Source organism: Amycolatopsis sp. NBC_01488, assembly GCF_036227105.1.
In the GTDB taxonomy this organism is placed as follows: domain Bacteria; phylum Actinomycetota; class Actinomycetes; order Mycobacteriales; family Pseudonocardiaceae; genus Amycolatopsis.
Genome location: NZ_CP109434.1, coordinates 2,862,164 through 2,917,156 on the forward strand (window position 1 = coordinate 2,862,164; position 54,993 = coordinate 2,917,156).

Below are 54,993 nucleotides of genomic sequence, written 5' to 3' on the forward strand. Positions count from 1 at the left end.
GGCCGCGGCGCTGTCGTTCCTCGGTCTGGGCGACCCGGACCCGTCACGGGCGGAGTGGGGACTGATGCTGGGCAAGGCCTCGCACCAGTTCCTCGACGTCCGTCCCGAGCTCGCGTACTACCCGGCGATCGCGATCATCATCGTGGCGCTCGGGTTCACGCTGGTCGGCGAATCCCTCCGCGAAGCCCTCGACCCGAAGAACAGGCGGTGAGCACCCATGGCACTCCTTGAAGTCCGTGACCTGACGGTCAACTTCGTCCGCCGTGGCGAGCGGTCGTTCGCCGCGGTCGACGGCGTCAGCTTCGACGTCGAACCCGGCCAGACGGTCGGCCTGGTCGGCGAGTCCGGCTGCGGCAAGTCCGTGACGTCGCTGGCGATCATGCGGCTGCTGGCCCGGCGCGGCAACGAGGTCAGCGGCTCGGTGCGCTTCGAAGGCACCGACCTGCTCAAGCTGTCCGACAAGGACATGCGCGACCGCCGCGGCCGCGACCTCGGCATGGTGTTCCAGGACCCGCTGTCCTCGCTGAACCCGGTCATCCCGATCGGGCTGCAGATCACCGAGGTGCTGGAGCGGCACCGCGGGATGTCGCGCAAGGCGGCGTCCGTCGAAGCGACCGACCTGCTGGACAAGGTCGGCATCCCGGACCCGACGCGGCGGCTTTCCGAGTACCCGCACCAGCTTTCCGGCGGGATGCGGCAGCGCGCGCTGATCGCGATCGCGCTGGCGTGCCGGCCGCGGCTGCTCATCGCCGACGAGCCGACCACCGCGCTGGACGTCACCATCCAGGCGCAGATCCTGGCGCTGCTGCGGGAACTGGTGCAGGACACCGGCACCGCGCTGATCATGATCACGCACGACCTCGGCGTGGTCGCCGGGCTGTGCGACGAGGTCAACGTGCTCTACGGCGGCAAGATCGTCGAGCGCGCGCAGCGCCACCAGCTGTTCGGCGAACCGCGGCACCCGTACACGCACGGCCTGCTGGCCTCGATCCCGCGGCTCGACGCGGGCCGCGGCGAGAAGCTGATCCCCATCCGGGGTTCGGTGGCCGACAACATCCCGTGGGACCACGGGTGCGCGTTCGCGCCGCGCTGCCCCAACGCGCTGCCGGTCTGCCGTGAGGTCCAGCCGCAGCTGGTGCCCGACCAGGGCGGGCTGCTGCGCTGTCACAACCCCGTGCGGCCGGCGGTCGCGGCGGGAGGAGGAACCCGATGACCCGTCCTGCTGGTGACGTGCTGCTCGAGGTCACCGACCTCAAGGTGCACTTCCCGATCAAGCGCGGCGTCGTGATCGACCGGACGGTCGGGCACGTGTTCGCGGTCGACGGCGTCGATCTCGCCATCCGCCGCGGCGAAACCTACGGCCTGGTGGGCGAATCCGGCTGCGGCAAGTCCACGTTGGGCCGGGCGATCCTGCGGCTGAACGAGCCGACCGCCGGTTCGGTGAAGTTCGACGGCACGGACGTCGCGAAGCTCAAGGGAGAGGAGCTGCGGAAGGCCCGGCGCCGGATGCAGATGATCTTCCAGGACCCGATGTCCAGCTTGGACCCGCGGCAGTCGGTCGAGTCGATCCTGCTCGAGGGCATGCACGCGCACGGCCTCGACAAGGACAAGGACGCCACCCAGCGGCGGCTGCGGCAGCTGCTGGCCGCGGTCGGCCTGCCGGAGACGTCGCTGCGGAAGTACCCGCACGAGTTCTCGGGCGGGCAGCGCCAGCGCATCGGCATCGCGCGGGCGCTGGCCGTGGAGCCGGACCTGATCGTCGCCGACGAGCCGGTGTCCGCATTGGACGTTTCGGTGCAGGCCCAGGTGGTGAACCTGCTGGAGGACCTGCAGGACCAGCTCGGCCTGACGTACGTGGTGATCGCGCACGACCTCGCGGTGGTGCGGCACATCTCCGACCGCATCGGCGTGATGTACCTCGGTGCGCTGGTCGAGGAGACCGACGCGGACTCGCTGTACCGGGATCCGCTGCACCCGTACACGCGGGCGCTGCTGTCGGCGATCCCGGTGCCGGACCCGCAGGTGGAGGACACCCGCGAGCAGATCCTGCTCGCCGGTGACCTGCCTTCGCCGGCGAACCCGCCGAGGGGCTGCCGCTTCCACACGCGCTGCCCGTGGAAGCAGGCGAGCCTGTGCGACACGGACCGCCCGCAGCTGCGTGAGATCGGCGGCGGGCACCGGGTGGCGTGCCACTACGCGGAGGACATCCGCGACGGGCGCATCCAGCCGCACGAGGTGAAGCCGGAGCTGGTCGAGCTCACCGGGGCGCTGAACCCCGACCTGGGGCCGCCGGACATCGGGACGTCCGCCGAGATCCTCTAGCCGGAGCTTTCACGTGGAAGTGGCGGGTTCGCCGCTTCCACGTGAAAGTGGCTGGAGTTTCGCGGCTCGCGACTGCAGGTAGGCCTGCTCGGGCAGGCTCAGCGTTCGCCGGGCGGCGGCCAGGTACGCCTCCCGCGCGCCCGCGACGTCACCGGACTGCTCCAGCAGGTGCGCTCGCACGGCGTCGACCCGGTGGTGCTTCTCCAAGGCGGGGCCGGAAGTGCCCGCCAGCTCGGCCAGTCCGGCTTCGGGGCCGTGGACCTGCGCGAACGCGACCACCCGGTTCAGCGTCACCATCGGTCCCGGCGCCACGACCCGCAGCAGGTCGTACAGCGTGAGGATCTGCGGCCAGTCGGTCTCGGCGGCCGTCGCGGCCTCGTCGTGGACCGCCGCGATCGCCGCCTGGAGCTGGTACGGCCCGACCGGCGCCGTCGCCAGCGCGTCTGTGATCAGCGAGACGCCCTCGTCGATGAACTTCGCGTTCCAGCGCGTCCGGTCCTGGTCGGCCAGCGGGACGAGCGCGCCGGCCGGGTCGACGCGCGCGGGGCGGCGAGCGTCGGTCAGCAGCATCAGGGCCAGCAGGCCGGTGACCTCGCCGTCGTCCGGGAGCTCCGCCTTCAGCCGGCGGACGAGCCGGATCGCCTCGGTCGTCAGCTCGACGCGGCTCAGCGCGTCGCCGGAGCTGGCCGTGTGCCCCTCGGTGAAGATCAGGTACAGCACCTGCAGCACGGCGGCCAGCCGCTCCGGGCGTCCGTCGTCGGTGAGCCGTTCCCCGCGCAGCCTTTGCTTCGCGCGGCTGATCCGCTGCCCGATCGTCGCTTCGGGGACGAGGAAGGCGCGGGCGATCTCCGCCGTCGTCAGGCCACCGACCGCGCGCAGGGTGAGCGCCACCTGCGACGGCCGGGTCAGCGACGGGTGGCAGCAGAGCAGCAGCAACGTCAGGGTGTCGTCGACCCCGGCGACGGGTTCCGGATCCGGCGGCTCGGCCAGCGCGACGGCCTGCTCGCGCCGCTGCCGGGCGGTGTCGCTGCGGAACTGCTCGACGCGCCGCCGGGACGCCGTCGTGATCAGCCACCCCTTCGGGTGATCGGGAACGCCGTCGACCGGCCATTGCCGCGACGCGGCCAGCAGGGCTTCCTGGACGGCGTCCTCGCAGGTGTCGAAGCCGCCGTAGCGCCGGACCAGCGCCGCGAGGACCTGGGGCGCGAGCTCGCGGAGCAGGCACTCGACCTCGGTCACAGCTCCGGCCCGTGCAGCCCCATCACCGGCCGCACCTCGACCACGCCGAACGCGGCCTCGGGGATCCGCGCGGCGATCTCGACCGCGCGTTCGTGGCTTTCGCAGTCGAGCAGGTAGAAGCCGGCGAGGAACTCCTTGGCCTCGGCGAAGGGGCCGTCGGTGGTCATCGTGCCGCGGTCCCCGACGCTGACCCGGGTGGTGAGCTCCGGGAAGGCGAGCCGCTCGGAGACGATGCGTTCGCCGGACGCGTCGAGGTCGTCGTTGAGCTGCCGGTAGTGGGCGAGCCCGGCGGCGCGCTGGTCGTCGCTCATGCCCTCCCAGGCCGCGCGGGAGTCGGGGTTGCCGTAGATCAGGACCACGTACTTCACTTCGACATCCTCGACGTCGTCCCCGAAGTTGTCCACATGAGGACGACGTCTGTGGACAACCTGGTGGACCCCGACCTAAGTCGTACGGGCGGCAATACCTCAGTAGGCCGCCCCGAGCGGGCCACCCCCGGTACCCTTCGGAAAGCAGAGACCGGACGAAGTACCAGGGGGTACGGGCAGTGCACGTCGATCAATGGCTGGAGGCGATCCCGCCGCTCGCGGTGTACCTGATCGTCGGCGCGGTGATCATGATCGAGAGCCTCGGCATTCCGCTGCCCGGTGAGATCGTGCTGGTCAGCGCGGCTCTGCTCGCGTCGCAGCACAGCACCCTGAGCCCGCTGTGGATCGCCGTCCTGGCCAGCGCCGGCGCCATCATCGGCGACAGCATCGGCTACCTGATCGGCAAGACCGGTGGGCAGCGGCTGTTCGCCTGGGCGGGCCGGAAATTCCCGAAGCACTTCGGTCCGACGCACATCGCCAACGCGGAACGGATCTTCAACAAACGCGGCATGTGGGCCGTCTTCCTCGGCCGGTTCATCGCGTTCCTGCGCATCCTCGCCGGCCCGCTCGCCGGCTCGCTGAAGATGCACTACCCGAAGTTCCTGCTCGCCAACGCGCTCGGCGGCATCGCCTGGGCGGGCGGCACCACGGTCCTGGTCTACTACCTCGGCGTCGTCGCCGAAGAGTGGCTCGGCAACTTCTCCAAGTACGGCCTGGTCGCGGCCATCGTGATCGGCATCGTCGTCTTCTTCGTGATGAAGAAGCGCCTCGGCCGCAAGCACGAGGAAGAAGAGAAGCAGGAAGTCGGCAAGCCGACTGCCTAGACCGCGACGAGCTCCGGTTCGCGCTTTCGCACCGGCCGCAGCGACCCGAGCAGCACGCCGCCGATCACGACCAGTGCCGCGACGATCTCCAGCACCGTCGGCCGCTCGCCGAGCATCAGGAACGACGCCGTCAGCCCGACCACCGGCACCAGCAGCGAAAACGGCGAGACGACGCCGGCCGGGTTGCGCCGCATCAGCGTCGTCCACAGGCCCGACCCGACGACCGTGCCGATCAGCACGACGTAGGCCAGCCCGCCGAGCGCGGTCAGGCCGGTCGGCGTCCCGAGCGTCGTCAGGGAGCGCCACTGCGCGGCCGGGCCCTCCATGACCAGCGAAAGCGCGAACATCGGCAGCGGCGGCACCACCGACATCCACAGCGTGAAGTGCAGCGGGTTGTCCGGCTCCGCCTTGCGCGTGCTGAGGTTGCCGAACGCCCAGCTCAGCGCGGCCAGCAGCGTCAGGACCATCGGCAGCAGGGCCGCGTGCCCGGACTGCTGCCACGCGATCGCGACCATCCCGGCGACGGCCAGCGCGATGCCGGCCAGCTGGTGCGGCGTGACGCGTTCGCGCAGGAAGACGGCGCCGAGCAGGACCGTGAACGGCGCCGACGCCTGCAGCACCAGCGACGCCAGCCCGGTCGGCATCCCGGTGTCCATCGCGATGAACAGGAACGCGAACTGCCCGGTGCCGAACCCGAGGCCGTAGCCGAGCAGGTACCGCACCTTCACCTTCGGCCACGGCACGAACAGGATCGTCGGCACGGCGATCACGGCGAACCGCAGCGCGCCCGCGAACACCGGCGGGAACTGGCCGAGCGTCGCGTGGATGGCGAGGAAGTTCAGGCCCCAGAGGACGGCGACGAGCACGGCGAGCAGGCGGTCACGGGTGGGCATGCCTCCACTGTGCCGACCGGGATCGTGAAGGACCAGCGAGAATATCTGCAGGGACCGTGTAGCCGCGCTTCACGAAAGCCGGCCGCGACCTGGCCGATCGGTGGACGGTCGCGGCGCTCGACGTGTCGGTGCGCACCCTCGCCGCGCGGCCGGGATCGGGCACCGCGATCGTGAAGCGGCGGCCGCGGAAGCGTCGCCATTGTGTAGTCGCGCTTCAACTACGCTGGGTCCGTGGATCTGGGTCGACTGCGCACGTTGCGCGAGTTCGCCGACCGCGGGAGCGTGACGGCGGCCGCGCGGGCGCTGCACTGCACGCCGTCCGCGGTTTCGCAGCAGCTGCGCGCCTTGCAGGGTGAGGTCGGGCTGCCGCTCACCGAACCCGCCGGGCGCGGGCTGCGGCTGACCGACGCCGGCCGGGCGCTGGTCGCCCGCGCCGACGAGGTGCTGGCCGCGCTCGAACGCGCGGAGTCCGAACTGGACACCTACCGCAGCGCGCCGCGCGGCCGCGTGCGGGTCGCGATCTTCCAGTCGGCCGGGCTGATGCTGCTGCCGGGCCTGCTGACCCGCGTCGCCGGGTACGACGGCCTGGAGGTCGACGTCCGGGACGTCGACATGACGCCGCCGGAGGTGCCCGGTCTGGTCGCGGACTACGACGTCGTCGTCGCGCACCGGGACGAGCACGCGCCGGAGTTCGACCATGGCCGCCTCGAGGTCGTGCCGCTGCTGCGGGAGCCGCTCGACGTCGCGCTCCCGGCGGGGCACCGGCTGGCGGCCAAGCGGCGCGTGGACCTGGCGGAGCTGGCCGACGAACGCTGGATCGGCGTCGACCACGGCTTCCCGGTGGACGACGTGCTGCGCTCGCTGACCATCCGCACCGGCGTGCGGCCGGTGGTGGTCCAGCGGATCAACGACTTCCGGATCACCGAGCGGCTGGTCGCGGCGGGCCACGGGATCGCGCTGGTCCCGCGCTACACGATCGACACCCGCCGCGGCAGCGGCCTGGTCAGCAGGCCGCTGGCGGGGATCCGCGCGGCCCGGCTGGTGGAAGCGGTCTGCCGCACGGGCGCCCGGCAGCGTCCGGCGGTGGCCCAGGTGATCGACGAACTGCGCGCGGAGGTCGCTCAGCTCACCGGCTCGTGAGTGAGAAACAGTGTGCTAACCCTGTTTCTCACTCACGAGCGTGACCGCGCAGGTAGGCGAGCGCGATCCGCAGCGCGTCCTCCAGTGCCGTGAGGTCGTGGCGGATGTGGGCCAGCAGCAGTCCACCTTGGACGGACGTCATCGCCGCCTGGGCCAGCCGCGCCGGGTCGGCGTCGGGAGCCAGCTCTCCCTTGTCCCGCAACGTGATCAGGCCGCGCGTGAGGTGAGATTCCCACGTCCGGTAGGCCTGGTCGACCAGCGGCGCGAGCTTCGGGTTGTCGCCCACCTCGCCGGCGAGGTTGCCCAGCGGGCACGCGATCGGCCCGCCCGCGCGGCGGTGGACGTCGAGCAGCTGCTCGGTCCACGTCTCGAAGTCCGCCCAGGACGTCAGCTCGAAGATCGCGGGCTGGTTGGCCAGGATCTGCTCGAGGTAGCGGTCGATCACGGCCGCGACCAGCTGATCCTTGTTCTTGAAGTAGTGGTACATCTGCGATTTCCCGGCGCCGCTCGCGGCGAGGACCTTGTCGACGCTCGTGCCCGCGACGCCGTCGACGTACATCAGCGCCGCCGCGGCGTCGACGATCGCGTCGCGGGTCCGCTTGCCGCGCGGGGTCGAAGCCGCTTGCGCCTCCATGTACTGAATAGTACAGTCGGCCACACTGTACCGATCAGTACAACGAACTGGGGGCATCCATGACGCTCAACAACGCCCTGACCGACTTCCGGACCGAGGGCATGAAGGTGTGGCCCGCCGATCTGGCGGCGACGCTCACGAAGCACCCGCGGGACCTGGTCGAAGCGGCGAAATCGGCGAAGTTCGCCGGGATCGGCGCGACCGCGGCGGACTTCTCGCTGCCGGACGCCGACGGCACCGCCGTCAGCCTCGACGACCTGACCGCCGACGGCCCGGCCGTGCTGGTCTTCTACCGCGGGCAGTGGTGCCCGTACTGCAACCTGACGCTGCGCGCGTACCAGGCCGAAGTGGTTCCCGAGCTGGGGAAGCACGGGGCTCGGCTGGCCGCGGTCAGCCCGCAGCTGCCGGACGGCTCGGTGGCCGTGAAGGAGTCCAACGAGCTGAGCTTCCCGGTGCTCTCGGACGTCGGCAACGTCGTCGCCCGCACGTTCGGGCTGACGTTCACGGTCGGGGACGACGTGCGTCCCACGATGGTCAAGATCGGGGCCGACCTCACGAAGCACAACGGGGACTGGGAACTCGCGCACCCGGCGGTCGTCGTGGTCGACCGCGAGCGGGTGATCCGGTTCGTCGACGTCCACCCCGACTACACGACGCGCACCGAGCCGGCGGACATCCTCCAAGCTGTTAAATCGCTTTAGCGCCGCGCTTCACGCCGTAGGTGATCACCGAACCCAGGATCAGGGCGACGCCGAGGGAGAGCAGCATGCTGATCCCGGGTTCGGTGATGATCTGGCCGCCCGCGTAGCCGAGGAAGGCCACGTACGACGTCCAGAGCGTGATGCCGACGGCCGACGCGGTGAAGAACTCCGCCATCGGCCACCGGAGCGAGCCGGCCAGCAGGGCACCGACCGTCCCGCCCGACGGCAGCCAGCGGGCCACCACCAGCACCGGCCGGGGGTGGCGCTGCAACCGCCCGTCGAGCCAGTCGATGCCGGCGGCGATCTTGCGCCGCCGGCTCAGCCGGTCCAGCGCCGCCCGGCCACCGAACCGGCCGAGGGCGTAGAGCGCCTGGTCCGAGACCAGGCACCCGGCCGACGACACGGCGATCACCAGCGCCAGCGACGTCCCGCCCTGGGCCGCCTCGACACCCATGCCGAGGAGCGTCACCTCGGTGGGCAGCAGGGGCACCAGCGAGACGACGAACAGCACCAGCAATCCCGCCGTAGTCGCGTCCACATCTCCATTAACCGCCAGCGGGACCCGGAAAAGTCCTGCTCACCGGGTACTCACAGCAACACACAGGCGGCCCACAGGTTCAGCGGTTGGCGCGGTTCACCGCCGAGACGACCGCGCGCAGCGACGCCGTCACGATCGACGCGTCGATGCCGATGCCCCAGAACACCCGGTCCGAGATCGCGCACTCGATGTACGACGCGGCGCGCGCGTCGTCACCCGGCGAGAGCGTGTGCTCGGAGTAGTCCAGCAGGCGCAGGTCGAAGCCGACCGTCGACAGTGCGTCGAAGAACGCCGCGATCGGGCCGTTGCCCCGGCCGGTGACCTCGTGCTCGTCACCCTCCACCTTCACGGTCGCGGTGATGTCGTACTCGCCGTCCCCGTTGTCCTGGACGTGCTGGCGGACCAGCTCCAGCGGCGTCTTCAGCTCCAGGTACTCGGCCGAGAAGGCGTTGTACATCGTCGTCGGGTCGACCTCGCCGCCCTCGGAGTCGGTGTAGCGCTGGATGACCTTCGAGAACTCGATCTGCAGGCGGCGCGGCAGGTCGAGCTGGTGCTCGGCCTTCATGATGTAGGCGACGCCGCCCTTGCCGGACTGCGAGTTCACGCGGATGACGGCCTCGTACGTGCGGCCGACGTCCTTCGGGTCGATCGGCAGGTACGGGACCTCCCACGGGTACTCGTCGATCGGGACGCCCTGCTTGTCGGCGGCGTCCTTCAGCGCGTCCAGGCCCTTGTTGATCGCGTCCTGGTGGCTGCCCGAGAAGGCGGTGAACACCAGGTCGCCGCCCCACGGCGAGCGCTCGGGTACCGGCAGCTGGTTGCAGTACTCGACCGTCCGCTTGATCTCGTCCATGTCGGAGAAGTCGATCTGCGGGTCGATGCCCTGGCTGTACAGGTTCATGCCCAGCGCGACGAGGTCGACGTTGCCGGTGCGCTCGCCGTTGCCGAACAGGCAGCCCTCGATCCGGTCGGCGCCGGCCTGGAAGCCCAGCTCGGCGGCGGCGATGCCGGTGCCGCGGTCGTTGTGCGGGTGCAGCGACAGGATCACCGAGTCGCGGCGGGCCAGGTTGCGGCTCATCCACTCGATCGAGTCGGCGTAGACGTTCGGCGTCGCCATCTCGACGGTCGCCGGCAGGTTCAGGATCACCGGCTTCTCCGGCGTCGGCTGCCAGATCTCGGTGACGGCGTCACAGACCTCGAGCGCGTAGGACAGCTCGGTGCCGGTGTAGGACTCCGGCGAGTACTGGAAGCGGAAGTCGGTGTCCGGCTGCTTCGCGGCCAGCTCGACGACCATTTCCGCGGCCTGTGTCGCGATCTTCTTGATGCCTTCGCGCTCCTCGCGGAACACGACGCGGCGCTGCAGGATCGACGTGGAATTGTAGATGTGGACGATCGCCCGCGGCGCGCCTTCGAGCGACTGGAACGTCCGCTCGATCAGCTCGGGACGGCACTGGGTCAGCACCTGGATGCTGACGTCTTCGGGGATCGCGCCCTCGTCGATGATCTCGCGGACGAAGTCGAAGTCGGTCTGGCTCGCGGCCGGGAAACCGACCTCGATCTCCTTGTAGCCCATGCGGACCAGCAGGTCGAAGAACTTGCGCTTGCGCGCGGGCGACATCGGGTCGATCAGGGCCTGGTTACCGTCGCGCAGGTCGACGGCGCACCACAGCGGCGCGCGGTCGATGCGCTTGGTGGGCCAGGTGCGGTCGGGCAGGTCGATGTTCTCGACCAGGTCGTACCAGGGGCGGTAGCGGTGCACCGGCATGGACGTGCCGCGCTGGGTGTTCCAGGCGGGCTGGTCGGCGGGCGCGGGACGCGAAGGCTTGCGGATCTTGCTCATGCGATTTCGGGAGTCTCCAGCTCGACGGGTGCGACCGGCACCACGAAGCCCCGCGACGGGGAGCCGGTCCGGTCAGGCCCCGTCGCGGCAGCGAAGCAGGAGAGCACGCGCCACGGCCCCACCATAACCACGGAACGCTGCGTGAGGGAAGCCGGGCGTCGACTTCCGAGGGTTACCTGTGGGTAGCAATTGGCCGGTTGCCGTGCGAAACTGCGGGCATGGGTGAGCACGCAGAGTCGTCTCCGACGTCGTCGTCGAAGACTTCGTCGGAGGAGGAGCCGAAGGTTTCCCGCCGGGCCCCGGTCGACTGGCGGCAGACCGGAGGCCGCGTCGCCTCGGTGGTGGCGTCGATCGTCCGCTGGGTGGGACTGATCTTCGCCGCGCTGCTGGTGATCCACGTGATCTTCACGGTCGGCTCGGCCAACCCGGACAACGGGATCGTCTCGTTCGTGAAGTCGTGGGCGGACAGCCTGGCGCTGGGCTTCAGCGACCTGTTCACGCCGAGTGACGCGAAGCTGCGGGTCCTGGTGAACTACGGCATCGCGGCGATCTTCTGGCTGGTGGTGTCGGGGATCCTCGCGAAGGTGATCCGCCGCGTGGGCGGCGGTTCCTGAGCCCGAAGTCAGTGAATGCCACATTCACGGACGCTAGGTCCCTCGAGGTGGCATTCCCGGACTTCACAGCGCCGGGGTGCCCCACTGGTCGGTGAACGCGAACTCCGCCAGCGGCAGCCGCACCCGCTCCGACTTCTCGCGCTCGATCCGCCTGTCGTCCTCCAGGACGTCGGGTGAAGCCACCGAGCCCACCGCGATCGCCACCTTCGGGACGGCGTCGGAAGGCAACGAGAACGCCGCGCGGACCGCGTCCGGCGAGAACCCCGCCATCTGGTGCGCCACCAACCCCAGCTCCACCGCCTGCAGCACGAGGTTCTCCGAAGCCAGCCCCAGCCCGTACTCCGCGTACGGCACCGCGCCCTTCTCGTTCGTCGTCACCGTCACGCCGATGAGGAGCAGGCTCGCCCGGTGCGCCCACGCCTGGTTGCCGGAGTTCAACGTCGTCAGGATCGCGTCGAACGACGGCGTGCCGCGGACGCCGACCAGGTAGCGGGCCGGCTGGGTGTTGCCGAACGACGGCGCCCAGCGAGCCGCTTCGAGCAGCGCCCGCACCTGGTCCGAACTCACCGACGCGGACTCGTCGAGAGCCCGCGGGCTCCACCGCTCGGCCATCAGGGATGCGATCGGGACGCTCGTCACAGCTGGTTTGCGCACGACTGGGAAGGTACCGCGGCGCGGAGCGCGTCCGTTGAGGGCGGCGGCGGGGGCATGGATGGACGGTACCCAGGCGTGCGCTGCATCACTCGGGAGGAAGGGCTCCGCGCATTTCCTTGGTGTTACGGAAGATTTACTTCCGCGGCGCCCGCGGAAAGGGCCCGCCCCACGTCAAGAGGGTGGCGACCCGCTGGAGCCCCGGTAGGCTCCACTGCAAACATGGGACGCGGGGGCTCCTCGGTGCCCACCAGGGAGCAGACCCGGCCCGTCTAGGAGGTTCGGGCGTGGCCCTCGTGGTCCAGAAGTACGGCGGATCGTCGCTGGAAAGTGCCGACCGGATCAAGCGCGTCGCGGAACGGATCGTCGCCACGAAGAAGGCGGGCAACGACGTCGTCGTGGTCTGCTCGGCGATGGGTGACACCACCGACGAGCTGCTCGACCTGGCGCAGCAGGTCAACCCGGCGCCGCCGGAGCGGGAGATGGACATGCTGCTCACCGCCGGCGAGCGCATCTCGAACTCGCTGGTCGCCATGGCCATCGCGGCGCAGGGCGCGGAGGCGTGGTCGTTCACCGGGTCGCAGGCCGGCGTCGTCACGACGTCCGTGCACGGCAACGCGCGCATCATCGACGTCACGCCGAGCCGCGTCACCGAGGCGCTCGAGCAGGGGTACGTCGCGCTGGTCGCGGGCTTCCAGGGCGTAGCGCAGGACACGAAGGACATCACCACGCTGGGCCGTGGTGGCTCGGACACGACCGCCGTCGCGCTGGCCGCCGCGCTGAACGCCGACGTCTGCGAGATCTACTCCGATGTGGACGGTGTGTACTCCGCCGACCCGCGCATCGTGCCGGACGCGAAGAAGCTCGACGTCATCCCCTACGAGGAGATGCTCGAGCTGGCCGCGAGCGGGTCGAAGATCCTGCACCTGCGCTCGGTCGAATACGCGCGCCGCTACGGCGTCCCGATCCGAGTCCGCTCTTCCTACAGTGACAAGCCGGGCACGACGGTGACCGGTTCTATCGAGGAGATCCCCGTGGAACAAGCCCTGATCACCGGTGTGGCGCACGACCGCTCCGAAGCCAAGATCACGGTCACCGGGGTGCCGGACCACGCCGGTGCCGCGGCCCGGATCTTCCGGGTGATCGCCGACGCCGAGATCGACATCGACATGGTGCTGCAGAACGTGTCCAGCACGGTGTCCGGCCGCACGGACATCACGTTCACGCTGTCGAAGGCCAACGGCGCCAAGGCGGTCAAGGAGTTGGAGAAGGTCAAGGCGGAGATCGGCTTCGAGTCGGTGCTCTACGACGACCACGTCGGCAAGGTTTCGCTGGTCGGCGCCGGGATGCGCTCGCACCCGGGTGTCACGGCGACGTTCTGCGAGGCGCTGGCGCAGTCGGGGGTCAACATCGAAATCATCAACACCTCGGAAATCCGGATCTCGGTGCTGATCCGCGACGCGCAGCTGGACGACGCCGTGCGGGCGATCCACGACGCGTTCGAGCTCGGCGGCGACGAGGAAGCCGTGGTCTACGCGGGGAGTGGTCGCTGATGGCGGACGGGTTGCGGGTCGGGGTGGTCGGCGCGACCGGCCAGGTCGGCGCGGTGATGCGCAAGCTGCTGGCGGAGCGGGAGTTCCCGATCGCCGAGCTCCGGTACTTCGCTTCGGCGCGCTCGGCGGGTTCGACGCTGCCGTGGCGCGACACCGAAATCACGATCGAGGACGCGTCGACAGCTGATCCGGCCGGTCTGGACATCGCGCTGTTCTCCGCGGGTGGGTCGACGTCGAAGGCGCAGGCGCCGCGGTTCGCCGAGGCGGGCGCGACGGTGATCGACAACTCCTCGGCGTTCCGGATGGACCCGGACGTGCCGCTGGTGGTCAGCGAGGTCAACCCGCAGGCCATCAAGGAAGCGCGGAAGGGGATCATCGCGAACCCCAACTGCACCACCATGGCCGCGATGCCGGTGTTGAAGCCGTTGCACGACGAGGCCGGGCTGGTCCGGCTGGTCGCGTCGACCTACCAGGCCGTGTCCGGCAGCGGGCTGGCCGGCGTCGACGAGCTGGCCGGTCAGGTGAAGGCGGCCGCCGAGCACGCGGCGCTGCTGACCCACGACGGCGCGGCGATCGAGTTCCCCAAGCCGGAGAAGTACGTCCGCCCCATCGCGTTCAACGTCCTCCCGCTGGCTGGGTCCATTGTGGACGACGGTGAGTTCGAAACGGACGAAGAGAAGAAGTTCCGCAACGAGAGCCGCAAGATCCTGAGCATCCCGGGTCTCGCCGTGTCGTGCACGTGCGTGCGGGTGCCGGTGTTCTCGGGACACTCGGTCTCGGTGAACGCGGAGTTCTCGCAACCGCTGACGCCCGCGCGAGCGACGGAGCTGCTGACGCATGCGCCGGGGGTCGAGCTGTCGGAGATCCCGACCCCGCTGCAGGCGGCGGGCAACGACCCGAGCTACGTCGGCCGGATCCGCGTGGACCAGGGTGTCGAGGGCGGCCGCGGCCTGGCGCTGTTCATCTCGAACGACAACCTGCGCAAGGGTGCGGCGCTCAACGCCGTGCAGATCGCGGAGCTGATCGCGCAACAGTGACCACAGTGGACAACTAAAACGCCTTGTCGGTTACGCGGTGCCCGGGGGATCCTGGGCACCGCGTAACTGTTTCCAGGGGAGGAAACCATGTACACCGCTGTCGAAGGCGCCCGTGTCCCGATCCGGATGTGGGCGGACCCCGCGTCCGTCGAAGACCAGGCCATGCGGCAGCTGCACAATGTCGCCAACCTGCCGTGGGTGCACGGCGTCGCCGTGATGCCCGACGTGCACTACGGCAAGGGCGCCACCGTCGGCGGCGTCATCGCGATGCGCGACGCCGTTTCGCCCGCCGCGGTCGGCGTGGACATCGGGTGCGGCATGAGCGCCGTCCGGACGTCGCTCACCGCGAGCGACCTGCCGGACGACCTCGGGAAGCTGCGCCGCCGGATCGAAAGCGCCGTGCCCGTGGGCTTCGGGCTGCACAAGACGCCCGTCAACCCGGCCAAGGTGCACGGCGTCGGCGGCTGGGACGCGTTCTGGAAGGGCTTCGGTGAGCTGCACACCGGCGTCCAGGAGCTGCACGACCGGGCCGCGCGGCAGATCGGGAGCCTCGGCGGCGGCAACCACTTCATCGAGGTCTGCCTCGACGACGAGGGCCGCGTCTGGCTGATGCTGCATTCGGGTTCGCGCAACATCGGCAAGGAGCTCGCGGAACGGCACATGGCCGTCGCGCGGAAGCTGCCGCACAACGCGGACCTGCCGGACCGCGACCTCGCGGTGTTCGTCGCCGGCACGCCGGAGATGACGGCCTACCGGCGTGACCTGTTCTGGGCGCAGGACTACGCGGCGCGCAACCGCGCCACGATGGTCGCGCTCGTGAAGCAGGCGCTGAAGGACGTCGTCCCGCAGACGACCTTCGACGAGGCGATCTCCTGCCACCACAACTACGTCTCGGAAGAGACGTACGACGGGGTCGAGCTGCTCGTCACCCGCAAGGGCGCGATCCGTGCCGGATCGGGTGATCTCGGGATCATCCCGGGCAGCATGGGGACCGGTTCGTACATCGTCCGCGGCCTCGGGAACGCGTCGTCGTTCCAGTCGGCGTCGCACGGCGCCGGCCGCCGGATGTCGCGCACCAAGGCGAAGAAGCTGTTCACGGCCGACGACCTCGCGGCGCAGACGGCCGGCGTCGAGTGCCGCAAGGACTCGGGCGTCGTCGACGAGATCCCGGCGGCGTACAAGGACATCGATTCGGTGATCCAGGCCCAGACGGACCTGGTCGAGGTCGTGGCGCACCTCAAGCAGGTGGTCTGCGTCAAGGGCTGAGGCGGTACCTTGGCGCCATGACGAGGGGTGGAACGACGGCCGCGCTGCTGGCCGGGGCCGCACTGCTGCTGAGCGGGTGCGACCAGGTGAGCACCGCGGTCGACCAGGGGTCCAAGACCGCGGACAAGGTGGGCGTGTGCACCGAGGCGCTCGGGCTCGCGGACCTGAACCCGCTGGTCGACCCGGACAAGCTCAAGGCCCGTGCCGCGGACAAGGAGAAGCGGCTGCGCGAGCTCGCGGGCAGCGTCCAGGACCAGGACGTCAAGAACGCACTGCTCGGCATGGCCGGCTCGTACGTCGAGGTGCAGAAGGAACGCATCGAAGACGCCGGCGTGGTGGCCCAGTGGGTGCAGCGCAACGTCAAGAAGCTCGACGCCCTGCGCGCGGCCTGCGGCTAGCTAGCTTTCGGCCAGCGCCGGGACCGGCTCTTCGGCCGGTTCCGGCGCGCGGCGGTGGAGCAGGCCGGCCGCCGCGATGACCAGGCCACCCAGGCCCGCCGCCGCGAAGCCCCACGCCGGGCTCGAGTGGTCGATCGCGAAGCCGACCACCGGGCTGCCCAGCGCCAGGCCGAGGCGCGTCGACGCGTCCTGCAGGCCCATCGCCTCGCCGCGGACCTGTGGCGGCGCGATCCGGCTGACCGTCTCGGTGGTCGCCGCGAGGGTCGGCGCGCAGAGCAGGTTCGTCGGGATCAGCACCAGCATCAGCAGCCACCACGGGTGGTCGGCGAGCCCGACCGGCACCACCAGCAGTGCGAGCAGCAGCATCAGCACACTCTGCGGCAGCGACTTCCGCACGACGCCGTGCACGATGCCGCCGGTGATCGACGCCGCGCACATCACCGCGATGACCAGCCCGGTCACGCCGATGGCGCCGTGCGAACGCAGGGTCGCGAGCGTCGCCAGCTCGGTGCCGACGAGCACGAACAGCGTGCCGGCGGCGATCAGCAGCGTCGCCACGAGCCGGCCGGTCAGCCAGCTCCGCAGCGGTGGCCGCGTCGTGGACGCGCCGGGCTCGACCGACTCGCGGATCGGCGGGTCGATGAGCCAGATCAGCAGCGCCGTGCCGCCGAACAACGCGCCGAGCGCGCTGAGCGTGAAGGTCGGCGAGAGCGTCGTGAGCGCCGTGATGCCCAGCGCGGGGCCGATCATGAACGTCGCTTCGATCGAGATCGTGTCGAGCGAGTACGCCGCCCGCCGTTCCGAGGCCGGGACGAGCGCGGCCAGGATCTGCCGCGCCAGCGAGCCCGCGGGCACCGAGAGCATCCCGGCCGGAACCGCGACCGCGGCGAGGGCCGCGAAGGGCAGGTGCGGCGCGGCGAACCAGAACGCCGTCGTGCCGATCCCGCAGACGGCGACGACCGGGCGGAGGCCGTAGCGGTCGAAGCAGCGCCCGAGCAGCGGCGCGCCCAGGGCCATCCCGAGGGTGACGCCGGCGCCGACCAGCCCGGCGGCGCCGTAGCCGCGGCCGAGCCCGGTGACGACGTACAGCGTCATCAGCACGCCGTTCATGGTCATCGGCAGCCGGGCCAGGAACATCAGCGCCATCGTCGACGGGACGCGGGGGACCGAGAGGACCCGGCGGTACGGCTGGAACGGCACGTCTCGATGAGAACCCAAGGTGGTACGCGCGTGCAAGTTATTTCCGGGTAGCGCCTGGAGATTCTGAGAGCTACTCTCATTTGGTAGTAACTGTCAATTGGGGGTCGCTATGACTCAACTCCATCCACGCAGGTGGTGGGCGCTGGGGGCGCTCGCGGTGAGCCTGCTGACCGTCGGGCTCGACCTGACCGTGCTGAACGTCGCCGTGCCGACGCTCGCCGTCGACCTCGGCGCCACGACCACGCAGCTGCAGTGGTTCGGCAACGCCTACACGCTCGCGCTGGCCGCGCTGCTGCTCCCGGCGGGCCTGCTGGGCGACCGGTTCGGCCCGAAGAAGCTGCTGCTCGGCGCGCTCGCGCTGTTCGGGCTGGCCTCGCTCGGGTGCGCCTACTCCGGTTCGCCGGGCGAGCTGATCGCCGCCCGGGTCGTGCTCGGCGTCGGCGCCGCGTTCCTCATCCCGCTGTCGCTTTCGCTGCTGAACATCCTGTTCCCGCCGGAGGAGCGGGCGAAGGCGCTGACGACGTGGGTGCTGGCGACGTTCGCCGGCATCCCGCTCGGGCCGCTGCTCGGCGGCTGGCTGCTCGACCACTTCGCGTGGGGCTCGGTGTTCCTGATCAACGTCCCGCTGACCGTGGCCGGCCTGGTCGCGGTGCTGTTCCTGATACCGCTCACGCCCGGGTCCGGCCGCGGCGCGATCGACTTCGCGGGCATCGCGCTCTCGGCGGCCGGGCTGGTCGCGCTGACGTACGGCTTCGTCTACGCCGGTGAGCAAGGCTGGGCCGACCCGGCGACCTACGGCCTGATCGCCCTCGGCCTCGCGCTGCTGGCGGTGTTCTGCTGGGCGCAGACCCGGACGGCGTCGCCGCTGACCGACCTCGCGCTGTTCCGCGAGCCGCGGTTCGTTTGGGGCGCGGTGCTCGCCACGATGGCGTCGTTCGCGCTGATGGGCCTGCTGTTCGTGCTGCCGCAGCTGTTCCAGGCCGTGCAGGGCGCCGACGCGCTGCAGACCGGCGTGCGGCTGCTGCCGCTGATCGGCGGGATGCTGGTGTCGGCGAAGATCGCCGAGCGGCTGGTCACCGCGGTCGGCGTGCGCGTGGTCGTGACGGCCGGGTTCGCGGTGCTCGCGGCCGGGCTGGCCTGGGGGTCGACGACGGCGCCGTCGGACGGCTACGGCTTCACGGTGGCCTGGGCGAGCGTGATCGGCCTGGGCACCGGGTGCACGCTGCCGCCGCTGATGTCGATGGCGATGGGCGCGCTCACCGAAGGCCGCTCGGGCGCCGGTTCAGCGTTGATCCAGGTGCTGCGCCAGGTCGGCGGCACGATCGGCGTCGCGGTGCTGGGCACGGTCCTCAACGGCGTCTACCGCCACGGCGTCGCCGTCGACGGCCTGCCCGCGCCGGTCGCCGACGCGGTGCGCGGCAGCGCGTCGGCCGCGGTCGCCGTGGCGGAGAAGCTCCACCGGCCCGCGTTGGGCGAGTCGGCGCGGCTCGCGTTCACCGACGGCATGGCCGCGACGCTGGGGGTGTGCGCCGGGCTGGGCGTGGCCGGCGCGCTGCTCGCGCTGCTGTTCCTGCCCGGGCGGACGGCCCCGCGGGCGCAGCCGCGAGAATCGGCGCATGACGTCGTCGCCGGCTGAGCCCTCGGGGCTGCGGGAACGGAAGAAGGCCAGGACGCGTGCCGCCATCCAGCGGCACGCGTTGCGGCTGTTCCAGGAGCAGGGCTACAGCGCCACGACGGTCGACCAGATCGCGGCGGCCGCGGAGATCTCGCCCAGCACGTTCTTCCGCTACTTCCCGACCAAGGAAGCGACGGTCCTGTACGACGCGTTCGACCCGGTGCTGATCGCGGCGACGCTCGCCCAGCCGGCGGAGCTCAGCCCGATCGCCGCGCTGCGGGCGACGGTGGACATCATCCGCGAGCAGGTCTCGGGCGAGGACTGGGAGCGCGAGCGCCAGCGTCAGCTGCTGGTGTTCCGCGAGCCCGAGCTGCGCAGCGCGATCATGGACCAGTTCGCCGAGGGGATCGACCTGCTGGCGGGCATGGCGGCCCAGCGGACGGGCCGGGCGGCGGACGACTTCGAGGTCCGCAACTGGGCGGGCGCGGTGGTCGGGGTGACCATGGCGGCGTTCCTGGGCGCGGCGGCGGATCCCGAAGCGGACACGCTGGTGGTGCTCGACCGCGCGGTCGCGCACCTGGAAGCGGGCCTCCCGCTCTGACGGCCGTCCGCTCACCCGACCGTCGAGGCGATTCCCGGACCGAGAACCTCGGTGGCGGCTTTCGCCGTCGGGCGCTTCGACCGTTTTTCCGGAATTGATTTCGCATTCCTACCCCGAGCAGGGGGGCAACCGTGTGGGTGGCGGTGCGAGCGTGGGGGACGCCCCGTCTGGAGCAGTCTCGACACGCAGTCCGACGGAGTGATGAAGCTAAATGATCACCGTTTACACCCGCGTGAGTGACCGAACCGCTCCATAGTGGACGCCGACTACCAGCAGTGATGGGAAGAATCGATCATGATGATCTTCAGGGGGAAGGGCAAGGTTTCGACGTTAATCAATTGCGGTCTAGTTCGCCGCCTCCGCATCCGGCACGTAAGGGTTAGAAAACGTCCCTAACCGGTGATCGGGTGGCTTATCTCCGATACGGGGGGTATCGATTTAACCCGTCAGGTCTCCCGAGGCCAGGAGGTAAGAAATGAAAGGCAAGTACGGGCGATCCATCGCCCTGGTAGCCGCGAGCAGCATGCTGGCGGTCGGAATGGCGGGGATCGCTTCGGCGAGCCCGGACGGGGGCAAGGGTTCCTCCAGCACCCAGGCCCTCGCCGCACAGGTGCTCCAGATGCGTGACGACCTGACCAAGGTGGCCTACGCGGGCAACGTCGGTGCCACGCGGTCGGACCTCGGCCAGCTGAGCCCGGTGCTCGCGGACATCGCGGCGGGCAAGCGCTACACGGTCCAGACCGACACCCAGCAGCTGGCCGGCCTGGCCAAGGGCCGGGCCGACGAGTCCACCCGGCTGCTGAACGACCCCCAGGCGACGCCGCGCCAGCTGCCGCCGCTGCCGTTGCCGCCGATCCCGGACCTGCCCGGGCCGCTGAAGATCGTCAGCGACCTGCTCAAGGCGCTGCTGGGCGCCGTCACCGGCATCCTGGGCGGCCTCCTCGGCTCGCTGCCCGTGCCGCCGCTGCCGGTGCCACCACTGCCGGTTCCAGGTTCGTAGCTACCGGAAACAGGGGGGCCCGGAGCCCGGCCGCGGACATTTCTCCGCGCCGGGCTCCGGGTTCGTCGTACCGGGAAGGCTCAGTCCCGTTTGGACAGACCCTGCCGCAGCGCGCCCGCCGTCTCGGCCAGCGCCTCGCGGAACCGGGTGCCGACCCCGGTGAAGTTGATGAACCCGTGGATCAGGTCGTCGTGCCGGCGCACCGCGACCTCGACGCCGGCCTCGCGCAGTTTCTCCGCGTACGCCTCGCCTTCGTCGCGCAGCGGGTCGAAGCCCGCCGTGACGACCAGTGCCGGCGGCAGGCCGCTCAGGTCGTCGGCGTGCAACGGCGAGAGCCGCGGATCGGTCAGGTCGGTGCCCTCCGGCACGTAGTGGCCTTCGAACCACTTCATGTGCACGTCGGTCAGGAACAGGTCCTCGGCGAACAGATCCTGCGAGCGGTACCGCCGCGCGAAGTCCGTCGCCGGGTAGATGAGCAGCTGGAACGCCGGGGCCGGGCCACCGCGCTTGACGGTCTGCTGGGCCGTCACGGCCGCCAGGTTGCCGCCCGCGCTGTCGCCGCCGACGGCGATGCGTGCCGGGTCGGCGCCGAGGTCGCTCGCCTTCGCCACCGCGTACTCGAACGCCGCGAGCGCGTCCTCCGTCGCCGACGGGAACGGGAACTCCGGGGCCAGCCGGTATTCGATCGACAGCACCCGCACGCCGGCGTGCTTGGCCAGGAAGCGGACGGCGTTGTCGTGGCTCGCACGCGTCCCGATCACCCAGCCGCCGCCGTGGAAGAACACCAGCAGCGGCGACTTCTCGGGCAGTCCGACCGGCGTGTAGAGCGTCGCGGGAAGATCGCCGTCGGGTGTCGGCACGGCGATCTCCCGCACCGAGACCGGCTCGATCGGCTTGCCGCTGACCAGGTGCCGCCCGACGTCGAGCAGTGCGCGCGACTTCTCCACCGAGCCCTGCACCAGCTCGGCGCCCGCGAGCTTCTGCAGCCGGAGCAGCAGCTGGGCGTCGAGCGCGAGGTCCTGGCCGTCGCGGCGCACCCGGCGCCCCGCGACCGCCCGCCGCAACGGCGTCGGCAGCCAGAACACGAGCTGGGAAGCCGCGGCCTGGACGCGGACCTGGAGCGGGATCGCCATCGTTGCCTCCTGAGCGTCGGTGCCGCCGGGGACGTTACTCGTCAGTAGGTAACAGGTCCAGCTGTGATGCGGGCCTCGGTCCCAAACTCTGGATATCCACTTAAGTAGAGGGGTTAGCCTGAAAGACGTGACTTCAGCCAGGACGGTCAACGTGCTCGGGATCGGCGGCTCTCTGCGGGAGGGCTCGCAGTCCGAACGCGCGCTGCAGATCGCGCTCGCCGGCGCGGCGGAAGTCGGCGTCCGGACCCGGCTGCTCACCGGATCGGAGCTGGTCCTGCCGTTCTACGACGCCGGCGAGCCGGAGCGCGACGAGCGCGCCGCCACGCTCATCGAAGCCGTGCGGCAGGCCGACGGGCTCATCGTCGTGTCGCCGGGCTACCACGGCGCCCTGTCCGGCCTGGTCAAGAACGCCCTGGACTACGTCGAAGACCTGCGCGACGACCGCCGTCCCTACCTCGACGGCCGGCCCGTCGGCCTGGCCGCCGTCGCCTACGGCTGGCAGGCCGCGGTGACGACGCTCGAACAGCTGCGCACGATCACGCACGCGCTGCGCGGCTGGGCCACCCCGCTGGGTGGTTCGATCAACTCGGCCGAGACCAAATTCGACGAAGGCGGCGGCGCGTCCGACGAGAAGAGCGTCCGCACGCTTCGCCTGATCGGGCAGCAGGTCGCCGAATTCGCGGTGACGCGCGCCGCATGAGGATTTCGGGGGTTCCGGGTGGCGGAGCCCCCGGCCGGGCGGAGCCCCGATTGAACACAGACGTTTCACCCGGAGGCCGCCGGGTAGCCGATTCCACGTGATGCCTGCCATGTGGGGGCACTGTTCCGCGGGTGCGGGATGTTGTGCCCAGTGAGACGCTCGCTGTGGAGTGTCCGTAACAGAAGGCAGGCTGAGCATGGGTCAGGCGATCTACACCGCGGTGGCGACGGCACGCGGCGACGGCCGCAACGGCGAGGTGACCTCGTCCGACGGCGTCATCGACGAGTCCCTGGCCATCCCCAAGGAAATGGGCGGCCCCGGCGGGGACAAGACCAATCCCGAGCAGCTCTTCGCCGCCGGCTACTCGGCCTGCTTCCACAGCGCCCTGCAGCTGGTCGCCCGCCAGGCCAAGGTGGCGCTGAACGGCTCGACCGTGACCGCGGAGGTCAGCGTGCTCAAGCAGGAGGTCGGGTTCGGCCTCGGCGTCGCGCTGAACGTCTCGCTGCCGGGCCTCGAGCAGGCACAGGCCGATCAGCTGGTCGAGCAGGCCCACCAGGTGTGCCCCTACTCCAACGCGACCCGCGGCAACATCGAGGTCGCGCTCTCCGCCACCGTCTGAGCCGCCTCCCGTCCGCACGAGTCCGAGGAAAGGATCACCAGAGATGAGCAAGTCTCCGATCAAGAGCCCGCTTTCCGAGGCCGACAAGGAGATCACCGGCAACGCCCTGCAGGCGACGCTGGTCGACCTGGTCGACCTGTCCCTCATCGCGAAGCAGGCGCACTGGAACGTCGTCGGCTCGAACTTCCGCAGCGCGCACCTGCAGCTCGACGAGCTGGTCGCCACCGCGCGCCAGTACGTCGACGAGGTCGCCGAGCGCGCCAACGCCATCGGCATCTCGCCGAACGGCAAGGCGAAGACCGTCGTCGAGAGCTCGGGCGTGCCGGAGTACCCCGACAACTGGCAGTCGGTCGAGTCCACGGTCGCCGCGATCGTCGACATCCTCGCGGCGCTCATCGAGCGGCTGCGGGCCCGCATCGACGAGACCGACAAGAGCGACCTCGTCACGCAGGACCTGCTGATCGAGATCACCCGCGCGCTCGAAGAGGCGCACTGGATGTGGCAGGCCCAGCAGGCTTGATTTTTTCGCGCGAAAGGGGTCGTTCCGGACGGGACGGCCCCTTTCGCGTTGCCGGGCTCAGTACGTTCGGTGTCATGGTCTTGCATCAGGGGAAAGCCGATCGCCCGAACCGCGCCGGTGGCACGAACCCGCTCTACGCCGGGGCGAACCCGGCGCTGGCGGCGGGGTTCGTCATGCCGCACGACAAGCTGCGCGACGACCCGCTGCCGCCGGACGCGGCGCTGCAGCTCGTGCGCGACGAGCTGATGCTCGACGGCAACGCCCGGCTCAACCTCGCCACGTTCGTCACGACGTGGATGGAGCCGCAGGCACGCGAGCTGATGGCCGAGTGCGTCGACAAGAACATGATCGACAAGGACGAGTACCCGCAGACGGCCGAGCTGGAGCGCCGCTGCGTGAACATCCTCGCCGACCTGTGGCACGCGCCCGACCCGACGGACATCATGGGCTGCTCGACGACCGGGTCGTCCGAAGCCTGCATGCTCGCCGGGATGGCGTTGAAACGGCGCTGGTCCAAGCTCGGGCGCACCGGGAAGCCGAACCTGGTGATGGGCATCAACGTCCAGGTCTGCTGGGAGAAGTTCTGCGAGTACTGGGAGGTCGAGCCGCGGCTGGTGCCGATGGACGGCGACCGGTACCACCTCACGGCCGAGGAAGCCGTCGCGCGCTGCGACGAGAACACGATCGGCGTGGTGGCGATCCTGGGCTCGACGTTCGACGGCAGCTACGAGCCGGTCGCGGAGATCGCGGCGGCGCTGGACGCCCTCCAGGAGCGCACCGGCTGGGACATCCCGGTGCACGTCGACGGCGCGTCGGGCGCGATGATCGCGCCGTTCCTGGACCCGGACCTCGAGTGGGACTTCCGGCTGCCGCGCGTGGCGTCGATCAACACGTCCGGCCACAAGTACGGGCTCGTGTACCCGGGCGTCGGCTGGGTGGTCTGGCGCGACCGGGCCGCGCTGCCGTCGGAGCTGGTGTTCAACGTCAACTACCTGGGCGGCGACATGCCGACGTTCGCGCTGAACTTCTCCCGCCCCGGCGCCGAGGTCGCGGCGCAGTACTACACGTTCGTGCGGCTCGGCCACGAGGGATTCCGTGCGGTGCAACAGGCGTCCCGCGACGTGGCTGAGCACTTGTCGTCCGGTATCGCCGCGTTGGGGCCGTTCGAGTTGTTGACCCGCGGCGACCAGCTGCCGGTGTTCGCCTTCACGACCCGCGCGGACGTCGGGTTCGACGTGTTCGACGTCTCACGCCGGCTGCGGGAGCGCGGCTGGCTGGTGCCGGCGTACACGTTCCCGGAGAAGCGCACGGATCTGGCGGTGCTGCGGATCGTCGTCCGCAACGGCTTCACGCACGACCTCGCGGACCTGCTGCTGGCGGACCTGGCCCGGGTGCTACCGGACCTGGAGAAGGAGGGCGGCCACCCGAAGGACCTGGCCAAGGCGACCGCCTTCCACCACTAGTACCGGTGCGGCGCACCACGAGCTGTGGCACGTGCCCGTGGTCTCTTCCCGTCGCCAGGGCGTCTACCGACGGGTAACCTCGCTCACATGGGTGTCGCAGCTGACGAACGCCAGGCCTTGAGCTCCCTCCTCGCCGACCTCGGGCCGGACGCGCCCACGCTCTGCGAAGGCTGGAGCACGCGGGATCTCGCCGCGCACCTCGTCGTGCGGGAGCACCGGCCGGACGCCGCGCCCGGGATCATGGTGCCCGCGCTCGCCGGGTACACGCAGAAGGTCCAGGACCGCTACGCCGCCAAGCCGTGGGACGGCCTGGTCGAGCAGGTCCGGCGCGGGCCGTCGAAGTTCTGGCCCACCGCGATCGGCCCGCTCGACGAGCTGACCAACACCGCCGAGTTCCTCGTCCACCACGAAGACGTCCGGCGTGCGCAGCCGGACTGGCAGCCGCGGCCCGCCGACGCCACGCGGGACGCCGCCGCCTGGCGTTCGGCGAAGGGGGCCGCGAAGCTCAACCTGCGGAAGGCGCCGGTCGGTGTCACCCTGCGCACGAAGGACGGCCGCGAGGCCGCCGTCAAGACCGGGCCCGACCCGGTCACCGTCGTCGGCGAGCCCATCGACCTGCTGCTGTTCGTCTTCGGCCGCGACGCCGTGCACGTCGACTTCGAAGGCGACGCGGCCGCCGTCACGAAGCTTCAGTCGGTGAGCCGGGGGCTCTAGGCTGCGCGTCATGCCGATGATCAGCGTTGCCATGTTCCCCGGCCGCACGCCCGCCCAGAAGAGCGCCCTGGTCCGGGAGCTGACCGACGCCTTCGTCCGCACCTGCGGCGGCAAGCCCGAGGGCGTCCAGGTGACGCTCGTCGAGGTCGGCGCCGACCACTGGGCCACCGGCGGCGTCCTGCACTCCGAGCGCTGACTCGCCGGGAGACCGTCCGGCCTCCCGGCGAGTGCGTCAGCGCAGGCCGAGGGCTCGCAGCGCGAAGTGGACCTCGATCGACGTCTGCTTGATCGTCTCGGCGATCACCAGCGAGCCGTGGCCCGCGTCGTAGCGGTAGAACTCGTGGTGCAGTTCGCGGCCGCCGAGCCGGTCGAGGTAGTTCTCGATCTGGCGGATCGGGCAGCGCGGGTCGTTGTCGCCGGCCAGCACGAGCACCGGCGCCGTGACGGCGTCGACGTACGTGATCGGCGAGCACTCCCGGTAGACCGCCGGCACGTCCTCCGGCGAACCGCCGAAGAGCGCGCGGTCGAACGAGCGCAGCTGCTCCATCTCGTCCTCGTACGCGGCGACGTAGTCGGCCACCGGCACCCCGGCGATGCCGGCCGCCCACCGCGTCGGCTGCGTGCCGAGCGCGAGCAGGGAAAGGTAACCGCCCCACGAAGCGCCGTTGACGACGCACTTCGCCGGATCGCTGAGTCCACTTTGGACGGCCCAGTCGTGGACCGCGGCGACGTCCTCCAGCTCGGTCAGGCCGGGCCGGCCCTCGATCGCGTCGCGCCAGGCCGAGCCGTAGCCGGTCGAGCCGCGGTAGTTGACCTCGACCACGGCGAACCCGGCGTCGAGCCAGGTCGCGCGGTAGGCGGAGAAGCGGTCCTCGTCCGCCGCGTGCGGGCCGCCGTGCAGCGTGAACACCGTCGGCAGCGGGCCGTCCAGCACGTCGGGCGGCCGCGAGACCAGCGCGTGGATCCGGCCGCCGACGCCTTCCACGAACGCGTCGGTCATCGGCTCCGATCCCGGCGCCCGCTCGCCCGGCGGCTCGAGCAGCACCGAGTCGGCGCCGTCGGCGGTCCGCGCCCGGACCGCGGCCGGCTCCGCGGCGCTGGACCACGAGTACTCGACCGTCCCGTCCGGACGGACGCCGGCCCCGCCGATGCGCCCCGCCGGAGTGTCCACAGGGGACAGTTCCGCGGTGTCGAGGTGGTAGCGGTACAACGAGCTGCGGCCTTCGTGGAAGTGGACGACCAGCAGGGCACGCGCGTCCGGGTACCAGCCCGCGACGACCTCGCCGGGCAGGTCGAGCTCGATCTCCGTCTCGGTGTCCGCCCGGACGTCCCAGACGAGCAGCTCCTCGCGCCCCCGGCGTTCGTGCAGGACGAGGAGCCGCTGGTCGCCCGGCAGCGGGGAGAACTCGAGGGCGGTCAGGCCCCTGCCTTCGCCGTCCCACTTCTCGGCGACCGTGCCGAAGCCGTCGGCGGCGAGCACCCGCAGGGCCGGGTGCCGCGAGTCGCCGTGCTCGGAGTGGGAGATCGCGATCAGGCTCTCGTCGCGGGACATCGACGCGATGCCGGCGTCGTCCGCGTGGCTGTAGAAGCGGTGGGTCTCACCGCCGATCCGGGCGTACAGCTCGCTGCCGTCGTCGGTCGAGACGCCGACCGCGACGATCCCGGTGCCGATCTCGAGGCCGGCCGGGTAGCCGTCGTGGACGTCCGGCACGGCCTTCTCGGGCTTGCTGCCCTCGATCGCGGCGAACGGCTCGCGCACCCAGGAGCCGAACTCGTCGCCGTCGGTGTCGTCGAACCACCAGATCCACTCGCCGTCCGGGGACGGCGTGGCGTGCATGGTGCCGTTCGGCCGGTCGGTGACGCGGCGGTGCTCGTCCGTCGCGCGATTCCAGGCGTAGACCTCCCAGACGCCGCTGGCGTTCGAGACGTAGAGGTTGGCGTCCGGGGCGTCGCGGGCCCACTCGGGCGTCGAGATGCGGGGGGCGTGGAAGCGGGCGCGCCAGCGGGCTTCGGCTTCGGCGTCGTCGAACAGCCGGTCCGGGACCACCGCGGGCGGGAATTGCTTGGCTGACTGCGTGCTCACCCCTCGATCCTGCCACCTTCTGGCCGTACTGTGTGCGGGGTGCTGGAGGGTTACGCGCCGGGCTACGGGCGAGACGCGGTTTCGATGATGTCCGCGCGCACGGCGGCGGAGCGCGCGACGTTCGCGCAACCCCTGTTCAGGCCGGGTTCGTGGGTGGTCGACCTCGGCTGCGGCCCCGGCTCGATCACCCTGGGGCTCGCCGCGGAATCCCGCGTGACGGGCATCGACCTCGACGCGGGTCAGATCGCGATGGCCCGCGACGTCGCGCGCCGGGCCGGAAGGTCCACAGTGGACTTCGTGGTGGCGTCGGCCTACGACCTGCCGTTCGCCGACGCGAGCGTGGACGTCGCGTTTTCGCACGCGTTGTTCGAGCATCTCGCTGCCCCCTTGGACGCGCTGGCGGAGTTGCGCCGGGTGCTTCGCCCGGGCGGCAGGCTTGCACTGTCCACTTCGGACTGGAGCAAGGCCCGGCTGCGCCCGAAGACGGCGAACGTCGACGCGGCGCTGAGAGGGCACTACCTGCTGCGCCGCCAAGCGGGCGGCAACCCGTTCGCGGGCCGGGTGATCGCCGACCAGTGCGCGACGGCGGGGTTCACGGAGATCGTGTCGAGAGCTCGCTACCGCGCCGACATGACGTACCGAGACCTGGCCAAGTACGTGGAGGCCCGCCTTGATGCGGCCGTAGCGGACCCGTCGTCCGGCCGCGACCGCGACCAGCTGGCGAGCGCGGCCCGTTCGGCGTTGACCTGGGTCCGCAGCGGCGACGGCGATTTCAGCCAGTGCTGGGTCGAGGTGACGGCGACCCGCTGAAACCAGAAGAGCCGGTGTCCGAAGACACCGGCTCTTACTCGTCGGGGTGGCGGGATTCGAACCCACGACCTCCTCGACCCGAACGAGGCACGCTACCAAGCTGCGCCACACCCCGAGGTATTGCTTAACGGGTCGTGGACAAGTCTAGCGGACCGTGTCGCGGGCTTTTCGGGGGGCCGACTTACGCGATTTCGGCGAGCCCGAACCGCGCGGGACCAGGGTCAACAAGCTCGCTTCCGGCGGGCACGCAAACCGGGCCGGCGCCCAGGGCGACGTGCCCAAGCCCGCCGAAACGTGCAGCCACATGTGCGCTCCCCAGCGCGAAGCGCCGCGGGCCCGGGTGCGATCCAGCTCACAGTTCGTGACCAGCGCGCCATAACCGGGGAGCCGGAGCTGGCCGCCGTGGGTGTGGCCCGCCAGCACGAGGTCGTAACCGTCCGTGGCGAACGTGTCGAGCACCCGGGGCTCCGGCGAGTGCGTGACGCCGATCCGGACGGCCGCGCTGCTGTCGGCCGGGCCGGCGATGTCGGGGTAGCGGTCGCGGCGCAGGTGGGGGTCGTCGACGCCGGCCGCGAACACCGCCTGCCCGCCGACGTCGATCGTGCGGCGGACGTGCGTCAGGTCGGTCCAGCCGTGCTCGACGAACGCGGCGCGCAGGTCGCGCCACGGCAGCTGGACGCCGTGGATGCGCTTCTTCTTGCCCCGCGGCATCAGGTACCGGGCCGGGTTCTTGGGCTTCGGCGCGTAGTAGTCGTTGCTGCCGAAGACGAACAGGCCCGGCCGGTCGAGCAGCGGGCCCAGCGCGCGCAGCACGGACGGGACGGCCTGCCGGTGCGACAGGTTGTCGCCGGTGTTGACGACGAGGTCCGGGTCGAGCTCGTCGAGCGCGGCGACCCAGCGCTGCTTGCTGCGGTGACCGGGCAGCATGTGCAGGTCCGAGACGTGCAGGATGGTGAACGGCCGCGACCCGGGCGCCAGCACCGGCAGCTCGGCGGTGCGCAGGGTCCAGTGGCGCCGTTCGATGCCGACGGCGTAACCGAGGGTCGCGACGCCGAGCGCCACCGTCCCCGCGGCGAGGCGCTTCGCGGTCGCCCCCGACGTGCTTGTGTTACTGAGCGTGCTCACGAAGTCCAGGATACGTGCTCAACAGTTGGATGACTTCGCCGCCGTTACGGAGAACCTGCCGCTGTTCGGGCGAGGGTGCATGGGCGAGGTTCACCGCGCCGGCGCGCTCGCCGCGGTCGTCGTGGTCGCGTTGCTGGTCACGTACCTGGTGACCAAGGAGCACACGACGCAGGCCGGCGGCCCGGGTCCGCTGACGCCGGTGACCGTCGACCCCGCGACCGTCCACTTCGGACTGACGGGGAAGGGGGCCCGCGGGCCCCCTCCCCGGCTACCGGCCCGGGCCGCCCATGTACTGCGGATCAGGCTGGGGCAGGTCCACGTGCGGCTGGCTGTCGTCCATGATGTTCTTCATCGCGCCGAACCACGTCCGGGCCGGTGCCTTGCCACCGAAGATGTTCCCGGAGCCGCACACGCGGACGTTGCCCGCGCCGGCGTCGCAGATACCGCCCTGGCCGCCGCCGAACTTGAACGTCATCGCCGCGCCCGCCAGCTGCGGGGTGCCGCCGACGAACGTCGCCGAGACGTTGCCCTGCGTCGTGCCCGTCTTGCCGATGATCGGGCGGTCCCAGCCGACCTCGCTCGCCGCTTTGGCCGACGTGCCGCCCGGCTGATCGTCCTTGCTCATGCCGACGGCGAGGGTGTTCGCCAGGCCTTCCGGCACCGCCTGCTCGCACGGCGCTTCCTTGACCGGCACCGGTTTGCCGTTGCGGTCGGTGACGCTGCCGATCGGCGTCGGCGGGCACCAGACGCCACCGGAGAGGATCGTCGCCGCGACGTTGCCCAGCTCCAGGCCGCTCAGCGGGCTGAACCCGAGCGTGAACGCGCCGAACCCGGGGTTGTTCCCCCGCGGGCCGTAGTACTCCGCCTGGCTGAGCTTCTTCGCGTCCGAATCGGCCTTCGGGTCCACGGTCCCGCCTCCGGCGTTGCTGGCCATCGTGTCGCGCATGCCGAGCCGCTTGGCCATGTCGATGCCTGGCGCGGTACTGCCGAGCCGGTCCTCGAGTTCCACGAACGCGGTGTTCGGCGAGGTCGCGAGGGCTATCTGCACGGTCGCGCCCTGGGCGATCTTGCTGTAGTCACCGGCGTTGCCAACGCAGTACCAGCGTGAGCGCAACGGTGGCCCGGTCTGCGGGCAACTGTTGCCACCGCCGGTGAACACGTGGGACACGTAGGTGTCCGGCACATCGATCGGCGAGTAGATCCCGGTCACGCCCTTTTCGAGCGCCGCGGCCGTCGTGAAGATCTTGTACGTCGACCCGGCGCCACCGGTGTTGTAGACGCCCGTGGGCAGTGCGTACGTCGTCTGCCCGGCGTCCTGGTTCTGGCCGTAGTCGCGGTTGGCCGCGAGCGCGACCACCTCGTGCCGGTTCTTGCCCGGTTTGATCAGTGACAAGGTGTTCGCGACGTACGGCTGGGTCTTGTTGACCTGGGTCTCCGCCGAGACCTTGGCCTCGTGGTTCGCCTTCTCGTCCAGCGTGCTCTTGATCGTGTAGCCGCCGGTGTAGAGCTGGTCCTTGGTCATCCCGGACTTGAGCAGGTAGTCCTCGACGTACTGGCAGAAGAACCCGGCCTCCGGGCCCGCGCCGATGCAGTTGGCCGGCGGCTTCTCCGGGGAGTCCGGCACGACGCCCAGCGGCTCGCCCTTGAAGCGGTCGGCGTCGGCCTTGGCCAGCTTCTTGTTCTCCACCATCCGGTCGAGCACCAGGTTGCGGCGCTGGGTGGCCTTGTCGGGGTGCTTCCACGGGTCGTTGTTGATCGGGTTGTTCACCAGGCCGGCCAGCAGCGCGGCCTGCGGCACCGTCAGCTTCTCCGGCGTCGTGTCGAAGTACGCGTGCGCCGCGGCGCCGATGCCGAAGATCTGGCGGGAGAACTCGACGATGTTCAGGTAGCCGGCCAGGATCTGCTGCTTGCTCAGCTTCGTCTCGAGCTGGATCGCGATCCGCGCTTCCTTGAGCTTGCGGGCGACCGACTGCTCCTGGGCCTTCTTCTGGCCGATCGGGTCGTTCCGGTAGACGACGTTGATCAGGTAGTTCTTGGTGTACTGCTGGGTCAGCGTGGAGGCACCCTGCGTGTCCGCGCCGGTGCTGTTGCTGACGGCCGCGCGCAGCGTGCCCTGCCAGTCGACGCCGTGGTGCTCGTAGAAGCGCTTGTCCTCGACCGAGACCAGGGCCCACTTCATGGCCTCGTTGATCTGGTCCGGGGTGATCGGCAGCCGGTACTGGTCGTACAGGGTCGCGATCGGCTTTCCGGTGCTGTCGGTAACCGTCGTGACCAGCGGCGGCGGGATGTCGGCGAGGTCCGAAGACGTCTTCTCCACCGTCTCGCTGGCCTGGTTCGACATGACACCGGCGGCCCCCACGACCGGGAAGAGCATGCCGGCGACGAGCACCCCCGCGAGCAGGCAGAGGCCGATGAGCTTGAACAAACCATCCGCTTTTCGCACGAGGGCCAGGCTACCCGGAGCGGGTCAGGCGCCGGTGACGCCGTGTCTCCGAGGGTGTGAATTCAGTGACAAAACCGACCCCCTTCAGTGACATCTGGTAACGGAAGGCATTCTGGGTCTCGACGGGGGGAACCGAGGGCCCCTACAGTCCGTCAACGTCTCACGAAGAAAGCCGACGGATGGATCAACGCGAGTGGGAGCTCGCCTGGTCCGAACGGCGGCACCGGCACCGGGGAGGTGCCCGGGTAACCGACGTGAGCTGAGGGAGACACGCTCGCGGGGGCAAGGAGCGCAGTGCCTTTCCCCGCTGGTGCGTCGATCACCAGGGTAGGGAGCTGGGGGCATGGAAACCAACCAGTCGAGCTGGCGAATCAACGCGTCCTGCCGGGACGCCGATCCGGACGGCCTGTTCGTCCGGGGCGCGGAGCAGAACCGGGCCAAGGCGGTCTGCATGGGCTGCCCGGTCCGGACGGAATGCCTCGCCGAAGCACTCGACGGCCGGATCAACTTCGGCGTGTGGGGAGGCATGACCGAGCGGGAACGGCGGGCGTTGCTGCGCCGCCGCCCCGACGTGGTCAGCTGGGCGGACCTGCTGGAAGCGGCCAAGCGGGACGCGGAAGAGCGGGTCGAGGTCGGCTGAGGGCCGCGGCGGGGTATGCGGTCCTGCCACCGCACGCCCCGCCGCTCAGCTCACGCGCCGCTCGCACGTGAAAGCGGCGCTTCAGCCGGCGAGCTTGGTGCCGATGGCGCGCAGGCCTTCCAGGTCGTGCACGTCACCGGCCAGCGCGGGCACCCGGGCCAGCGCCACCTCGGGGTGCGCCCGGGTGAACCGCGCCAGCAGCCGTTCCTCGCGCGCCGCCAGGTCGACGCGGTCCGCGTGCAGCCGCAGCACCGCTTCGGCCAGCGGCGCGTTCGTGTCGCCGTCCTGCAGGGACTCGGCGGCCGCGCGCGCCTCGGCGCCCGACAGCTTCGCGAGCACCGGGTGCGTCCGGTTCGCGATCAGCCCGGCCAGCGGCATCGACTCCGCCGACAGCCGCTCCACGAAGTAGGACGCCTCACGCAGCGCGTCCGGCTCCGGCGCGGCCACGACCAGGAACGACGTCCCGGACGAGCGCAGCAGCTCGGCCGTCTTCCGGCCGCGCTCGCGGAAGCCGCCGAACATGCTGTCGAAGGCCTGCATGAACGCCGACGCGTCGGTCAGCAGCTGGCCGCCGATGATCGTCGACACGGCCTTCGCGAACATCGAGAACCCGGCGTTGACGACCTTGCGCAGACCCCAGCCGCCGGCCTTCGCCGGACCCGTCAGCAGCCGGATCATCCGGCCGTCCAAAGCGGACGAGAGCCGGGTCGGCGCGTCCAGGAAGTCCAGAGCGGACCGGCTCGGCGGCGTGTCGACGATGATCAGGTCCCAGTCGCCGGTGGCCGCGAGCTGCCCCAGCTTCTCCATCGCCATGTACTCCTGCGTGCCGGAGAACGAGGTCGAAATGGTCTGGTAGAAGGGGTTCTGCAGCAGCTGTTCGGCGCGTTCCGGGCCGGCGTGCACGCGCACCATGTCGTCGAACGTGCGGCGCATGTCGAGCATCATCGCCCACAGCTCGCCCTTGGGCTCGAATCCTTCGACCTGCACCTGCTTCGGGTGGTTGCCCAGCTCGCGCAGGCCGAGCGCCTGCGCGAGGCGGCGCGCCGGGTCGATGGTCAGCACCACGGTCTGGCGGCCGCGCTCGGCCGCGCGCAGGGCCAGCGCCGCGGCGGTGGTCGTCTTGCCGACGCCGCCGGAGCCGCAGCAGACGATCACGCGGCTCTCCTCGTCGTCGAGCAGCGCGTCGATGTCGATGTCGGTCACAACCGCACCCCCTGCTCGGTCAGCGCTTCGGCCAGGTCGTAGAGGGCCGCGACGTCGACGCCGTCGGTCAGGTCCGGCAGCTCGAGCGTCGGCAGGTCGGCCTCGGCGAGCTGGTCGCGCGCCCGCTGCTCGGCCGCGACCCGCACGGCGTGCTCGACGGTCTCCTCGACCAGCGCGTCCAGCGTGCCTTCCGGCAGCTTCAGCCCGGCCGACGCGAGCCCGGTGCGGACGCGGGAGGCGTCGACGCGGCCGTCCGCGGCCGCGGTGACCGACCGGGCGGGCAGCCGCGGCGGCCGGACCCGGTTGACCAGTACCGCGCCCGGGCGCAGGTCGGCGCCGTCCAGCTCGGCCACGGCCTCGACGGTCTCGCGGACCGGCATCTCCTCCAGCAGCGTGGCCAGGTGGATGGCGGTCTCGCCGGAGTGCAGCAGCCGCACGACGCCGTCGGCCTGGCCGCGGATCGGGCCGGTCTTCGCGAGGTCGGTCAGTGCCTTGGTGACGTCGAGGAACTTGACGACCCGGCCGGTCGGCGGCGAGTCGACGACGACGGCGTCGTAGGTGTGCCGCCCGTCGGACTCGGTGCGGCCGACGCACTCCTTGATCTTCCCGGTGAGCAGGACGTCGCGGAGCCCGGGCGCGAGGGTGGTCGCGAACTCGATCGCGCCCATCCGCCGCAGCGTCCGGCCGGCGAAGCCGAGGTTGTAGAACATCTCGAAGTACTCGAGCAGCGCGGCTTCGACGTCGATGTGCAGCGCGCGCAGCTCGCCCCCGCCGGGAACGGACGCGATGCGCTGCTCGGCGTAGGGCAGCGGCTCGGTGTCGAAGAGCTGGGCGATGCCCTGGCGGCCCTCGACTTCGATGAGCAGCACGCGCCGGCCTTCGCGGGCGAGCGCGAGCCCGAGCGCCGCGGCGAGCGTCGTCTTGCCGGTCCCGCCCTTGCCGGTGACGAAGTGCAGCCGGGCGCGGGCAAGCTCGTCGGTCCAGCCGGCATGGGGAGTGGTCACTTCTTCACCCTAAACCGGCCCTCAGCTGGCCAGCAGCATGACGCTGACCGCAGCCGCGACGGCCGCGACGAGCACCCAGGCGACGAGCCCGGGCAGCACGGTGAGCATCAGCACACCGAGGACGACCAGCAGCGTGAAGGTGATCACGCCGCCGAGGGCGACCTGGCCGGAGCTCTGCGTCCGGTCGCGCACCTTCGCCATCACGACGAGTACCAGAGGCAGCCCGGCCGCCGCGAGCAGCGCCGTCGCGATCACGCGCCACGTTTCCACGAACCCACGCTAGCGGCGTGAGATGAACCACACTCCGGCGCGTCGCGTGCGGTAATCCGGCGGCGGCCCCCGGCGGCCTTGCCCGCTTGGCTACGCTCCCGGTTCATGAGCGCCACCAAGTGGGAGTACGCGACCGTCCCTCTGCTGATCCACGCCACGAAGCAGATCCTCGACCAGTGGGGCGAGGACGGCTGGGAACTGGTCACCGTGCTGCCGAACCCGACGGGCGAGCAGCACGTCGCGTACCTCAAGCGTCCGAAGGGCTGACCGGAGTGAGCTGGAGCGAACGGCTGAAGGAACTCGGCATCGAGCTGCCCGGCGTGGCCGCTCCGCTGGCCGCTTACGTGCCCGCCGTGCAGAGCGGCAAGCACGTCTACACCTCCGGCCAGCTGCCCTTCGTCGACGGCGTGCTCGCCGCGACCGGCAAGGTCGGCGCGGAGATCAGCCCCGAAGAGGCGAAGGGCCACGCCCGCACGTCGGCGCTCAACGCGCTCGCGGCCGTGCACGCGCTGGTCGGCATTGACAACGTCGCGCGGATCGTCAAGGTTGTCGGCTTCGTGGCTTCCGCGGAGGGCTTCACCGGCCAGCCCGCGGTCGTCAACGGCGCGTCCGAGCTCCTCGGCGAGGTCTTCGGCGACGCGGGCATCCACGCCCGGTCGGCCGTCGGCGTCGCGGAGCTGCCCATCGGCTCGCCGGTGGAGGTCGAACTCATCGTGGAGGTGCAGTGATGGATCCGGACATCGAGCAGTCCACCCACGAGCTGCTGCTCCGGCTGGCCGGGCGGCTGCCCGACCAGCTGCTGTGGCGGTTCCGCGACTGGCTCGGCGAGGGCGCCATGGGCACCCTCGCCCGGACCCTGCCGAGGTCTTTGCTTAAGCACAGGATTGACCTCGACCAAACGGAGTACCGCCTGCTCGTGGCCGGGCTCATCCCGCACGGCGCCGACTGGCACCAGGTCAGTTCGACGCTGGGGGTAGACGACGTCTCCGAGAACCGGTACACATTCACGTCGAGTGCGCCCGAATGGGTTAACTCGGTCGACTCCGTGTCCGTTCTGATCCACGCAACGTTGCGGGGTCGCCCGGACGTGGGGGAAGTGCGGCAGAGCTGGCGACACGTCGGTGTGGTCGGGCAGGGCACGGCCAAGCGCGTGCTGCTGATCACCGCGCTGAACGGTCTGCCGAGGTTGACCGGCGAACTGCAGCGGGTGCTGCGCGTTCTGGGCGACGAAGAGCCCAGCGTCGAAGTCATCCCGCCGCGCTTCGACCTGCCGGGGTACCACCGGGCCGCGCTGGCCGACTCAGAGCTGGTCTGCGTGGGCGCGGTGACGGGGAACCGGCTAGTAGCCGCATAACGCTCGCCCGCCAGCGAGCTGGGAGGGAGCAAGGCAATGGTGGAGGTCCACGACGGCCCGCCCATGGACGGGTTCTCGGTGCCCCTGCGCCTGCACAACCTGTTACTGGCCCTGGCGGGCCGGATCGACGACAGCGCGCTCACCGAGGCGCGTGAGCTGATCGCCCGGGCGCACATCGACGAGGCGGTCGAGCTGACCACCGGCACGCTCATCGCGGGCCGCATCCCGGTCAGCTCCGCCGAGCAGCGCGAGCTCGCGCTGGTGCTCGAGATGAGCCGGTCGGACGCGACGCTGGCGAACGACCTGCTGGTCGACGAGGCCGAGCCGGTCAGCACGCACCGGTTCAGCGGCGAGAACTCCCCGGAGTTCGGCATCGCCGAGGCGCTCGACCGGACCCTGCAGGTGCTGCCGGACGTCCGCTCGGTGCACGCGGTGTGGCGCAACACGCCGGCCGGCAGCGTGCCGGGCGCGCTGCCGCAGCGCGTGGTGCTCGTGGAACTGGGCCCGGAGGGCAACCCGCCGGCCGTCGCGTTCCGCGTCGACACGGCGCTGCGCCGGGCCGGGATCCACTCCGTCGTCGAGGTCAGCGGTCCGGGCGTGGCGCACTCCGAGTACCACCAGGCCGCTTCGGCGGCCGCGTCGCCGGCCTGGGTGACCGGGACCACGACGTCGTCCGCGTCGGCGTACCGGCCCGAGCCGGTCAAGGCGCCCGCCGCGGTGACGGCGGAACCGGTCGGGGAGTCCTCGGGCAGCCGGCACAGCATGCGGTCGAGCACCGCCACGACGACCCCGCCGGAGCCCGTCGCCCCGGTGGTGCCGATCGTGTCGCCGCCGCCCGCCCCGGAGCCGCCGCGCCAGTCGCGCGCGGAGCGGTCCTCCGACCGGTCCGAGACGCGGGCGGAGCGCACCGCCGACCTGACCCCGGCCGAGGTGGCGCAGCTGCGGCAGGCACTGGCCGAGGACCCGGAGAAGGGCCGCGAGATCGCCGCGGGCAAGCCGTCGATGCACGAGGTCGTCGAGCTGCCGGCGCTGGACCTGGACGACCCGAGCCTGAGCGAGCGCGACCGGGCGCTGCTGCGTGAGCTGCACGCGGAGCTGGCCGAGCGCGAGCGCGCCGAGGCGGCGAAGATGCGGCTCAACGGCGCTTCCCGCTCCGGCGGCGAGCAGCGCGGCTGGACCGCTCCTTAGTCCTCTTTCGCGAGAAGGCGGTGCCTCCCCCGGGAAGCACCGCCTTTTCACTGTCTGAGACGCCACAACTGCGCGACGGAACGTCGGGGTCCGGAGGTATGTTGCCCGGGTGGAGCAGCCAACGGAGTTTGTCTTCGACATCCCCGTCGGCGCCGGGGTAGCCACCCGCGCCAACGCCGACGGGCCGCCCGCCGTCCCCAAGGACGCGGCCACCGTGATCCTGGTCCGGGACGGCGCCGACGGCGTCGAGATCTTCCTGCAGCACCGGGTCAAGGGCATGCCGTTCGCCGGCGGCATGACGGTCTTCCCGGGCGGCGGGGTCGACCAGCGCGACGCCGACGCGTCGATCGCGTGGGCCGGCCCGGAGCCGTCGTGGTGGGCTTCGCGGTTCGGCTGTGACGAAGCCCTCGCCCGGGCGCTGACCTGCGCGGCGGTGCGCGAAACGTTCGAGGAGTCCGGCGTGCTGCTCGCCGGCAGCGCGGACGCGGTGCTCACCGACGTCGCGCCGTACGCCGCTGCCCGCCAAGCCCTCGAGACGCGGGAGGTCTCGCTCGCCGGGTTCCTCGCCGACGCCGGGCTGACGCTGCGCGCCGACCTGCTGCGGCCGTGGGCGCACTGGATCACGCCCGAGGCGGAGCCGCGCCGGTACGACACCCGGTTCTACGTCGCGAAGCTGCCCGAGGGCCAGGACGCCGACGGCGCGACGTCGGAGGCGTCGAGCTCCGGCTGGCAGCGCCCCGAGGACGCGATCGCCGACGCGCGCGAGGGCCGCCGCATGCTGATGCCGCCCACCTGGCTGACGCTGAGCGAGCTGGCCGAGTTCGCCACCGCGGACGACGTCCTGGCCGCGCAGCGCGAGATCGTCCGGATCGCGCCGACGCTGATCCGCGAGAACGGCCACGTCCGAGTCGTGCTGGAGCAGCGATGACCGCCCCCGCGTACGGCGTGCTGCGCCAGGTCTCCGAGACGGCGTCGGTGCTGCTGGAGAACAACCCGTCGTCGATGACGCTTGAAGGCACCAACAGCTGGGTGCTGCGGGCGACGCCTTCGAGCCCGGCCGTGGTCGTCGATCCGGGCTACCGCGACCTCGAGCACCTCGAACTGCTCGCCGCGGTCGGGCAGGTCGAGCTGGTGGTTCTCACGCACTTCCATCCCGACCACGCCGAGGGCGCGCCCTGGTTCGCCGAGCGCGTCGGCGCGCCGGTGCGGGCCTTCGACCCCGCGCTGTGCATCGACGCTCCGTCCTTTGTGGACAGCGACGTCATCTCGGCGGGCGGCCTTTCTATCCGCGTCTTGCACACGCCCGGGCACACCGACGATTCGGTGTCGCTGGTGCTCGACGGCCAGGTGCTGACCGGCGACACCATCCTCGGCCGCGGCACCACGGTGCTGCACGACCTCGGCGACTACCTGCGCTCGCTGCGGAAGCTGATCGAGCTGCCCGCGGGCACGCTCGGGCTGCCCGGCCACGGTCCAGAGCTCCCCGATCTGCCCGCGACCGCCCGCGAGTACCTTGCCCATCGGGAACAGCGGCTCGACCAGGTGCGTTCGGCTCTGAAGACGCTCGGTGCGGAGGCCACCCCGCGCCAGGTCGTCGAGGTCGTGTACGCCGACGTCGACCGGGCGCTGTGGGCGCCGGCCGAGCTGAGCGTGCAGGCGCAGCTGGACTACTTGCGGTCGGAGGAACAGGGATGAGCAACGTCGAGGTCGAGTTCTACTGGCGGCCGGGGTGCGGGTTCTGCGCCGCGCTGGACCGGCCGATGTCGAGGAGCGGCTTCAACGTCCGGAAGATCAACATCTGGGAGGACCCGTCCGGGGCCGCGCGCGTGCGCGAGGTCGCGAACGGGAACGAGACGGTCCCGACCGTGATCGTCGGGTCGACCGCCATGGTCAACCCCTCCTTCGCCGAGGTCGAGGCCGCGGTCAAGGCCGCGTCGGCAGGCTGATCGTCTCCGGCCGCTTTCCGTGGAGGAAGGCGGCCCACGCTTCGCGCAGCCCTGGTTCCTCTTCGAGGCCCTTCGGGGCGCCTTCGAGCATGGGCGCGTCCCAGACGTCGTGGGTGCCGAAGAGGAACGGGATGTCGATGCAGTGGCAGGCTCCGAACCGGTTGCCCGGGGCCTGCCAGTCGAAGCGGTAGGTGAAGGCGTCGAGTTTCGTGGCCAGCCTGTCGCTGGTGAAGAATCTGTTCGCTTCGTCGACCACTTCTTGCGGCGCGTCGGGAACGAAGGCGCGTAGCTCTTCCCGCGTCCAGCTGATCAGCGCGGGGCCTTCCGGCGCGGCCTCGACGAGGTCCGCCGCGACGAGGTCGTCGTCGGCGACCAGCTGGAACGGCGGTTCCAGTGAGCCGGGCTTCGCGGTCTTGGCCGCGACCCTCAGCTGGGCTTCGAGAAGCCGCTTCGTCGGCGCTGTGCGGAGGTCTTCGCCGAGTTCTTCCTTTAGCAGCAAGGCGTTCTGGTTGGCATCCTCCCATGTGGACGGTCGCATGCCGAGCGGAGCGCTCTGCAGGGCGATCCGCCGGACGAGGCCTTCGGCGCGCGGCGACGACCACAGGGCGAGCGTCGACTGCGCCCCCGCCGACTGCCCGCCAAGGGTGACTTCGGCCGGGTTCCCGCCGAACGCGGCGATGTTGTCGCGGACCCATTCGAGGGCGGCGAGCTGGTCGGCGATCCCGAGGTTGGGCGGTACGCCGTCCAAGGCGAGGAAGCCGAGGGCGCCGAGCCGGTAGTTGAGCGTCACGACGACGGCGTCCGCCTCACGAGCGAGGCGCGCGCCGGTGTACCAGACCTGGCCGCCGGAGCCGCTGGAGAACCCGCCGCCGTGAATCCACACCAGCACCGGACGGCTCCCGGAGGTCGACGGCGTGAAGACGTTGAGCGTCAGGCAGTCCTCGCTCTGCGGCAGGGGCATGGGCCCGAGGGCGTGTTCCAGCCGCGACGCCGGTTGCGGCGCGGCGGGGCCCGCTTCGAGGGCGTCCCGGACACCGGTCCACGGCATCGGCGGTTGCGGCGCTTCGAAGCGTTTCGCTGTGGCGTATGGGATTCCTCGGAAGGTGCCGTCTTTCCCGCGCACCCGGCCGGTGGTGGTTTCGACGATCATCGTGCCTCCTCGAAGTACTCAGCGGCTCACGACGCCGGGTGGTGTCGATGACGGCGTACCGGTTGCTGCGCCGTTTCACGGGCGGCCCGGGGGGCGGGTGGACTGGTCGTTCCAGCGCATTGTCGACCGCGCAAGCTTCTGCGCTGCGGCGGTCTCCTGCCACTCGGAGCCCGCCGACTCAGGTATTTTCGCCGCCATGGCACACGGTGGCCGTGCCGACATGTCGACATTGTCGGCAGCTCTCAGCGAGCCAGCATCGGCATCAGGTAGTACGTCAGCTGCACCTCCCCGGGCTCCTCGGCCCGCAGGATGCACGCCCGCATCCCCGGCTGGATCGACAGCACCACGCGCTCACCCGCGAACGCCTGCAGCGCGTCCAGCAGGTACCTCGCCTGGAACGAGGGCGACGTCCGGCCACCGCTGACGTCCGCCTTCAACGTCTCCTCCGCTTCGCCCGTGTCCTGGCGCGCGCTCGCCAGGCGGACCTGCGCGTCGCCAACCTCCAAGGTCAAAACGCGGCGATCCTCGGCGTACACCCCGACGCGGCGGACCGCTGCCGCCAGGGTGTCCGCGTTCAGGGACACCGTTGTGTCGATCGCGGCTGAGGGGATCGAGTCCTCCGACAGGAAGCCCGCGTCGAGGACCGCCGTGCCGACCAGGCCGCCCTGCCAGCTCAGGGCGAAGCGGCCCGGGCCCGCGTGGAGGCCGACGATGCCCTTCGCCTGGCGGGCCGCCTCGGTCAGCAAGGTCGCCGGGACCAGCACGTCCAGTGCGCCCGGCGTGCGCAGGGGCAGCCGGGCCACCGCCATCCGGTAGCGGTCGGACGCCGTCAGCGTCAGGCGATCCGCTGCCTGCACGCGGACGCCGGTGAACAGCGGCAGTGGGTCGTCCTTCGACGCCGTTCCCGCGACGATCCGCAGCGCCGATGCGAACGCCATTCCGTCCACTTCGGACACTTGCGGTGGATCGGGCACCGGCGGGCCGGCCTCAGCGGACAAGAGGGGGAGCGCGAACCGGGCGTTGTCCAGCCGCAGGGCCAGGCGGCTGCCTTCGACGACCAGGCGCACGAGGTCGGTGTCGAGCATCTTCAACGTCTCGGCGAGCGGTGCACCGGGGACGGTGACCGAGCCGTCGGCGTGGGTGGTCGCCGGGCAGTCGAACCGGACGGCGAGGTCCGGGTCGCTCCCGGCGACCGTCAGTCCGGCCGCGCTCGCCCGCAACCGCAGCCCGGCGCGGGCGGGCAACAGCCGCGAAGCAGCGGAGACGGCCGCCGAGAGGCGGTGAGCAGGCGCGGTGACGTCCATGTCTCGCAAGCTACCGGCGACCACCGACAAAACCGGTCTACCGGCCGGCGCCGACCAGCTCCGAAGCCGCCGCGGCCCGCTGGGGCGACCGGACCGTCCCCCGCAGCAGCCACACGACCACCGCGAGCACCAGCCCGGCCACGCTCGCCGCCAGGAACGCCGCCGAAGGTCCGGCGTGCTCCACGACGTACCCGCTCACCGACTGCCCCGCGGCCAACCCCAGCGTCACGGCCGTCAGCACCCACCCGAACGCCTCGGCGGCGGTCCCGGACGGCGCCACCAGCTCGATCGCCGACGAATGCGCGGTCGACTGCGGCGTGATCAACGCCCCCGCCAGCAGCATCATCAGCGCCAGCCCCCACAACGACGACGGCCAGGCCAGCAACGCCACCAAGGCCCCGAACCCGCCGAGCAGCGCCGGCAACCGCAGGCCGAGACGGCGAGGCCACGGCCGCAGGCTGTAAGCCACGCCGAACGCCACCGAGCTCAGCGACCACGCCGAGAGCAGCAACCCGCCGAACGAAGGCGCACCCGCTTCGGTCGCCGACGCCGGGACCGCCACCTCGACGAACCCGATCACCACGCCGAAGCCCAGCGCCGCCAGCGCCAGCGTCCGCATGCCCGGGCTCGCCAGCGCGCCCAGCAGTGAGCCGGCCGAAGCCGGGGAACGACCCCAGGCCCGCACCGCCGGGCTCAGCGCGAACAGCACCGCGCCGGTGAACTGCAGCGCCACGCCCAGCACCAGGCCGGTTCCCGCCCACGGGGCCAGCACCAGCACCCCGGCGAGGCCGGGACCGAGGATGAAGAACACCTCCATGCTGATCGCCTCGTACGAGAACGCCGCGTTGCGCGCGCCGCCCGGCGGCAGCAGGCGGGTCCAGAGCGCACGGGACGCCGAGCCGACCATCGGCTCCGACAGGCCGGTGACCGCCGCGAACGCGACCAGCACCGTCGTCGGGGCGTGCGACTCGATCACCGTGACCAGCGCGGCCATCGACAGCGCCAGCAGCGCCGAGACGGCGAGCAACGGCCGGGTGGGGCCGAAGCGGTCGATCAGCCTGCCCTGGATCACCGCGCCCACCGAGACGCCGACGAGCGAGCCGGCCGAGACCAGCCCGGCCGCGGCGAAGGATCCGGTCTCGCGCTGGACGTAGAGCAGCGCGGAGATGCCGATCATGGCGATCGGCAGGCGGGCGAGCACGGACGCGACGGCGGGCCGCCGGGCCGCGCGGGTCGTCAGCGCGCTGCGGTAGTCGGCCAGAGACGTACGACCTTCAGACTGGGACACGTGTACCAGTGTGCCGCAGAGTGGTACGTGAGTACCAGTTATTTACCGGTCAGATGCGTCACCAGCGACGATGGGGCGGCCCACGGGATGTCTCGATCGGGTAACACTCACGCTATTCTCCGTGAACTCGTGCAACGAAACGACGGGGACGGCGTCCTTGAGAGTGAATGGCCTTGAATTCGTGGGTATGGGCCGTGATGGTTGAACAACAGCACACAACCCAGCTCCCTCCGGCATATGGGTCGGGGCCTGGTCCGGAGGGCGGGGAGCGCGGATCGTCGGGGGATGGTCCGCGCGACGAACAGGGAGCCGGTGCGCCACGTCGGGGGTGGCGCCCGGCTCTTTGTTCGTCGCGGAAGACATGCAGAAGGCCCCCTCACCTCGGTGAGGGGGCCTTCTGCATGAAAAGACTCAGCGAGCGCGGCGAGCCAGACGCTCCGGGTCCAGGATCAGCACGCTCTTGCCCTCGAGCCGCAGCCAGCCGCGGTGGGCGAAGTCGGCGAGCGCCTTGTTGACGGTCTCGCGCGAGGCGCCGACGTACTGGGCGATCTCTTCCTGCGTCAGGTCGTGCGTGACCCGCAGCAGGCCCGCCTCCTGGCTGCCGAACCGCTGGGCGAGCTGCAGCAGCGCCCGCGCCACGCGGCCCGGGACGTCGGTGAAGATCAGTTCCGCGACCATGTTGTTCGTCCGGCGCAGGCGGCGCGCGACCACGCGCAGCAGCTGCTCGGCGATCTCCGGGCGGGTCGAGATCCACTGCCGCAGCGCCGGGCGGTCCATGGTGACCGCGCGGACCTCGGTGACCGTGGTCGCGCTCGACGTCCGGGGGCCGGGGTCGAAGATGGACAGCTCGCCGAACATGTCCGACGGGCCGAAGATGCCCAGCAGGTTCTCGCGGCCGTCCGGCGACTTGCGGCCGATCTTCACCTTGCCGGACTGGATGATGTACAGCTTGTCGCCGGGTTCACCCTCGTTGAAGATGACATGGCCGCGGGGGAACTCAACAGATTCCAGCGTCTGGGCCAGCGCCTCCGCCGCTGCCGGCTCCACACCCTGGAAAATGCCCGCACGGGCCAGGGTTTCGTCCACCTCGGGTGCCTCCTCGTCGAGAAACGTTCACGCCCTCCTCATGAGCTGGAAGAGCGTGACGCCGATCACTTGCGCGTCAGTCTAGGGCGTACTCGCGAGATCGCCTGCCGGACGCGCGCGCCCGCCAGATGATCTCGTTCGAACGTGGAGCCTAACTCCGCACGCGCCGCGCGCGTAGCCTGGCCGCCCGTCCGCCCAGCCTACGCAGCCGGAACAGCTCCAGCGCGCGGCCGATGCCGTGCCCGTAGAGCGCCCTGACCTCGTTGGGCTGCGCCTGCTCGAGGAACTCTTCGACCTCGTTCTCCTGCACCGCGACGTGCTTGAGCCGGCTTTCCACGCGCTCCATGAACAGCGCGAAGAACATGATCACCAGGGGGACCAGGATGACGAACCAGACGGTCATGACAGGACCCCGAAACACTCAGTGAAAAGCATCTACTCCAGATCCTCGCTCATGGCGGCCGGAAAACTGCGCCGAGGTGGTGCTCTGGCGTGTCGGTCGTCCACCGGTGCACTGACCGGCTCGTCCGACGGCGCCCGTAGGCTATCGGGGTGCCACCTGCCACCACGAACGCCCCCCGTGCGGGCGCGGGTGAAAGCCGGTTAGCTCTGGTGAGACGCGCCAGGCGGATGAAGCGTTGCCTCGACGACGTGTATCCCGACGCCCACTGCGAGCTCGACTTCACCACTCCGCTGGAACTGCTGGTCGCGGTCGTGCTGTCCGCGCAGACCACCGACGTCCGGGTGAACCTCGTCACGCCCGCGCTGTTCAAGCGCTACCGGACCGCCGCCGACTACGCGGGCGCCGACCGCGCCGAGCTGGAGGAATACCTCCGCAGCACCGGCTTCTACCGGGCCAAGGCGAACTCCGTGATGGGCCTCGGCGCGGCGCTGGTCGAGCGCTTCGACGGCGAGGTCCCGGCCAAGCTCGACGACCTCGTCACGCTGCCCGGCGTCGGCCGCAAGACCGCCAACGTCGTGCTCGGGAACGCCTTCGACGTCCCGGGCATCACCGTCGACACCCACTTCGGCCGCTTGGTCCGCCGCTGGGGCTGGACGGCCGAAGACGACCCGGTCAAGGTCGAGCACGCGGTCGGCGAGCTGATCCCGCGCAAGGAGTGGACGATGCTCTCCCACCGGGTGATCTTCCACGGCCGGCGCGTCTGCCACGCCAAGAAGCCGGCCTGCGGCGCGTGCCCGCTGGCCAAGGACTGCCCGTCCTACGGCACCGGCCCGACCGGGTTCGACGAAGCCGCGAAGCTGGTCAAAGGCGTCGAAAAGGACCACATCCTGGCGCTGGCGGCGCCCCGGTGACGACCGTCACCAAATGGGCGCTGGCCGCCGCCGTGCTGGCGGTGGCGCTCATCGTCGCGCTGCTGCCCCGCGGGGGTGGCGACAGCGCCGCGAAGCCGTCCGAAGACTCCGCCGCCCTGGCGCCAGCTCGGTCGGCGGCGGCCCTCCAGCCGTGCCCCGCGGCCGGCCCCGCGCAGCCGGTGAAGCAGCTCGACGGCGTCAAGGCGGACTGCCTCGGCGACGGCTCCAGCGTCGATGTCGGCCGTGCGCTCGCGGGTGCTCCGGCGCTGGTCAACGTGTGGGCGTCCTGGTGCGAGCCGTGCCGGACCGAGCTGCCCGTGCTCCAGGAGTACGCGAAGCAGCCGGGTGCCGTGCGCGTGCTCGGCGTCCAGGTCCAGAGCCCGGCGAAGGACGGCTTGAACCTGCTCGCCCAACTGGGCGTGCACCTACCGTCGGTCTTCGACGGCGACGGGCCGACCGGGCCCGTCCGCACGGCCCTGAAGGTGCCGTCGTCGCTGCCGGCGTCCTACCTGGTCACCGCCGCGGGCGAGGTGCGGTTCATCGCGAATCCCCGCACGTTCGGGAACACTGACCAGGTGCGCGCGGCAGTGGGAGGGGCTTCATGATCGGACCGCTGGTCGAGCCGGAGTCCGTCCCCGAGTGGCTCCGGCCGCTGGTCAAGGTCAGCGCCGAGGTCGATTCGAAGACGTTCACCCGGTTCAGCCCGCCCGAGGACGCCTACACGCGGCCGGCCGCGGTGCTCATCCTCTTCGGCGAGCGCGAAGCCGACGGTGAGCCCGACGTCCTGCTGCAGCGCCGCGCCGACACGCTGGGCTCGCACGCCGGGCAGGTCGCGTTCCCCGGCGGCGGCGCCGAGGACGGCGACGGCGGCCCGATCGGCACCGCGCTGCGCGAGGCCGAGGAGGAGACCGGCGTCGTCCCGGCCGGCGTGCGTCCGGTGGCCGTGCTGCCGGAGCTGTTCGTCCCGGTGTCGAAGTTCGCGGTGACGCCGGTGCTGGCGCACTGGGCCGAGCCGTCGCCGGTGCACGCCGTGGACCCGGGCGAGACGGCGTCCGTCGCGCGCGTCGCCATCGCCGACCTGGTCGACCCGGCCAACCGGTTCATGGTCCAGAAGGCCGGCGCGCCGTGGAAGGGGCCGGCCTTCGAGGTCTCCGGCCTGTTCGTGTGGGGGTTCACCGCCGGGTTGCTGTCCGTCCTCCTCGGCCTGGGAGGCTGGGAGCGCGAATGGGACTCGGGCGACGTCCGGGACCTCGACGAGGCGCTGGCCGCGTACCAGGCACGTATCGCGGGTGAGGGGTGACGACGTGAACTGGGTCGATGTGCTGGTCCTGCTGCTGGCCGTGCTGGCGGCGGTGTCCGGCGCGTACCAGGGCGTGATCATCGCGCTGCCGTCGCTCGTGGGTGTCGTGCTCGGCGCGCTCGCCGGGATCAAGCTCGCGCCGGTCGTCGTCTCGTTCTTCGACGACCCGGTGTGGAAGGTCGCCTTCGCGGTCGCGACCGTGGTGTTCCTGGTCGCCTTCGGCGAGGCGATCGGCGTCTACACCGGTCGGCGGCTGCGCCAGAAGATCAACCCGGACAAGCTGTCCGGCATCGACAAGACGCTCGGCGCGATCGTGCAGGCCCTGGTCGTGTTCGTCGTGGCGTGGCTGATCGCGACGCCGCTGACCACCGTGTCCGGGCTGCCCGGGCTGGCCAAGGCGATCAACGGCTCGGTGATCCTCGGCAAGGTCAACGACGCCATGCCGGAGGCCGCGCAGGGCTTCCCGAGCCAGCTGCGCAAGCTGCTCGACGCGTCCGGCTTTCCGTCGATCGTGGACCCGTTCCAGAAGGCCCCGACGGCCGACACCTCGCCGCCCGATCCCACGCTGCAGAGCAGCGGGACCGTCCAGGCGCTGCACGGCAGCGTCGTCAAGATCCGCGGCAGCGCCAGCTCGTGCTCGCGGTCGCTCGAGGGCAGCGGGTTCGTGATCGCGCCGCAGCGGGTGCTGACGAACGCGCACGTCGTCGCGGGCACCGACACCGTCGGCATCGAGACGACGCAGGGCGACTACCCGGCGCGCGTCGTGTACTTCGACCCGGAGGTCGACATCGCGGTGCTCGCCGTGCCGCGGCTGCGCGCGCCGGCCCTGCAGTTCGCGGGCGAGACGGCGAAGGCGGGCGACAGCGCGATCGTGCTCGGCTACCCGCTCGACGGCCCGTACCGGGCGACGCCGGCCCGCGTGCGCGGCCGGATCAACCTGCGCGGCCCGGACATCTACGACGCCAACACCGTGCAGCGGGACGTCTTCACCGTCCGCGCGGAGATCCGCAGCGGCAACTCCGGCGGCCCGATGGTGACCCCGGACGGGCAGGTCATCGGCGTCGTGTTCGGCGCGGCGGTCGAGGACCCGGAGACGGGCTTCACCCTCACGGCCGAGCAGGTGCGGGCCGAGGTCGACGCGGCGCCGTCGCAGTCGACGAACGTGTCCACCGGCTCCTGCGCGGCTTAACGCCCGAAGCGCAGCGCGAGACCGTCGAGCAGGGCCCGCATGCCCGACTCGAAGATGTCGTCGAGGACGAGGTCGTAGCCGGTCTCGGTCAGCTCGGCGAGCATCTTGGCGAACGTCGGGTGCCCGGCCGCCATCGCCGCCACGGCGGGGCCCTGGTGGTCCATCCAGTCCTCTTCGGTCAGCCCGGACGACGCCAGCGCGCTCTGCTCGCGCTCCAGGTGGACCGCCATCCCCTGGACGTGGCTGAAGAACAGGACGTGCAAGTCGCACAGCGTCGCCGCGTCGACGTCCAGCTCGGACAGCGCCGAGAGCGCCCATTCGCCGTGCGTGGCGAGGTTGCGCAGCGGCAGCGGCCGGGTGACCGGCCCGAGCTGCGCCAGCCACGGGTGGCGCCGGAAGAGCGACCAGAGCGTGCGGCCGCCGAGCGTCAGCCGGTCACGCCAGTCGCCGGACGGCTCGGCCGGGTAGCCGCGTTCGCCGAACGCGGCGTCGGCCATGAGCAGCACCAGCTCGTCCTTGCCCCGCACGTACCGGTACGGCGCCATCGCCGCGACGCCGAGGCGGGCGGCGACCCCGCGCATGGACAGCGCGCCGAGCCCCTCGGTGTCGGCGATGGCGATCGCCGTCCGCACGATCCGCTCGCGGGTCAGCCCCCGCTGGCCACCACCACGGCGGTCCCGGCCGCTGACGATCGTGCCGGACCGCGGTTCGGCGTGCACCAGCCCTTCCTGGTTCAGCAGGGTCAGCGCCTTCGCCGCGGTCGCCATCGCGACGCCGTGGTCGGTCGCCAGCCGCCGGGTCGAGGGAACCCGCGCGCCCGGTGAGAGCTCGCCGCGCGTGATCCGGCCCCGCAGCTCTTCGGCGATCGCCAGGTACTTCACGGCTACCTCCTGTGCTAGTACAGATGCTCATCTGTGCTAGCACAGATTTTGCTGATGAACTGCCGGAACTCCAGAGTGATCGCAGGAAGTGTACGACTCTGGAGGAAACCATGCGAAACGTCCTGATCTCGGGTGCCGGTGTCGCCGGCGGCACGCTGGCCTGGTTCCTGGCGCGCGCGGGCTGGGCCGTGACCGTCGTCGAGCGGGCGCCCGGACCGCGCACCGGCGGCCAGGCGATCGACGTGCGCGGCGTCGCGCTCGACGTCGTCGACGCGATGGGCCTCGGCGACCGGATGCGCGCGCTGCGCACCCGGATGCGCGGGATGTCCGTGGTGGACGGGGCCGGGCAGGAGCTGTTCCGGTCCGAAGAGTTCACCTACAGCAGTGGACGGCTCGACAGCGACGACTTCGAGATCCTGCGCGACGACGTCGTGGCGATCCTGCACGAGGCGACCGACGTCGAACACGTCTTCGGCGACTCGATCACGGCGTTGACGCAGGAGGCGCACGGCGTGCGCGTCGAGTTCGAGCACGCCGGCTTCCGGACGTTCGACCTCGTCGTCGGCGCGGACGGCCTGCACTCGGCGGTGCGGCGGTTGGCCTTCGGACCGGAGGAGCGGTTCGCCGGCCACCTCGGCCAGTACCTGGCGATCTTCCCGGCGCCGAACTTCCTGGGCCTCGAGGACTGGCAGGTCTGGTTCCGGCACGAGGAGACCGGCGGCGCGATCTACCCGGTGCGGGACAACACCGAGTTGCGCGTGACCCTGGGCTTCCGCTCGGAACCCTTGCCGCGGCTGACCGTTCCGGAGCAGAAGCGGCTCGTCGCCGAGCGGCTGGCCGGGGTCGGCTGGGAGGTGCCGAAGCTGCTGGAGGCGATGGCCGCCGCGGACGTCTTCTACTTCGACGCGATGGCCCAGATCCACCTGGACCGCTGGTCGGCGGGCCGGGTCGTGCTGCTGGGCGACGCGGGCTACTGCGCGTCCGCGCTATCCGGCCAGGGGACGAGCCTCGCGCTCGTCGGCGCTTACGTCCTCGCGCAAGAGCTGGGCCGTGCGGAGCACGAAGCGGCTTTCACGGCGTACGAGCGGCGGATGCGGCCGTTCGTCGCGCTCAACCAGGCGCTGGCCACGGAGAACCCGACGGGCGGCCCGGTGGAGGAGTCGGTCGCGCGGGCGAAGAACGCCATCGACCTCACTTGAGGAAGCCGACCAACGCCGCCGACGTGCGGTCCGGCGCCTCGAGGTGCGGGAAGTGCCCGACGCCCGGCCAGATTTCCGGCTCGGCGTGCGGGCCCGCCCAGCGCACCGACGACGTCGCCGTCTCGGGCAGGATGCAGGTGTCGTCGGCGCCGTGCAGCTGCAGCGTCGGCGCCGTGACCCGGGTGCCGACGGCGTCGGTGAACCGGCGGCCTTCGCCGCGGAACTGCGCGCGGAACGCCCAGCGGTAGTACTCGAGCGCGCTGTGCGCGACGCCGGGCACGAGCATGGCGTGCCGGAACTCCTCGACGCTGTCGGCGAAGTCCGAAGTGGACCGCCACCGGCTTCCGGCCCAGCCGCCGAAGAGGTCGGCGACGGCCTGGGCGTCGTCCTTCAGCAGCCACTTCTCCGGTGCCATCGGTACCTGGAACCGGAAGAGGTGCCCGGCCGCGCGGCCTTGGCCGCGCCACGGGCGGGCCGCGCCGGACCGCAGCGCGAGCGGGTGGGCGCCACCGATCGCCGTCACCGACGACACGAGCCGGGGGTGCAGGGACGCGACCGTCCAGGCGAGCATGCCGCCCCACGCGTGGCCCACGAGGTGCGCGCGGCGCGCCCCGAGGGACTTGATCAGGCCGCCGACGTCACCGGCGAGCGTCCACGCGTCGTAGCCGCGCGGCGGCTTGTCCGAGTCGCCGTAGCCGCGCAGGTCGACGGCGACCGCGCGGAACCCGGCGTCGGCCAGCGCCGGCAGCTGGTGGTGCCAGGTCCACCAGAACTCGGCGAACCCGTGCAGCAGCACCACGACGGGCCCCTCGCCGAGCTCGGCGACGTGCAGCCGGATGCCGTTCGCGGACACGTCGCGGTGGGCCCACGGGCCGTCGAGCCGGACGCTCGACGGGTCGGGGGACGCGGGCACCGCCTCAGTCGCGCGTGGTGGTCAGGTCGGCGTCGGGCGCCTTCTGCGGCTTCAGCGCGGCGGCGGTCTCCTTGACGCTGGCGATCGTCCGCTCGGGTGCCTTGAACTTCTTCACCTTGCGGTAGCCCAGGAACCCGGCCACGAGCGTGACCACCAGCATCAGGACGAACACGATGCCGAACGCGATCCAGCGGTAGCGCAGCCACTGGGCCAGCCCCTCGGCCGCGAAGAAGAACAGGAAGAACGTGCTGTAGAGGAAGACCGTCAGCGCGATCAGGAAGTAGACGGCCCCCTTGAGGCCCTTCTTCACCTCGCCGACCAGCTCGGACTTCGCCAGTTCCATCTCGGCCCGGACGAGGGTGGAGATGTGCTGGGTCGCGTCGCCGACGAGCCTGCCGATCGACTGGTCGCCGGGGACGTCGGTGTCGGAGGACAGCGGGAGGTAAGGCACGGCCCCCACGCCGTCGGGGCCGGTGCGTTCGTGCTTGGGGCTGCTCACCGGGTCATCGTGCCATGTGTCCCGAAACCGGGCGCGGCGGACTCACAGTGTGTCGGCGATTCTTGCGTGTACCCGGCTACGGCGAAGTAGCAAGGCCGCCGCCAGCAGGGACGCCACGGCCGACGCGATCAGCACCGCCGCCTTCGCCAGCTCGCTCGCGTCGCCGGGGAGGGCCAGCTCCGCGATCAGCAGGCTGACCGTGAACCCGACACCGCCGAGCACGGACAACGCGGCCAAGTCCCGCCAGCTCATCCCTCGAGGTTTCTCGGCCGCGCCGAGTTTCACCGCGAGCAGGCTCGCGCCGAGGATGCCGACGACCTTGCCGCCGAGCAGCCCGGCGAGCACGGCGAGCGGCAACGCCGTCGTGAACACCGAGGCCAGTGCGCCGCCGTCGACCGAGATCCCGGCCGCGAACAGCGCGAACAGCGGCACGGCGACCGCCGCCGACCACGGCTGGAGCCGGTGCTCGAGCCGCAAGGCCGGTGCCTCGGCCTCGCCTTCGTCGGGGCGGACGCGGGTGAGCAGGCCCAGCGCGACGCCGGCGACCGTCGCGTGAATGCCCGCCGAGTGCACCGCGACCCACGTGACCAGGGCGAGCGGTACGTACAGCCACGGCGTCCGGACGCGGCGGTGCTGCAGGAAGGCGTACAGCGCGAGCGCCACGACGGCGACGCCCACCGCGACCAGGTCGAAGCCGGTCGTGAACAGCACTGCGATGACGATGATCGCGCCGAGGTCGTCCACGACGGCCAGCGACAGCAGGAACACCCGCGCGCTCGAGGGCAGGTTCGACGCGGTCAGCGCCAGCACGCCGAGCGCGAACGCGATGTCCGTGGCCACCGGGATCGCCCAGGCGCGGTCGATCCCCGGCGTCCCCCAGCCGACGCCGAGCGCGACGAGCGCGGGCACGACCATCCCGCCGGCCGCGGCGACCACCGGCAGCACGGCCTGCTTGACGCGGGACAGCTCGCCGATGACCAGCTCGCGCTTCAGCTCGAGCCCGGCGACGAAGAAGAACAGGGCGAGGAGACCGTCCTTCGCCCAGTCGCCGATGCTGAGGTTCAGGTGCAGCAACTCCGGGCCGAGCCGGAGGTCGCGCAGTGCGTGGTAGCTGTCGCGCAGCGGCGAGTTGGCCCAGATCAGGGCGACCGCGGTCGCGCCGAGCAGGATGAGCCCGCCGGTGGTTTCGGTGCGCAGGTAGCGCGCGAACTCGGTCAAGGGGCGGGACACGGGCGGCTCCTGGGGTCGCTGATCACTGTTGCCGACCAGACTTCCCGGCGCACCTTGGCCGATTTTAATGCTTCTTTGTCACGGACCGTTATGGCCGCCGCCACACGGGGTGGCGGTGGTGGGTAACGCGGTGTGCTCATAGCATGCCAAGCGACAACGAAGTCCGAGCCAAAGGAAGACAGAGTTGTGAGCACCTCAACCGAGGTCCAGCAGGACACGAGGTTCTTCGGGCACCCACGAGGGCTGGCGAACCTCTTCGGCGTGGAGATGTGGGAACGCTTCTCCTTCTACGGGATGCTCGGCATCCTGCCGATCTACCTCTACTACAAGGTCGAACAGGGCGGCCTGGGCCTGGCCCAGGAGTCGGCGCTCGGCATCGTCGGCGCGTACGGCGGCCTGGTGTACCTGTCCGCCGTCGTCGGCGCCTGGGTCGCCGACCGGTTGCTCGGCTCCGAACGGACGCTGTTCTTCAGTGCCGTGCTGATCATGATCGGCCACATCAGCCTGGCGCTCCTGCCCGGCCTGGCCGGTATCGGCGTCGGTCTCGTGTGCGTCGCGCTGGGCAGCGGCGGGCTGAAGTCGAACGCGACGGCGATCGTCGGCACTCTCTACGCCGAAGGCGACGAGCGCCGCGACGCCGGTTTCACGATCTTCTACATGGGCGTCAACCTCGGTGCCTTCGTCGGGCCGCTGCTGACCGGGCTGGCGCAGACCGAGGTCGGCTTCCACCTCGGCTTCGGCCTGGCCGCGATCGGCATGGCACTGGGCCTGATCCAGTACACGCTGGGCCGCAAGAACCTCGGTGAGAAGGCCAAGGAGGTGCCGAACCCGCTGCCGTCGTCGCATCGCCTGCTGGCCGTCGGTGCCGTCGTCGTGCTGGTCGCCGCGATCGTGACGCTGGTGCTGACCGGCGTCGTCAACCCGGGCAACCTCGCCGACGTCGTCGTCTGGGTGGTCGGCGTGATCTCGGTGGCCTACTTCGTCGTCATCCTGACCAGCCGCAAGATCACCGGCGACGAGCGCAGCCGGGTGTTCTCGTTCATCCCGATGTTCATCGCCAGCGCGGCGTTCTTCTCGCTGTACCAGCAGCAGTTCACCGTCGTCGCGGCCTACACCGACCAGCGGCTGAACCGGGACCTGTTCGGCTGGCCGATGCCGGTGTCCTGGGTCAACTCGATCAACCCGGTGTTCATCATCGTGTTCGCCCCGATCCTCGCGGCGCTGTGGACGAAGCTGGGTGAGCGCCAGCCGTCGACGCCGATCAAGTTCGTGCTCGGCACGGTGCTCATGGGTGTCGCGTTCCTGCTGTTCCTGCCGATGGTGGGCAGCGGCAAGAACGCCAGCCCGCTGTTGGCGATGGTCGGCATCCTGTTCGTCTTCACGATCGCGGAGCTGTGCTTGTCACCGGTCGGGCTGTCACTGTCGACGAAGCTCGCGCCCGAGGCGTTCCGGACGCAGATGGTCGCGCTGAACTTCCTGTCGATCTCGTTCGGCACGGCGATGTCGGGCAAGCTCGCCGAGTACTACTCGGTCGACGACGAGACGCCGTACTTCGGCACGGTCGGCGGCGTCGCGATCGCCATCGGGCTGCTGCTCCTGGCGGCGACGCCCTTCATCCGCAAGCTGATGAAGGGCGTGCACTAGTCATCCGACGGTGACGCCGAAGAGCACTCCGACGAAGTAGGTCACCACCATCGTGAGGGCGCCGACCCCGACGTTGCGGAGGATCGCGCGCCCCACGTTCGCGTCGCCGAGCCTCGCGCTGATCCATCCGGTCAGCGTGAGGCCGACGACGACCGCGGCCGCGCACGCCCACACCCGCAGGGAGACGCCGGCCCAGGCGATGGACAGGAGCGGCAGCAGCGCGCCGACGGAGAACGCGATCAGCGACGCCCACGCCGCCTGCCACGGACTGGTCAGGTTGTCCGGGTCGATGCCCAGCTCGGCCTCCGCGTGCGCCTGCAGGGCGTCGTTGTCGGTCAGCTCGCGGG

At 71.0% G+C, this 54,993-nt stretch carries 60 protein-coding genes and 1 tRNA gene (2 of these 61 only partly in view); 35 read left to right on the plus strand and 26 right to left on the minus strand.

Annotation, left to right across the window (positions count from 1 at the left end):
- The 3 genes in view from OG738_RS13860 to OG738_RS13870 are tightly spaced (at most 6 nt apart) and all read left to right on the plus strand, a layout consistent with a single transcriptional unit that may run on beyond the window.
- On the plus strand, positions 1–211 hold the final stretch of the coding sequence (locus OG738_RS13860; RefSeq protein WP_329054172.1) for an ABC transporter permease. Its footprint begins 713 nt before the window's first position; 211 of the gene's 924 nt are visible here — the last part of the coding sequence; its start codon lies off the left edge, out of view; the stop codon is at positions 209–211.
- A 6-nt stretch (positions 212–217) separates the two neighbouring features.
- Positions 218–1,213, plus strand: a complete 996-nt coding sequence (locus OG738_RS13865; protein WP_329054173.1) for an ABC transporter ATP-binding protein — start codon at positions 218–220, stop codon at positions 1,211–1,213.
- Complete coding sequence (locus tag OG738_RS13870) at positions 1,210–2,322, plus strand: ABC transporter ATP-binding protein (RefSeq protein ID WP_329054175.1); 1,113 nt, start codon at positions 1,210–1,212, stop codon at positions 2,320–2,322. Before OG738_RS13865 ends, OG738_RS13870 begins: the two co-directional genes overlap by 4 nt.
- Before the next feature lie 9 nt (positions 2,323–2,331).
- On the opposite strand, the gene OG738_RS13875 is transcribed toward OG738_RS13870, so the two are convergent.
- Both OG738_RS13875 and OG738_RS13880 read right to left on the minus strand, forming a co-directional pair.
- Positions 2,332–3,561, minus strand: a complete 1,230-nt coding sequence (locus tag OG738_RS13875) for an RNA polymerase sigma factor (RefSeq protein ID WP_329054177.1) — start codon at positions 3,559–3,561, stop codon at positions 2,332–2,334.
- Positions 3,558–3,929: a YciI family protein gene (locus tag OG738_RS13880; RefSeq protein ID WP_329054179.1), complete on the minus strand. Its 372-nt coding sequence runs from the start codon at positions 3,927–3,929 to the stop codon at positions 3,558–3,560. The genes OG738_RS13875 and OG738_RS13880 overlap by 4 nt, the downstream gene beginning before the upstream one ends.
- A gap of 179 nt (positions 3,930–4,108) precedes the next feature.
- Between OG738_RS13880 and OG738_RS13885 the strand changes: the two genes are divergently transcribed.
- Positions 4,109–4,753 (plus strand): DedA family protein, encoded by a 645-nt coding sequence (locus OG738_RS13885; protein WP_329054180.1) that lies wholly within the window; start codon positions 4,109–4,111, stop codon positions 4,751–4,753.
- Here the strand turns inward: OG738_RS13885 and OG738_RS13890 are convergent.
- Positions 4,750–5,646 (minus strand): EamA family transporter, encoded by an 897-nt coding sequence (locus tag OG738_RS13890; protein WP_329054181.1) that lies wholly within the window; start codon positions 5,644–5,646, stop codon positions 4,750–4,752. The two genes, OG738_RS13885 and OG738_RS13890, sit on opposite strands and share 4 nt — an antisense overlap.
- Before the next feature lie 231 nt (positions 5,647–5,877).
- On the opposite strand from OG738_RS13890, the gene OG738_RS13895 reads away from it, so the two are divergent.
- Positions 5,878–6,786, plus strand: coding sequence for a LysR family transcriptional regulator (locus tag OG738_RS13895; protein WP_329054183.1), 909 nt, complete (start codon positions 5,878–5,880; stop codon positions 6,784–6,786).
- Between the two features lie 28 nt (positions 6,787–6,814).
- Here the strand turns inward: OG738_RS13895 and OG738_RS13900 are convergent, their stop codons facing one another.
- Positions 6,815–7,420 (minus strand): TetR/AcrR family transcriptional regulator, encoded by a 606-nt coding sequence (locus tag OG738_RS13900; protein ID WP_329054185.1) that lies wholly within the window; start codon positions 7,418–7,420, stop codon positions 6,815–6,817.
- A gap of 59 nt (positions 7,421–7,479) precedes the next feature.
- On the opposite strand from OG738_RS13900, the gene OG738_RS13905 reads away from it, so the two are divergent.
- Positions 7,480–8,121, plus strand: a complete 642-nt coding sequence (locus tag OG738_RS13905; protein ID WP_329054187.1) for a peroxiredoxin-like family protein — start codon at positions 7,480–7,482, stop codon at positions 8,119–8,121.
- Here the strand turns inward: OG738_RS13905 and OG738_RS13910 are convergent.
- Together OG738_RS13910 and leuA are read right to left on the minus strand one after the other, a co-directional pair.
- The gene (locus OG738_RS13910; protein WP_329054189.1) at positions 8,108–8,659 is read right to left on the minus strand and encodes a DedA family protein; all 552 of its coding nucleotides are present in this window, start codon (positions 8,657–8,659) and stop codon (positions 8,108–8,110) included. The genes OG738_RS13905 and OG738_RS13910 overlap by 14 nt on opposite strands.
- A gap of 79 nt (positions 8,660–8,738) precedes the next feature.
- Positions 8,739–10,499 (minus strand): 2-isopropylmalate synthase, encoded by a 1,761-nt coding sequence (gene leuA, locus OG738_RS13915; protein ID WP_329054191.1) that lies wholly within the window; start codon positions 10,497–10,499, stop codon positions 8,739–8,741.
- Between the two features lie 218 nt (positions 10,500–10,717).
- On the opposite strand from leuA, the gene OG738_RS13920 reads away from it, so the two are divergent.
- A complete protein-coding gene (locus OG738_RS13920; RefSeq protein WP_329054193.1) occupies positions 10,718–11,113 on the plus strand; it encodes a hypothetical protein in 396 nt (131 codons plus the stop codon).
- Positions 11,114–11,176: 63 nt separating this feature from the next.
- Here OG738_RS13920 and OG738_RS13925 read toward each other — a convergent pair whose 3' ends face one another.
- Positions 11,177–11,767, minus strand: coding sequence for a nitroreductase family protein (locus OG738_RS13925; RefSeq protein ID WP_329054195.1), 591 nt, complete (start codon positions 11,765–11,767; stop codon positions 11,177–11,179).
- Between the two features lie 284 nt (positions 11,768–12,051).
- Between OG738_RS13925 and OG738_RS13930 the strand changes: the two genes are divergently transcribed.
- The 4 genes from OG738_RS13930 to OG738_RS13945 all read left to right on the plus strand — a co-directional run bounded on the left by OG738_RS13930 (position 12,052) and on the right by OG738_RS13945 (position 16,018).
- Entirely contained in the window at positions 12,052–13,317 is a 1,266-nt protein-coding gene (locus OG738_RS13930) for an aspartate kinase (protein WP_329054197.1), read from the plus strand.
- The gene (locus OG738_RS13935; RefSeq protein ID WP_329054199.1) at positions 13,317–14,354 is read left to right on the plus strand and encodes an aspartate-semialdehyde dehydrogenase; all 1,038 of its coding nucleotides are present in this window, start codon (positions 13,317–13,319) and stop codon (positions 14,352–14,354) included. Before OG738_RS13930 ends, OG738_RS13935 begins: the two co-directional genes overlap by 1 nt.
- A gap of 87 nt (positions 14,355–14,441) precedes the next feature.
- The gene (locus OG738_RS13940; RefSeq protein WP_329054200.1) at positions 14,442–15,620 is read left to right on the plus strand and encodes an RtcB family protein; all 1,179 of its coding nucleotides are present in this window, start codon (positions 14,442–14,444) and stop codon (positions 15,618–15,620) included.
- Between the two features lie 17 nt (positions 15,621–15,637).
- Positions 15,638–16,018: a hypothetical protein gene (locus OG738_RS13945; protein WP_329054201.1), complete on the plus strand. Its 381-nt coding sequence runs from the start codon at positions 15,638–15,640 to the stop codon at positions 16,016–16,018.
- Here OG738_RS13945 and OG738_RS13950 read toward each other — a convergent pair whose 3' ends face one another.
- Positions 16,019–17,155, minus strand: coding sequence for an MFS transporter (locus tag OG738_RS13950; RefSeq protein WP_329056696.1), 1,137 nt, complete (start codon positions 17,153–17,155; stop codon positions 16,019–16,021).
- 172 nt (positions 17,156–17,327) lie between these two features.
- Between OG738_RS13950 and OG738_RS13955 the strand changes: the two genes are divergently transcribed.
- From OG738_RS13955 to OG738_RS13965, 3 genes are all read left to right on the plus strand, one after another.
- Positions 17,328–18,854 carry a DHA2 family efflux MFS transporter permease subunit gene (locus OG738_RS13955; RefSeq protein WP_329054202.1) on the plus strand — a complete coding sequence of 509 codons (1,527 nt, stop codon included), beginning with the start codon at positions 17,328–17,330 and terminating at the stop codon, positions 18,852–18,854.
- On the plus strand, positions 18,835–19,434 hold the full coding sequence (locus OG738_RS13960) for an acyl-CoA-like ligand-binding transcription factor (RefSeq protein WP_329054203.1): 600 nt from the start codon (positions 18,835–18,837) through the stop codon (positions 19,432–19,434). Before OG738_RS13955 ends, OG738_RS13960 begins: the two co-directional genes overlap by 20 nt.
- A 475-nt stretch (positions 19,435–19,909) precedes the next feature.
- A complete protein-coding gene (locus OG738_RS13965; RefSeq protein ID WP_329054204.1) occupies positions 19,910–20,434 on the plus strand; it encodes a hypothetical protein in 525 nt (174 codons plus the stop codon).
- Positions 20,435–20,514: 80 nt separating this feature from the next.
- Here the strand turns inward: OG738_RS13965 and OG738_RS13970 are convergent, their stop codons facing one another.
- Positions 20,515–21,567, minus strand: a complete 1,053-nt coding sequence (locus OG738_RS13970; RefSeq protein WP_329054206.1) for an alpha/beta hydrolase — start codon at positions 21,565–21,567, stop codon at positions 20,515–20,517.
- 127 nt (positions 21,568–21,694) lie between these two features.
- Between OG738_RS13970 and OG738_RS13975 the strand changes: the two genes are divergently transcribed.
- From OG738_RS13975 to OG738_RS14000, 6 genes are all read left to right on the plus strand, one after another.
- Complete coding sequence (locus OG738_RS13975; protein ID WP_329054208.1) at positions 21,695–22,267, plus strand: NADPH-dependent FMN reductase; 573 nt, start codon at positions 21,695–21,697, stop codon at positions 22,265–22,267.
- A gap of 196 nt (positions 22,268–22,463) precedes the next feature.
- The gene (locus OG738_RS13980) at positions 22,464–22,886 is read left to right on the plus strand and encodes an organic hydroperoxide resistance protein (protein ID WP_329054210.1); all 423 of its coding nucleotides are present in this window, start codon (positions 22,464–22,466) and stop codon (positions 22,884–22,886) included.
- A gap of 43 nt (positions 22,887–22,929) precedes the next feature.
- On the plus strand, positions 22,930–23,406 hold the full coding sequence (locus OG738_RS13985) for a Dps family protein (RefSeq protein ID WP_329054211.1): 477 nt from the start codon (positions 22,930–22,932) through the stop codon (positions 23,404–23,406).
- A 74-nt stretch (positions 23,407–23,480) separates the two neighbouring features.
- Positions 23,481–24,869 carry a glutamate decarboxylase gene (locus tag OG738_RS13990; protein ID WP_329054214.1) on the plus strand — a complete coding sequence of 463 codons (1,389 nt, stop codon included), beginning with the start codon at positions 23,481–23,483 and terminating at the stop codon, positions 24,867–24,869.
- Positions 24,870–24,956: 87 nt separating this feature from the next.
- Positions 24,957–25,583 (plus strand): TIGR03085 family metal-binding protein, encoded by a 627-nt coding sequence (locus OG738_RS13995; protein ID WP_329054215.1) that lies wholly within the window; start codon positions 24,957–24,959, stop codon positions 25,581–25,583.
- Between the two features lie 10 nt (positions 25,584–25,593).
- Positions 25,594–25,779 carry a tautomerase family protein gene (locus OG738_RS14000; RefSeq protein ID WP_020642058.1) on the plus strand — a complete coding sequence of 62 codons (186 nt, stop codon included), beginning with the start codon at positions 25,594–25,596 and terminating at the stop codon, positions 25,777–25,779.
- A gap of 36 nt (positions 25,780–25,815) precedes the next feature.
- Here the strand turns inward: OG738_RS14000 and OG738_RS14005 are convergent, their stop codons facing one another.
- Positions 25,816–27,666 (minus strand): S9 family peptidase, encoded by a 1,851-nt coding sequence (locus OG738_RS14005; RefSeq protein WP_329054218.1) that lies wholly within the window; start codon positions 27,664–27,666, stop codon positions 25,816–25,818.
- A gap of 39 nt (positions 27,667–27,705) precedes the next feature.
- Between OG738_RS14005 and OG738_RS14010 the strand changes: the two genes are divergently transcribed.
- Positions 27,706–28,476: a methyltransferase domain-containing protein gene (locus OG738_RS14010; protein ID WP_329054220.1), complete on the plus strand. Its 771-nt coding sequence runs from the start codon at positions 27,706–27,708 to the stop codon at positions 28,474–28,476.
- A gap of 41 nt (positions 28,477–28,517) precedes the next feature.
- Here OG738_RS14010 and OG738_RS14015 read toward each other — a convergent pair.
- The 3 genes from OG738_RS14015 to OG738_RS14025 form a co-directional block, all read right to left on the minus strand.
- Positions 28,518–28,591 (minus strand) — tRNA-Pro (locus OG738_RS14015).
- A 29-nt stretch (positions 28,592–28,620) separates the two neighbouring features.
- Positions 28,621–29,601, minus strand: a complete 981-nt coding sequence (locus tag OG738_RS14020; protein ID WP_329054222.1) for a metallophosphoesterase — start codon at positions 29,599–29,601, stop codon at positions 28,621–28,623.
- A gap of 268 nt (positions 29,602–29,869) precedes the next feature.
- The gene (locus tag OG738_RS14025) at positions 29,870–32,044 is read right to left on the minus strand and encodes a transglycosylase domain-containing protein (protein WP_329054223.1); all 2,175 of its coding nucleotides are present in this window, start codon (positions 32,042–32,044) and stop codon (positions 29,870–29,872) included.
- A gap of 343 nt (positions 32,045–32,387) precedes the next feature.
- Between OG738_RS14025 and OG738_RS14030 the strand changes: the two genes are divergently transcribed.
- Entirely contained in the window at positions 32,388–32,684 is a 297-nt protein-coding gene (locus OG738_RS14030; RefSeq protein ID WP_329054225.1) for a WhiB family transcriptional regulator, read from the plus strand.
- Positions 32,685–32,765: 81 nt separating this feature from the next.
- Here the strand turns inward: OG738_RS14030 and OG738_RS14035 are convergent, their stop codons facing one another.
- From OG738_RS14035 to OG738_RS14045, 3 genes are read right to left on the minus strand one after another with little or no spacing between them, the layout of a single operon-like run.
- Positions 32,766–33,887: an ArsA family ATPase gene (locus OG738_RS14035; RefSeq protein WP_329054227.1), complete on the minus strand. Its 1,122-nt coding sequence runs from the start codon at positions 33,885–33,887 to the stop codon at positions 32,766–32,768.
- A complete protein-coding gene (locus OG738_RS14040; RefSeq protein WP_329054229.1) occupies positions 33,884–34,891 on the minus strand; it encodes an ArsA-related P-loop ATPase in 1,008 nt (335 codons plus the stop codon). Before OG738_RS14040 ends, OG738_RS14035 begins: the two co-directional genes overlap by 4 nt.
- A gap of 21 nt (positions 34,892–34,912) precedes the next feature.
- Positions 34,913–35,161 (minus strand): hypothetical protein, encoded by a 249-nt coding sequence (locus OG738_RS14045; RefSeq protein ID WP_329054231.1) that lies wholly within the window; start codon positions 35,159–35,161, stop codon positions 34,913–34,915.
- Positions 35,162–35,266: 105 nt separating this feature from the next.
- Here OG738_RS14045 and OG738_RS14050 point away from each other — a divergent pair, with 105 nt between their 5' ends.
- The 7 genes from OG738_RS14050 to OG738_RS14080 all read left to right on the plus strand — a co-directional run bounded on the left by OG738_RS14050 (position 35,267) and on the right by OG738_RS14080 (position 39,649).
- Positions 35,267–35,428, plus strand: a complete 162-nt coding sequence (locus OG738_RS14050) for a DUF4177 domain-containing protein (RefSeq protein WP_086679227.1) — start codon at positions 35,267–35,269, stop codon at positions 35,426–35,428.
- A gap of 5 nt (positions 35,429–35,433) precedes the next feature.
- Positions 35,434–35,889 (plus strand): RidA family protein, encoded by a 456-nt coding sequence (locus OG738_RS14055; protein ID WP_086840822.1) that lies wholly within the window; start codon positions 35,434–35,436, stop codon positions 35,887–35,889.
- A complete protein-coding gene (locus tag OG738_RS14060; protein ID WP_329054235.1) occupies positions 35,889–36,515 on the plus strand; it encodes a hypothetical protein in 627 nt (208 codons plus the stop codon). The genes OG738_RS14055 and OG738_RS14060 overlap by 1 nt, the downstream gene beginning before the upstream one ends.
- Before the next feature lie 36 nt (positions 36,516–36,551).
- Entirely contained in the window at positions 36,552–37,703 is a 1,152-nt protein-coding gene (locus tag OG738_RS14065) for a hypothetical protein (RefSeq protein WP_329054237.1), read from the plus strand.
- Positions 37,704–37,812: 109 nt separating this feature from the next.
- The gene (locus tag OG738_RS14070; protein WP_329054238.1) at positions 37,813–38,631 is read left to right on the plus strand and encodes an NUDIX hydrolase; all 819 of its coding nucleotides are present in this window, start codon (positions 37,813–37,815) and stop codon (positions 38,629–38,631) included.
- Positions 38,628–39,398: an MBL fold metallo-hydrolase gene (locus OG738_RS14075; RefSeq protein ID WP_329054239.1), complete on the plus strand. Its 771-nt coding sequence runs from the start codon at positions 38,628–38,630 to the stop codon at positions 39,396–39,398. Before OG738_RS14070 ends, OG738_RS14075 begins: the two co-directional genes overlap by 4 nt.
- Positions 39,395–39,649, plus strand: a complete 255-nt coding sequence (locus tag OG738_RS14080; RefSeq protein ID WP_329054240.1) for a glutaredoxin domain-containing protein — start codon at positions 39,395–39,397, stop codon at positions 39,647–39,649. Before OG738_RS14075 ends, OG738_RS14080 begins: the two co-directional genes overlap by 4 nt.
- Here OG738_RS14080 and OG738_RS14085 read toward each other — a convergent pair.
- From OG738_RS14085 to OG738_RS14105, 5 genes are all read right to left on the minus strand, one after another.
- On the minus strand, positions 39,627–40,799 hold the full coding sequence (locus OG738_RS14085; protein WP_329054241.1) for a carboxylesterase family protein: 1,173 nt from the start codon (positions 40,797–40,799) through the stop codon (positions 39,627–39,629). The two genes, OG738_RS14080 and OG738_RS14085, sit on opposite strands and share 23 nt — an antisense overlap.
- A gap of 242 nt (positions 40,800–41,041) precedes the next feature.
- Positions 41,042–42,103: a DNA polymerase III subunit beta gene (locus tag OG738_RS14090; RefSeq protein ID WP_329054243.1), complete on the minus strand. Its 1,062-nt coding sequence runs from the start codon at positions 42,101–42,103 to the stop codon at positions 41,042–41,044.
- 37 nt (positions 42,104–42,140) lie between these two features.
- On the minus strand, positions 42,141–43,400 hold the full coding sequence (locus tag OG738_RS14095; RefSeq protein ID WP_329056697.1) for an MFS transporter: 1,260 nt from the start codon (positions 43,398–43,400) through the stop codon (positions 42,141–42,143).
- A 402-nt stretch (positions 43,401–43,802) separates the two neighbouring features.
- Positions 43,803–44,477: a Crp/Fnr family transcriptional regulator gene (locus OG738_RS14100; RefSeq protein ID WP_003081747.1), complete on the minus strand. Its 675-nt coding sequence runs from the start codon at positions 44,475–44,477 to the stop codon at positions 43,803–43,805.
- Between the two features lie 151 nt (positions 44,478–44,628).
- Positions 44,629–44,880, minus strand: a complete 252-nt coding sequence (locus OG738_RS14105) for a hypothetical protein (RefSeq protein ID WP_013230551.1) — start codon at positions 44,878–44,880, stop codon at positions 44,629–44,631.
- 227 nt (positions 44,881–45,107) lie between these two features.
- Here OG738_RS14105 and nth point away from each other — a divergent pair, with 227 nt between their 5' ends.
- Genes nth through OG738_RS14125 form a run of 4 tightly spaced genes read left to right on the plus strand, consistent with a single transcriptional unit; the run spans position 45,108 to position 48,280 of the window.
- Positions 45,108–45,791 carry an endonuclease III gene (gene nth, locus OG738_RS14110; RefSeq protein WP_329056698.1) on the plus strand — a complete coding sequence of 228 codons (684 nt, stop codon included), beginning with the start codon at positions 45,108–45,110 and terminating at the stop codon, positions 45,789–45,791.
- A complete protein-coding gene (locus OG738_RS14115) occupies positions 45,788–46,396 on the plus strand; it encodes a TlpA family protein disulfide reductase (RefSeq protein WP_329054246.1) in 609 nt (202 codons plus the stop codon). The genes nth and OG738_RS14115 overlap by 4 nt, the downstream gene beginning before the upstream one ends.
- Entirely contained in the window at positions 46,393–47,091 is a 699-nt protein-coding gene (locus OG738_RS14120; protein ID WP_329054248.1) for an NUDIX hydrolase, read from the plus strand. Before OG738_RS14115 ends, OG738_RS14120 begins: the two co-directional genes overlap by 4 nt.
- Before the next feature lie 4 nt (positions 47,092–47,095).
- Positions 47,096–48,280, plus strand: coding sequence for a MarP family serine protease (locus OG738_RS14125; protein WP_329054249.1), 1,185 nt, complete (start codon positions 47,096–47,098; stop codon positions 48,278–48,280).
- Here the strand turns inward: OG738_RS14125 and OG738_RS14130 are convergent.
- Entirely contained in the window at positions 48,277–49,161 is an 885-nt protein-coding gene (locus OG738_RS14130; protein ID WP_329054251.1) for a GntR family transcriptional regulator, read from the minus strand. The genes OG738_RS14125 and OG738_RS14130 overlap by 4 nt on opposite strands.
- Before the next feature lie 110 nt (positions 49,162–49,271).
- On the opposite strand from OG738_RS14130, the gene OG738_RS14135 reads away from it, so the two are divergent.
- Complete coding sequence (locus OG738_RS14135; RefSeq protein WP_329054253.1) at positions 49,272–50,360, plus strand: FAD-dependent monooxygenase; 1,089 nt, start codon at positions 49,272–49,274, stop codon at positions 50,358–50,360.
- Here the strand turns inward: OG738_RS14135 and OG738_RS14140 are convergent.
- From OG738_RS14140 to nhaA, 3 genes are read right to left on the minus strand one after another with little or no spacing between them, the layout of a single operon-like run.
- Positions 50,353–51,273 (minus strand): alpha/beta fold hydrolase, encoded by a 921-nt coding sequence (locus OG738_RS14140; protein WP_329054254.1) that lies wholly within the window; start codon positions 51,271–51,273, stop codon positions 50,353–50,355. The two genes, OG738_RS14135 and OG738_RS14140, sit on opposite strands and share 8 nt — an antisense overlap.
- 4 nt (positions 51,274–51,277) lie before the next feature.
- Positions 51,278–51,772, minus strand: a complete 495-nt coding sequence (locus OG738_RS14145; RefSeq protein ID WP_329054256.1) for a phage holin family protein — start codon at positions 51,770–51,772, stop codon at positions 51,278–51,280.
- 42 nt (positions 51,773–51,814) lie between these two features.
- The gene (gene nhaA / locus OG738_RS14150; protein WP_329054258.1) at positions 51,815–53,002 is read right to left on the minus strand and encodes a Na+/H+ antiporter NhaA; all 1,188 of its coding nucleotides are present in this window, start codon (positions 53,000–53,002) and stop codon (positions 51,815–51,817) included.
- Between the two features lie 186 nt (positions 53,003–53,188).
- Here nhaA and OG738_RS14155 point away from each other — a divergent pair, with 186 nt between their 5' ends.
- On the plus strand, positions 53,189–54,646 hold the full coding sequence (locus tag OG738_RS14155; protein WP_329054259.1) for a peptide MFS transporter: 1,458 nt from the start codon (positions 53,189–53,191) through the stop codon (positions 54,644–54,646).
- Here OG738_RS14155 and OG738_RS14160 read toward each other — a convergent pair whose 3' ends face one another.
- Positions 54,647–54,993, minus strand: the end of a protein-coding gene (locus tag OG738_RS14160) for a VIT1/CCC1 transporter family protein (protein ID WP_329054261.1). Its footprint extends 382 nt past the window's final position; only the last 347 of its 729 coding nucleotides appear in the window; the start codon falls outside the window, past its right edge — the gene reads right to left on this strand; the stop codon is at positions 54,647–54,649.

Coding starts and splice junctions, on each gene's coding strand:
- OG738_RS13865 (WP_329054173.1), top strand. CDS start 218: ATGGCACTCCTTGAAGTCCGTGACCTGACGGTCAACTTCGTCCGCCGT.
- OG738_RS13870 (WP_329054175.1), top strand. CDS start 1,210: ATGACCCGTCCTGCTGGTGACGTGCTGCTCGAGGTCACCGACCTCAAG.
- OG738_RS13890 (WP_329054181.1), bottom strand. CDS start 5,646: ATGCCCACCCGTGACCGCCTGCTCGCCGTGCTCGTCGCCGTCCTCTGG.
- OG738_RS13900 (WP_329054185.1), bottom strand. CDS start 7,420: ATGGAGGCGCAAGCGGCTTCGACCCCGCGCGGCAAGCGGACCCGCGAC.
- OG738_RS13905 (WP_329054187.1), top strand. CDS start 7,480: ATGACGCTCAACAACGCCCTGACCGACTTCCGGACCGAGGGCATGAAG.
- leuA (WP_329054191.1), bottom strand. CDS start 10,499: ATGAGCAAGATCCGCAAGCCTTCGCGTCCCGCGCCCGCCGACCAGCCC.
- OG738_RS13920 (WP_329054193.1), top strand. CDS start 10,718: ATGGGTGAGCACGCAGAGTCGTCTCCGACGTCGTCGTCGAAGACTTCG.
- OG738_RS13935 (WP_329054199.1), top strand. CDS start 13,317: ATGGCGGACGGGTTGCGGGTCGGGGTGGTCGGCGCGACCGGCCAGGTC.
- OG738_RS13940 (WP_329054200.1), top strand. CDS start 14,442: ATGTACACCGCTGTCGAAGGCGCCCGTGTCCCGATCCGGATGTGGGCG.
- OG738_RS13945 (WP_329054201.1), top strand. CDS start 15,638: ATGACGAGGGGTGGAACGACGGCCGCGCTGCTGGCCGGGGCCGCACTG.
- OG738_RS13950 (WP_329056696.1), bottom strand. CDS start 17,155: ATGTTCCTGGCCCGGCTGCCGATGACCATGAACGGCGTGCTGATGACG.
- OG738_RS13955 (WP_329054202.1), top strand. CDS start 17,328: ATGACTCAACTCCATCCACGCAGGTGGTGGGCGCTGGGGGCGCTCGCG.
- OG738_RS13960 (WP_329054203.1), top strand. CDS start 18,835: ATGACGTCGTCGCCGGCTGAGCCCTCGGGGCTGCGGGAACGGAAGAAG.
- OG738_RS13965 (WP_329054204.1), top strand. CDS start 19,910: ATGAAAGGCAAGTACGGGCGATCCATCGCCCTGGTAGCCGCGAGCAGC.
- OG738_RS13970 (WP_329054206.1), bottom strand. CDS start 21,567: ATGGCGATCCCGCTCCAGGTCCGCGTCCAGGCCGCGGCTTCCCAGCTC.
- OG738_RS13980 (WP_329054210.1), top strand. CDS start 22,464: ATGGGTCAGGCGATCTACACCGCGGTGGCGACGGCACGCGGCGACGGC.
- OG738_RS13985 (WP_329054211.1), top strand. CDS start 22,930: ATGAGCAAGTCTCCGATCAAGAGCCCGCTTTCCGAGGCCGACAAGGAG.
- OG738_RS13990 (WP_329054214.1), top strand. CDS start 23,481: ATGGTCTTGCATCAGGGGAAAGCCGATCGCCCGAACCGCGCCGGTGGC.
- OG738_RS13995 (WP_329054215.1), top strand. CDS start 24,957: ATGGGTGTCGCAGCTGACGAACGCCAGGCCTTGAGCTCCCTCCTCGCC.
- OG738_RS14000 (WP_020642058.1), top strand. CDS start 25,594: ATGCCGATGATCAGCGTTGCCATGTTCCCCGGCCGCACGCCCGCCCAG.
- OG738_RS14030 (WP_329054225.1), top strand. CDS start 32,388: ATGGAAACCAACCAGTCGAGCTGGCGAATCAACGCGTCCTGCCGGGAC.
- OG738_RS14050 (WP_086679227.1), top strand. CDS start 35,267: ATGAGCGCCACCAAGTGGGAGTACGCGACCGTCCCTCTGCTGATCCAC.
- OG738_RS14060 (WP_329054235.1), top strand. CDS start 35,889: ATGGATCCGGACATCGAGCAGTCCACCCACGAGCTGCTGCTCCGGCTG.
- OG738_RS14065 (WP_329054237.1), top strand. CDS start 36,552: ATGGTGGAGGTCCACGACGGCCCGCCCATGGACGGGTTCTCGGTGCCC.
- OG738_RS14075 (WP_329054239.1), top strand. CDS start 38,628: ATGACCGCCCCCGCGTACGGCGTGCTGCGCCAGGTCTCCGAGACGGCG.
- OG738_RS14080 (WP_329054240.1), top strand. CDS start 39,395: ATGAGCAACGTCGAGGTCGAGTTCTACTGGCGGCCGGGGTGCGGGTTC.
- OG738_RS14085 (WP_329054241.1), bottom strand. CDS start 40,799: ATGATCGTCGAAACCACCACCGGCCGGGTGCGCGGGAAAGACGGCACC.
- OG738_RS14090 (WP_329054243.1), bottom strand. CDS start 42,103: ATGGACGTCACCGCGCCTGCTCACCGCCTCTCGGCGGCCGTCTCCGCT.
- OG738_RS14105 (WP_013230551.1), bottom strand. CDS start 44,880: ATGACCGTCTGGTTCGTCATCCTGGTCCCCCTGGTGATCATGTTCTTC.
- nth (WP_329056698.1), top strand. CDS start 45,108: ATGAAGCGTTGCCTCGACGACGTGTATCCCGACGCCCACTGCGAGCTC.
- OG738_RS14120 (WP_329054248.1), top strand. CDS start 46,393: ATGATCGGACCGCTGGTCGAGCCGGAGTCCGTCCCCGAGTGGCTCCGG.
- OG738_RS14135 (WP_329054253.1), top strand. CDS start 49,272: ATGCGAAACGTCCTGATCTCGGGTGCCGGTGTCGCCGGCGGCACGCTG.